Origin of the sequence: Streptomyces humidus, assembly GCF_014649655.1 — a bacterium.
GTDB lineage: Bacteria > Actinomycetota > Actinomycetes > Streptomycetales > Streptomycetaceae > Streptomyces > Streptomyces humidus.
Genome location: NZ_BMTL01000033.1, coordinates 1 through 57,671 on the forward strand (window position 1 = coordinate 1; position 57,671 = coordinate 57,671).

Below are 57,671 nucleotides of genomic sequence, written 5' to 3' on the forward strand. Positions count from 1 at the left end.
CCCGCCCTCCCAGCCACGTCAGCTACACACTCAAGATCACACGGAACCCCGAACACCGATCCTCACCTGCGAAAACGCCCTAAATCACCGGCATTGCTGGTCAGAGGCACTTTCTGCTTGCCTGTTCACTTGCCGGACAGCCTGCTTCATGAAAGCGCGAGGTTAGAGATCCCGCGAGTAGGGGCGCCGTCGCGATACCGCCGCCCGGACCAGAGGAATCTCTTAGTGATCGAGTGATGATCGGTCGTGGCGACGGACCCGCGAGGGCGGTTTGCCGTCGGGAGGGCTGAGTAGTGCCCCGCGCGATCGGCCGAGAATTGACAGTTTGTTACTCGCTACTACTGGGTTCTCTGGTACGTCTGGCCGAAACGGTCGAAACCTGACAGAGCGCGCATGCCCCATGCCTCCGAATTTGCGTTAGCGCGCACTCCAACTCCTAGGTTCCGAAGCATGCGATACATCAAACTCGGAACGACCGGACTGGAAGTCTCCGCCATCACCCTCGGCTGCATGAGCTTCGGCGAGCCGGACCGGGGCGGCGAGCCCTGGTCGCTGGGCGCGGACGCCAGCCGGGACATCATCAAGCAGGCCCTCGAGGGCGGCGTCAACTTCCTCGACACGGCCAATGGGTACAGCGCCGGAAGCAGCGAGGAGATCGTCGGCCAGGCGGTCAAGGACTTCACCAGGCGCGAGGAGGTCGTTCTCTCCACCAAGGTCTGGATGCGGATGCGCCCCGGCCCGAACGGCGCCGGGCTGTCCCGCAAGGCGATCTTCGCCGAGCTCGACGCCTCCCTGAAGCGACTGGGGACCGACTACATCGACCTGTACCAGATCCACCGCTGGGACTACGACACCCCGATCGAGGAAACCCTTGAGGCGCTGCACGACGCGGTCAAGTCCGGGAAGGTCCGCTACATCGGAGCCTCTTCCATGTACGCCTGGCAGTTCGCCAAGGCCCTGTACCTGGCTGACCTGAACGGCTGGACCCGGTTCGTGTCGATGCAGGACCACTACAATCTCATCCACCGAGAAGTAGAGCGGGAGATGCTCCCGCTCTGCGCCGACCAGGGCATCGGCGTGATCCCGTGGAGCCCGCTGGCGCGGGGCAGGCTGACGCGGGTCCGGGACACCGCCACGGCGCGTGCCGAGACCGACGAGGGCGGCAAGATCCTCTACCGCGACGGGGACCAGGCAGTGGCCGAGCGCGTCCACGAGATCGCGGGCAAGCGGGGTCTGTCCCCGGCCCAGGTCGCCCTGGCCTGGGTCATGCGCAACCCGGCGGTGACCTCGCCTATCGTCGGGGTCACCAAGCCGGCCCAGCTGACCGACGCGGTCGCCGCGGTGGACGTCGAACTCGACGAAGACGAGGCCGCCTACTTGGAGGAGCCCTACCAGCCGCACGAGGCCGCCTACCTGGAGGAGTCCTTCTACAAGTCGCGCCCTGTGGCGGGCTCCCGGTAGTCCGGGCTACCGTCGGGCCTTCGACGAGTCCTTGGCCCCGGCCTTCACAGCCCTGTGGTCGGTCCGGCGATGCTTGCGGGCGGTCGCGCGCAACTGCATGCTCCGCGCGCTGCCCGCCAGCGCGGTGAGCAGGATGCCCCCCACCGCGGTCAGCAGCAGGGACACGCGCAGCGGAACGTGCCCGTGGGCACCGAAGTAGCTGACGCCCACCGACTGCTCCTGAGTTTGGTCAATGGGTAAGACATCTCACGGGTAGGGGCGTCAGGCTGATGTGACGCGGGCATCGGGATCCGTTTTGACGTGGGCCTCCTACATCTCTACATCTGAAAACGGAGCCCCGGTGCCCGCCGTCGAAGCATGGGCGATCGAGCCCTTGTGGGTCCAGTTCGAGGCCCTCCTGCCACCGCACCCCGAGACACATCCGTGGGGCTGTCACAACCCACGGATCCCGGACCGGATCGTGTTCGACAAGCTCGTCGCGAAACTCGTCTTCGGCGGCTCGTACGAGAAGCACGCCGATCAATCGTGCTCGGCAACCACGATGAGAACCCGACGCAACGAGTGGATCGCGGCCGGTGTCTTCGCAGGGCTGGAGCAGATCGTGTTGGAGACCTACGACCGTGTCGTGGGCCTGGACCTGGCCGACATCACCGTCGACGGGCAGATCACCAAAGCGCCCTGCGGTGGCGAGGTCGCCGGGAAATCACCGATTGACCGGGGAAAACTCGGGATCAAGTGGTCGCGGATGACCGACGGGCGCGGGATTCCGCTGGGCTGTGTCGTGACCGGCGCGAACCGGCACGACTCCCCGGTCCTGCGCCCGACGCTAGAGAAGCTCGGGCGTTTCGAGCTCGCATTGCCTGAGCAGATCACGGTGCACCTTGACGCGGGCTACGACTCCACGGTCACCCGCAAACTGCTGACCGAGCTCGGCTGCGAGTGGCGGATCCAGCCCAAGGGGGTCGTGATCCCGATCAACCACACTCGCCGCTGGGTCGTCGAGCGCACCAACTCCTGGTACAGCCGCGGCTTTAACTTCACCCTGTCCTGCACGGAACGTCGAGCGGTCGTCATCAACTCACTGCTCGCGTTGATGACCGCGATCATCGTGATCCGACGCCTCATCCGCGAAGCCTGGACCAGCCAACGCTGGGACACACGGCCAGCCCGTCGACCATGACGCCTTGCCCTCTACCCGCGGAATCTCTTAGTGGGGTCGACGCGTATGCGTGCTCAAAGTCCACCGTTTCGCGGTTGACGCGATCCCGTGGACGAAGCTCCGGGCTGGAAGCTCGCCGACGCGGAGTTCACGAAGAAGTCCACGCGGACGTAGGACGGTATCCCCGACATCTGGGCCCGCCTCGCCTCCGACGGCGCCACCCGCATCTACAACCCCTCCCGCACCAGCACCAATCCGCCCGTCAAGGTCGTCCTCTCGACCAACTGGAACAGGGTCAAGGCCTTCGGCTGAGCCGCCTCTCACCACCGGGCCCCGGCCACCCCGTCATGGGGTGGCCGGGGCCCGGCCGTTCGCGCGGGCTCGCCGTCGCAGGGAGGCGGCCGGGCCGCTCGATGCCCTGGTTCGCGGCCTCGGTGACGAGGGACGCGGTGCGGCGCGCACGGTGCGGCACATGGCCGAGCTGCCGCCGGGGGCGAACGCAGTTCACGACGGTGCCGGCGACGACGATGCCGTATGCGGGGAGGGGCTGAGGGGCGCCGGGAGCGCCGCGCGTCGGCCCACAGGTCGTCAACTCCTCAACCTGCACAAGCGGAATTTCCTGGTCCGCGCCATTGCGGCCGGTGGCGGACCTATGCTCAACTCTTCTGCACAAGAATTTCACACTTGAGGCACGAAAGTTCCGCACGGCGGGACCGCAAACCATTCCGAGGGGGGAGGGGCAGCCGTCCCAGGGCACCGGGTGGGGGTGGACCTCGCACGGGACCGCGAGGTACGCACCGGCGCTGTGGGACGGCTGCCGCACCATCACGTCGGCTGTCACACCCTCGCCTCGGCCGACGCTCCGCCAGTTTCCTTCTGGACAGCGTCACTTCACGGCCGCTTCACCGTCACTCGCGGGCGGCGCGTCCCGGCTGCGCCGCCTGCGCAGCGCGTACGCCCCGCCCGCCGCCGACGAGGCCTTCGCCCCGGCGGGTGCGCGAGTTCGGCACCCTGAAGGCGCTCGGCTCGAGCCGCCGGGTGACCCGGCAGGTCGTCGGCGAGTCCACCGGCAACCTCGACGAGGGCACCCGCGACGCCATCATGGGCCTGCTGGAAGGCCCATGGCACGAGTACGGGCTGCCCTTCGTCATGGTCACCCACGACTCGTCGATCGCGCGCCGCGCGCCGCGCCTGGCCATCATCGAGGCGGGGCGGATCACGCTGACCGAGCAGGCGTTCGCCCGCTCCCGGTGAGCGCGCCCGGGGCCGTTCATCGCCTGCCGGGCGACGAACGGCCCCCTCTGCCGTCCTTGGCCGGGCGGCCTGCGCGGGCCTGCTACGCCTGGCCGGTCTCGAACCGGGAGATCCGGCCGTCGTCCTCGACGGTGAAGCTCCAGCGGGTGCGCATCTCGCCCCAGGCGTCGTTGCGGTAGTCCGCGAGGAGGGCACGCCCGCCGTCCGACTCCTTGGTGACGTCCATGTGGCCGTGCGACGAGAAGATCTCCCGGTCGGCCCAGTCAGAGATGTCCCGCTCGGAGCCGTCGTCCGCCATGGTCGCGTCGGGGGTCAGGAGACCGCGGAAGGCCTCCTCGTCGTGGGCGTTGACGGCGGCGACGAAAGCCCGGACGGCCGGGTCGCTGAGTCTGTCGGTATGGATCGCCATACGAGCCACACTCACACCGCCGACCGGACCCCGCCACCCGAACGGCTTCCAGGAGGGGCCGGGTGGGTGCGAGGGATGCAACGGTAGAAACGCGTGAGGGATGTTTCTGCGCGGTTCCCGCCCGTTTCTCACCCGCCGCCGCCCGCTCCTGCCCATACTCCTGCCCGTTTCTGCGTGTTACCGCTTGTTTCTGCTCGACCCCACCCGCTCCCCTCGTTGCTGCTCTGTTCCTGCCGCTGTTCCTGTCGCTGTTCCTGCTGTCTGTTCAGGGAGTCACCGTGACCTGTTACGACCGACGTGATCTGGGCCTGCTGCTGCTTCGGCTGGGCACCGGCGGAGTGCTGGCTGCGCACGGCGCGCAGAAGCTGTTCGGCTGGTTCGGCGGCCACGGCCTGGAAGGCACGGGCCAGTTCATGGAGTCCGTGGGCTACGCGCCCGGCAAGGCCAGCGCGACGGCGGCGGGCCTGGCGGAGGCAGGCGGCGGCACGCTGCTCGCGCTGGGCCTGGCCACCCCGGCGGCGGGCGCGGCGGCGGTGGGTGCGATGGCCGGCGCATCCGCCGTGCACGTCCCCAACGGCTTCTTCGCGCAGAGCGGCGGCTACGAGCACGCGGCCTCCCTGGGCCTGGCCGCCGCGGGCCTCGCCGTCGCCGGCCCCGGCCGGCTTTCCCTGGACCACGCCCTCGGCCACACGGTCGACCGCGGCTGGATGGTCCCGGCCGCGCTCGGCGCGACGGCGGCCGTCACCGCGGTGGTCGTGGGCCTGCGCAGCCAGCGGCTGCGCAGGCGGACGGAGGGCGAGCAGGAGTCGCTGTTCGACGAGTGAACCCGGCCCGGCGGGGCCCCGGGCGCGAGGCGGGACCTGGCAGGCTGCGGCCATGGACACCCCCACCCCTCCCCCACAGCCCGCCCGGCGTTCCGCTCCGCAGCCACCCCCGCAACCGTGGTCCGCCCCCGCCGAGGTCCCCGGCCCCGCCGGACCACCGGACCCGACCGGTCTTCCGGAACCGGCGGTGCTTGCGGGCCCTGACGGTCCATGGGGCGGCGCCGACGTCTGGGCCACCGTCGACGCCCTGCGGGTCTGGCTGGACGACAACCGGGCGCACGGCGGCAGCGAGGATCTGCTGCTGCGCGTGCTGAAGCTGTCCGAGGAGGTCGGCGAGGTCGCCCAGGCGGTCATCGGCGCCACCGGCCAGAACCCCCGGAAGGGCGCCGACCATACCTGGGCGGACGTTCAGGCAGAGCTGTGCGACGTGGTCATCACGGCGCTGGTGGTCCTGCGGACCCTGACGCCGGACGCCCCGACGGTGTTCGCAGGACACCTCGCCCGCGTGGCGCACCGGTCCCTGGGAGAACCGGGCGGCCGCCCCACGTGACGAGGCCTGGCGAGCGACCCGTGTGCGCGGCGCGAGTGACGACGTCCGCGAGGGGCACGCGCGATCGGCCTGCGAAGGGCCCGCTCGGCCGCCCACGGGCACCTGAGTGAAATCACCGTCGCCGACGTCACGGCCGCGCTGTCACCCTGCGTGGACGGCAGCGTCGCAACGCCGTCGCGGCACTGCGCTCGCTGTTCCGCTTCGCCGAGAAACGCGGCCTGCTCTTCGTCAACGTCTGAAGATCATCAGCGGGCGTGGCTTCGGGGCGGCCGGTTGCACTCGATCGGTCTCACAGCCGCGGTGGGACCGGCCGGCCGAGAAACGCGGCAAGGCGGTCAATGGCCGGAGCGGTCTCCTCGACGGGTCGCGGCTCGGCGAATCGTCCCGTTCGGGACTGGGGGGAGAGCTGGGCCTGAGCGAACGCCAGGGCCTGCTCGGCAACGTCTTCGGGCAGCCGGGCAGGGATCCGGGTGGCCTGAGCGAGGTCCCATCCATGAGCGAGCAGATCGTACAGGCGGATCTGCAAGCGCTCAGCGCCCGTGGCACTCCCCAAAGGTCCCCGATGACTCCGCTCCAGCACCCCGGGGCCGGAGAAAGCTGCCAGCAGGGAAGCACTGGAGGACCGGTAGGCGCCGACCGGGTCGTCGCCGAGGCGGTCCACTCCGCGTTCGGGCATCGGGCCGCCCTCGATCACGGCCGCGAACACCAGGTCCATGCCGACCAGGTGGGCCACCACCTCGCGTACGTTCCATTCCGTGCACGGCGTAGGCTCCTTCCACTGCTCGGGGCGGACCTCAGCGAGCAGGTCGCCGACAGAGGTGCACGCACGTGCGAGATCTTCGACGGAAACGGTAGTCATCCGGGGAGAGTAAGGCGTCAACTGTCGGTCTGCCCGAGGTATGTGCATCGGTGCGAGGAGCCCTGCCGAATCGGGCGAACGCGCGATCGCTCAGCGTCGATGAGTGGCAGCTGTCGCAGGTACCCGCCCGCTCACTGGCCTCGGGCTTTCATCCTGGGAGGACGTCCGGGCCTCGACGGTCGTACAGGTCGTGCGGAACGTGCGGAGCGTTCCTCGATTCGCGGAACCGACCGTGCGCCGTCCGCGTGCCTCTGTACGATCACCGCACGCGAAGCGGGGGCGCTGAGGCCGAGGGGGCGGGCATGGTGGGCAAGGTGGGCAACACACGCAGACGCAGGACTACTTGGCCGGTGAGGGCGGCGGCGTCGGCGGCCGGGGCGGCGCTGCTGGTGGGCGGCTGCGGCGCCGGCGGCGGCGAGGAGGCCGGGCCGAGCCCCTCGGCGTCCGGCCGGGCCGCGACGGCGTCCGCGTCCGGTTCGCCCTCCGCGGCGCCGTCCGCCGCCGCGTCGGGTGGGGGCACGGCGCAGCCGACGCCCTTCACGGTGGCCCCCGCCAGGCTGCCCCGGACGAAGCCGCAGGCCGAGTCCCTGGTGCAGGCGGTCGCGCTGGAGCCGCAGGCCTGGGGCTCGGGCTTCCGGGCCCAGCGGCCGGCCGCGAGCGCCCCCGGCACCGTCGCCGTGCTCGACGCGCAGTGCCGCTGGCAGCGCCTGCCCCTCCCGGGCAGCGTCCTGGCCTCGTCGTCCCGTTACAGCGAACTGCCGGGCACGGGCGGCAAGGGGACGTTGAAGGTGACGGCGGCGGTCACCGTGCACACCTCGGTCGGGACCGCCGACGAACAGCTGGCCACCACCTTGGAGGAGGCTCTGCGCTGCCGGGACCAGCAGGTCCGCACCGACGAGCGGATCTCCGGACTCGCGTCGGTCGCCGTTCCCTACGGCCAGGGCGGCAACACCTACGCCGACGACTCGGTGCTGGAGATCGGCTCCTACCTCACCGGGAACAGCGCGCAGACGTACCGCTGGCACGTCGCCCGCCTCGGCTCGGTGACCGTCGCGGTGTCCGTGATGGGCGCCAAGGGTTACAAGGACGACGAGTTGACGCGGTACTCGTCGCACGCCCTGACCACCATGCTCAGCCGGATCGAGTCCGAGCTCGGGGGGAAGAACTGATGGAGCCGCTGCGTTCTTCCGATCCCGCGAGGATCGCGGACCATCGTCTGCTGGGCCGGCTCGGCGCCGGAGGCATGGGCGTGGTGTACCTGGCGCGCACGCCGGGCGGCGCGCTGGTGGCGCTGAAGGTCCTGCTCGCCGAGTACGCCGAGGAGCCGGGTTTCAGGGAGCGGTTCCGCCGCGAGGTCGGTATCGCCCGGCGCGTCGACAGTCCGTGGGCGGTGCCACTGGTCGACGCCGACCCGGACGCCGGGTCGCCGTGGCTGGCGACCGCGTTCGTGCCCGGCCCGTCCCTGGGCGAGGCGGTGGCCGCGCACGGCCCGCTGGCGGAGCCCGGGGTGCGCCTGCTCGGCACCCGGCTCGCCGAGGCGCTGGGCGAGGTGCACCGGGCCGGTCTGGTCCACCGGGATCTGAAGCCGGGCAATGTGCTGATCGCGCACGACGGGCCCCGTCTCATCGACTTCGGCATCGCCCGGGCGCCGGAGGACACCGCGCTCACCGCCACCGGGCTGATCGTCGGCACACCCGGCTATCTGTCGCCGGAGCAGGTCATGGAACCGGGCGGCGACGGCATCGGACCGGCGAGCGACGTGTTCTCCCTCGGCTGCGTCCTGGCGTTCGCCGCGACCGGAAGGGCGCCATTCGGCGCTGGGGTGGTCGACGCCCTGCTGTACCGGGCCGTGCACGATCCGGCGGACCTCGACGGGGTGCCGCCGCGACTGCGCGAGGTGGTGGAGGCCTGCCTGGAGAAGGAGCCGGCCCGACGGCCCGAAGCAGCCGAGCTGGTGCGGCTGTTGACGGACGAGGGCGGCCCGCAGGACGCGGATGCGTCCGGATGGCTGCCCGAGCCGGTCGCCAGGCTGATCGCCGAGCGGTCGGCCGCCGCGCTCGCGCTGCCGGACGTCGAGCAGACCCAGGCTCCGTCCGACGCCGTTCCCGACTCCGCGCCGGCGCAACCCGATGCGGACGGGACGTCAGGCTCCGGACGCTCGGCAGCCGATGTGGGCGGGACGTCAGGCTCGGACGGCGCGCAACCCGATGCGGGCGGGACGTCCGGCTCGGGGCGAGCGCCGGCGGGCACGCACGATGCGCCGCCCGAACCGCACGAGACGCCGGCCGGCCCGCACGAGACGCCGGCCGGCCCGCACGAGACGCCGGCGGACACGCATGAGACGTCCGGCCCGGCGGCGGAGACGCAGGACGCCCGTCCGGCGGGCCGGCGCCGTTTCCTGCTGCTCGCCGGCGGGGCCGCCGCGCTCGCGGCGGCCGGGGGCGGGGCCTGGTGGGCCGCCGCCCGGGACGACGGCACGGGCGGCGACAGCCCGGCCGCCGCCGGGTCTTCGCGGCGCCCGGTGCACACCGTCGCGCTGCACGGTGACCTCAGCGGCCCGCAGCGGGACACGGGCAGGGCGCAGGAGCGCGGACTGCGGCTGGCCGTCGCGGAGTTCAACGCGCGCGGCGACGCCCCGTTCACCGTCAAGGTCAGGACCGTCGACGACGGCGGCGAACCCGCTGCCTCGGCCCGGCTCGCGGCGGAACTGGCGGACGACCCGGCGGTCCTCGCGGTGGTCGGCCCGACGACGGACGCCACGGCGCAGACGGCGCTCGCGAAGTACGACGCCAGGCTGCTGCCGGTCGTCGCCGTGTCCCCCGGCTCGATCAGCCTCGTCCTCCAGGGGTTCCGCTCGTTCCTGCTCGGACGGCTGCCCGAATCGGTGCTCGCCGTGTACCTCAGCAACTACCTTCGCGGGCAGGCCGGTTCACGCAGGGTCGGCCTCGTCGTCGACCGGCTCGCCGGCAACTACGGGACGGATCTCGGCACCGCCCTCAGCACCCAGCTCAGCAACGCGCGGCAGCCGCCGGTGCCGGAGGTGGTGAGCGCGATGCGCCCCGACTTCGGCGCCGCGGTGGACTCGGTGCTCTCCGCCGGCGTCGACTCCGTTTTCTTCGCCGGTCTGCCCGACCGGGGGGCGCTGATCGCCTCGGCGTTGCGGGAGCGCGCCTTCCGGGGTGCGCGGGTGTCCGGCCCGGCGCTCCTCGACGGCCGTTTTCTGACGCAGGCTCAGGAGGCCTCCGAGGGCTGGGTGATGGTGGCCCCGGTCGTCGACGCGACGGCCAAGCCCGAGGCGAAGAAGTTCGCCGCGGCCTATCGCGAGCGCTGGAAGGAGGCGCCGCCCCGGTACGCGGCGGAGGCCTACGACGTGACGGGGATGCTGCTGAAGGCCCTGTCCGGGCTCCCGGCGAAGAGCAGGACCCGGAAGAACCTGCTGACGGCCCTGCAGAGGGGGAAGTACGAGGGCATCACGAAGTCGTTCGCCTTCGACCAGACCACCCGGATGGCCAGGACCGGTCTGATGGTCATCGACGGCACCGGCGGCTTCCTCTGGCGGGTCGAGCAGGGCGACTTCGTGTACGGCGGCCCCGCGCCGCTCACGCTCTGATGGAGCCGCTGCGCTCCGGCGACCCGTCCCGGCTGGGCCGCTACCGTCTGCTGCGGCGGCTGGGCGCCGGCGGCATGGGCGTCGTCTTCCTGGCCCGTGCGCCGGGCGGGGGGATCGCCGCGGTCAAGACGGTCCGTGCCTCGTACGCCGAGGAGCCGGGCTTCCGGGCCCGGTTCCGCCGCGAGGTGGAGGTCGCGCGCCGGGTGGACAGCCCGTGGGTGGTCCCGCTGCTGGACGCGGACGCCGACGCGGAGACGCCGTGGCTGGCGACCGCGTACGTCCCGGGCCCGTCGCTCGCCGAGACGGTGGACCTCTTCGGACCGCTTGCCCCCGCCTCCGTGCGGGTGCTGGGCCTGCGGCTGGCCGAGGCGCTCGACGCGGTGCACGCGGCCGGTCTCGTACACCGCGACGTGAAGCCGGGAAACATCCTGCTGGCCCCGGACGGTCCCCGGCTCATCGACTTCGGCATCGCCCGGGCGCCCGAGGCCACCGCACTCACCTCGAGCGGCGTGATCGTCGGCTCGCCCGGCTTCCTCTCGCCGGAGCAGGCGCAGGCGCGGAGCGGGGAGATCGGCCCGCCCAGCGACGTGTTCTCGCTGGGGTGTGTCCTGGCGTTCGCCGCGACCGGAGTGCGGCCGTTCGGCGGCGGCGGGGCGGCCGGCATGCTGCTGCGCACGGTCTACGACGAGCCGGACCCCGCCGCGATCCCGGACGAGCACGCCCCGCTGTTGAGAGCCTGTCTGCACAAGGACCCGGCCCACCGCCCCACCCTCGCCCATCTCCGCGAGGCCCTCGGGAAGCGGACGCAGAGCGCGGAGGGAGGGACGCAAGACACGGGAGGGGCAGGAGAGACGGGAGAGGCGGAACACGACGGGACCGGAAGGGCGGCAGGCGCGAGAGGCTCGGGAGGCTCAGGAGGCTCGGGTCCGGAGGGTGATCCGGCCGAACCGGCGGGCTGGCTGCCCGTGCCGGTCACGCGCCTGATCAGCGAGCGGTCCGCCGCCGTGCTCGCCATCGGCGCCATCGAGCCCACCCAGGTCTCCGCACCGGCGAACCCGACGCCTCCCGCATCCCTCGTCTCCCCCTTGTCCCCCGCATCACCCGCATCACCCGCCCCGGCGGTGTCACCGGAAGCCGCGACGATGACGGCCGTCACCGCTGCCCCGCCCGCCACGCCCGGCCTGCGCCGTCGCGGCTTCCTGCGCCTCGGCTCCGCGGCCGGGGTCATGGCGGCCGGCGGCGGTGGGGCATGGTGGTGGAGCACCCGTTCCGGAACGGCGACGTCTCCTCCGTCCTCGACGGGTCCGCGTCCCGAACTCGGCGTGGCGTTCCACGGCGACCTGACCGGCGCCCGCGGGGAGAGCGGCAACGCCCAGCTCAACGGCGCCCGGCTGGCCGTCGAGCAGGTCAACGGCCGAAGCGACCGCCCCTTCCGCGTGAAACTGCTCCCGTACGACGACGGCGGCGCCCCGGCCCGCGCCGGCGCCCTGGCCCGGCGGCTCACGCGGGACCCCGCCGTCCTGGCGGTGCTGGGGCCCACCACCGACGCGTGCTTCTACGCCTCCGAGGCCGCGTACAGCCAGGCGGCGATGCCGGTGGTGTCGGTCTCGGTGGGCGTCGACACCCTGACCGATTCTCTCGGCCTCAACTTGTTCCACTCCCACGCGGCACTGCACGTCAAGGACGACCTCTTCGCCGCCGCCTTCGTCCGCTATCTCAGCAAGCACGCCGACGCGCGCAAGGTGTTCCTGGTGGACGACCGGGCGCAGGGCGACCTCGCCTGGACGCTGTGCGACCAGACCCGGCGGGGACTGCGCGCAGCAGGCCGGGACTCCACGGTGGCCGACGTCCCCGCCGGGAAGACCGACTGGACGGCACTGGCCGCGGCGGTGCTGGCGGCGGGCTCGGACGCCGTCATGTGCACCGGTGACGCGGCACGGACCGCCGGACTGGCGTCCGCGCTGCGCGCCGCAGGGTTCACCGGAACGCGCATGGCGACGGAACGCGCCTTCGGCCCCGCGTTCCTCACCGCCGCGGGCGCGGCCGCGACCGGCTGGGTCTTCGCGACGTCCTTCGTCGACCCCGCGGTCCGTCCCTCCGCCCGCGACTTCGCCGCCGCCTACCGCCGCCGGTTCGGCGCGGCCCCCGGCTGGTACGCGGCGGAGGCCTACGACGCCGTGCTGTTCCTGGCGGAGGCCTGCACCCAGGGCGGGACGGCGCTGAGGGAGCGGGGTGCGATCGCCCGCAGGCTCCGTGAGGTGTCCCACACCGGGATCACCCGCACCGTCCGCTACGAGCAGGGTTTCGGCTACAACCACGACGCGATGTTCGACTACCGGGTCGCCGACGGCGGGTTCCGCTGTCTCGGGCAGTACCTGGAGGCCGCCGTCTCGTGAGGGGAGGGCCGCAGCGCGAGGTCACTCCGCGTCGGCGACGACCGATCCGACGCGCTCGGCGAGGCCCGGGTCGCGCCGGACCAGGAGGGCCGCGTAGCAGACGGCTGCCAGCAGGGCGGCCAGCGCCGCGTACGGGAACCAGCTGTACGGCGCGGGCTGTCCCGGCTTGGCGAGGTAGTACAGCGGGATCAGGACGGCGAGGGCGCCGACCGCGGGCAGCACCACGTGCCGCACGATCCTGAACTCCTGCGGCCGGTACCTGCGGTAGTACAGGGGCAGCGCGATGTTGGACGCGAGGTAGACCAGCAGGATCAGGATGGCGCCCAGGCTCGACGACTCGGCGAAGAACACCACCGGGTTCATCGGACCGCCGTCCTCCCCGAGCACATGCCCGGCGCCCCAGCCGACGATGATCAGCAGCGCGGTCGCGGCGAAGGTGACGATCGCGTTGTTCGGCGTGCGGCGCGTGGGGTGCACATAGCCGAAGAAGGACGGCAGCAGCCCCTCGCGGCCGGCGTTGAACACCAGCCTGGCCTGTGAGTTGATGCCCGCGATCAGCACGCCGAGCGTGGAGGTCAGCCCGCCGACGTAGGCGAGGACGGCGAGCGCCCCGAGGGTGTGCTGGGCGACGTCGACGAAGGGGATCCGGGAGTCGCCGAGCCGCTGCACGTCGTAGCCGAAGCCGGTGACCGTGGCGTAGGAGAAGAGGATGTAGCTCACCGTCATGATCGCGATGGAGGAGAACACGGCGCGGCCGACGTTGCGCCGCGGGTTCTCCGTCTCCTCGGCCAGGGCCGCCGAGTTCTCCCAGCCGATGAACAGGTACACCGCCAGCGGGAAGCCCGCGGCCAGGCCCTTCACGCCGTGGGTGAGGTGGGAGGGCAGGAAGGGGGCCGCGGAGAGGCCGCCGCGGTGCTCGACGAGCGCCGCGACCGAGACGACGACCAGCACCAGCATCTCGACGCCGAAGAAGTAGCCGGCCCACTTGGTGGACACGACGATCCCGCGCAGCATCAGCACCACCGAGACGCCGGTCAGCAGCACCGTCCAGATGATCCACGGCAGGTCGACGCCGGTGTAGTGGTTCAGGGTGATCTGCATGAACCCGCCGGAGATCGCGATGACGGAGGCCATCGCGATGATGTAGCCGAGTCCGGCGAGCAGGGCCGTGGTGACGGCGCTGACCGGCCCGAAGGTCTTGCCGACGAAGGTGGTGAAGCTGCCCGCCGAGGGGTGTGCCCGGGAGAACTCGGCCAGCGTGTTGCCGAACAGCGCGACGGCCGCGCCCGCCGCGACGATGGTCAGCGGGGAGGCGACGCCCGCGGTGGTGGCGAGGAACGCGAAGCCGAAGAAGAAGCTCATGGCGGGGCCGACGTTGGCCATCGTGGCGGCGGCGATGTCCGCCATGCCGAGGACGCCGCCCCGCAGCCGCTGGGGCGTGCCGCCGGCGCGGCCCGACGTCGGCGACGGTCCGACGGGTCCGTGGTGGGACATGGCGACAGCTCCTTCGAAGAGGTCAGCGCGGTTCAGCGCGGTCCTGCACGGTTCAGCGCGGTTCAGCGTGCCGGTGCGCCTTCACCGCTCGTACCGCCGGGTCCATCGCGCCGCGGGCGAGTTCGTCGAGCAGCTCGGCGTGGCAGCGGTTGCGGGCCCGGACGAGCGCGGGGCCGGGCGCGGGCCCCAGCAGGCACTGCCGGCCGAGCAGGTCGGCGGCGTACTCCCGGATCCCGGCGCCGCCCAGCGCTTCGGCGAGGTCGAGGTGGAAGCGGGTCTCCAGTTCGAGCAGCTGCGCCGGGTCGTCGGCGAGGTCCATCTCCTCGACCAGCGCCCGGAGCCCGTCCAGCGGACCGTCGAGCGGACCGTCGAGCGGGCCGTCACGCAGCCCGTGGAGCGCGCCGTGGAGCGGGCCGTCCTCAGGTTCGCCGGAAGATCCGCCGGGCAGTTCACCGACGGCGTGCGCGACGAGCCCGCACTCGAGCAGCAGGTGGAAGGCGTCCAGTGCGGCGGCCTCGTCAGCGTCGTGCATCACGGCGACGACGGCGTCCCAGCCCGTCGCGACGAAGGTCCCGCCCGCCCGGCCGCGACGGCGGTCGAGCAGGCCGTCCTGGCACATGGCCTCCAGCGCGCGGCGGACGGTGATCTCACTGATCCCGAGTTCTTCGGCGAGGACGCCCGCGTCCGGCAGCCGGTCCCCCGGCGACACCGAGCGCAGACGCACCCGCAGGGCGATCCGGGACCGGACGAGCTCCGCGCCCGTGGGGCCCCGGCCGGCGGGCGCACGGGTGTCCCAGCCGGTGTAGGGGCCGAACTTGCCCGCTGCATTCACCACGGCGCCACCTTAACGGCCTGCCGAACGGGGTCACGGTGTGGTCCACAGAGGGCTCCCTGAAGAGAGGGTTCCGCGCTGCACGAAAAATAGAGCAAGGTGAACACTTAAACAAGTCTTGTTCTTTTGGATCGTACTGAACTATTTTCCAGACGCCCCCCAGGTCCGTACTCCCCGACCGTCCACCCTCCCCTCCATGGATGTCGAGATGACCACAACCGTCCCCAAGACCCCTCCCACCGAGTCCGGCGGTTCCGGCGAGTCCGGCGGCCTGCAGGCCGGACTCAAGAACCGCCACCTGTCGATGATCGCGATCGGCGGGGTCATCGGCGCCGGCCTGTTCGTCGGCTCCGGCTCCGGCATCGCCGCCGCCGGCCCCGGCATCCTCGTCTCGTACGCGCTCGTCGGCGTCCTCGTCGTCCTCGTGATGCGCATGCTCGGCGAGATGGCCGCGGCCAACCCGACCTCCGGTTCGTTCTCCGCCTACGCGGACCGCGCGCTCGGCCGCTGGGCCGGCTTCACCATCGGCTGGCTGTACTGGTTCTTCTGGGTCGTGGTGCTCGCCGTGGAGGCGACCGCCGGGGCCAAGATCCTGGCCGGCTGGATCCCCGCGGTGCCCCAGTGGGGCTGGGCCCTGATCGTCATGATCGTCCTGACGGCCACCAACCTCGCCTCGGTCAGCTCCTACGGCGAGTTCGAGTTCTGGTTCGCCGGCATCAAGGTCGTCGCCATCGCCGCGTTCATCGTGCTCGGCGGCCTCGCGATCTTCGGGCTGCTCCCCGGCTCCGACCACCCCGCGAGCGGCTTCTCCAACCTCACCGCGCACGGCGGCTTCCTGCCGCACGGCCCAGGCGCCATCCTCACCGGCGTCCTGATGGTCGTCTTCTCCTTCATGGGCAGCGAGATCGTCACCCTCGCGGCGGGCGAGACCGCCGACCCGCGCGCCGCCGTCACCAAGGCCACCAACAGCGTGATCTGGCGGATCGCGGTGTTCTACCTCGGCTCGATCCTGATCGTGGTGTCGCTGCTGCGCTGGGACGACCCGGCGATCCTCAGGGACGGCTCCTACGTGGCCGCCCTGAGCTCCATCGGCATCCCGCACGCGGCGCAGATCATGAACACCATCGTGCTGACCTCGGTGCTGTCCTGCCTCAACTCCGGCCTGTACACCGCCTCGCGCATGGCCTTCTCGCTCGGCCGCCGCAACGACGCCCCGGCCGCCTTCGGGAAGACCAGCGGCCACGGTGTGCCGCGCGCGGCCATCCTCGCCTCGGTGGTCTTCGGCTTCGTCGCGGTCGCCTTCAACTACCTCTGGCCCGACACGGTCTTCCAGTTCCTGCTCAACTCCTCCGGCGCGATCGCCCTGTTCGTGTGGCTGGTGATCTGCTTCTCCCAGCTGCGCATGCGCAAGATCATCGAACGGGAGTCGCCGGAGAAGCTGGTCGTCCGGATGTGGCTCTACCCCTACCTGACCTGGGCGACCATCGCCCTGATCACCTTCGTCCTGGGCTACATGCTCACCGACACGGCAGACGGCGGCGGCCGCGACCAGGTGGTCCTGTCGACGGCGGTGGCCATCGCCGTGGTGGTCTTCGCGGTCCTGCGCGAACGCCTCACCGCCAGGTCCGGGACCGGCATCGCCGCCCAGGAGACCGAGACCGCTGACGCGGCCCCCCTGGTCTGACGGTCGCGGGCGGAAGCCCGGGAGGACCGGCGCCGCTGTCGACGCCGGTCCTCCCGCGCTTCTCGTGGGGGCGGTCCCGCCCGCCGCTCATCCTTCGCAGGAGCCTCTGTCGACGCGGAGGAGGCGCCGGCCGCCGGCCCAGCGGCACAGCCTGACCCCGACCACGATGCCGGCGATGGTGACCACGGCGGGCAGGTAACCACTGGCGACCTGGATGATCGGGATCGCCGGGCATCCGCCGGAGATCGCCCAGCCGATGCCGAACAGGACCGCGCCTGGGACGACACCGGCGTGGAGGCGTCCTGCTCCCCGGCGCACCCGCAGCAGGGCGAAGACGCTCGCGATGATCACGACAGCGCCGAAGAAGGAGAGGAACATCCGCAGGTCCTGGAAGGTGAACATGCGGTTCAGCTCGGCGTAGTCACCGAACCCGATACTGGTCACGGTGAAGCCGAGAGCCAGTCCGGTGAGGAGATTGGCCAGCAGGACCACGCCCCGGCTGCGCATCAGATCACCTTCCACAAGAGGAACGACACCGCGACGGCGGTGCCGAAGAACGTCGCCGTCGCGACGAGACTGACGGGGCTGAGCCGACCGCAGCCGTTGAGCCCGTGCCCCGAACTGCAGCCGCCCGCCAGCCGGGTGCCGAAGCCGACCAGTACACCTCCCGCGAACAACAGGGCGACCATGGCTACCGGGTTGCCGGTCACCAGGTGCCGGTAGCCCGCGCCCATGTCGAAGCGGATGTGGAACCGCCCGGAGGTGACCGCGGCGACCAGTCCGCCCACGAAGATCGAGACCAGCAGGACGGCCTGGGTGACCAGCGGAGCGGGGCGCGGGGGCGCCAAAGGACGGCGTCCGTCCGTGGCGGGCGCCGCAGCCGGCCCGGCCGACACCGGCGCGGCGAGCGCCGACGCGACGGGTGCCGACGCGACGGGTGCGGTGCCGAAATGCTCGACCGTGGCCGCGTCGAGGGCGGCCACAAGAGCCTGCTCGTCCGCGAACTCGGCTTCCCTGCGCTCGAGTTCGGCTTCGCGCCGCCAGTGCAGCACTCGCTCCCAGGCCCCCGACACCCCGAAGGACCGATCGGTGGCGAGGGTGTAGCCGATGGTGAGTACGGCGAGTCCGACAGCACCCGCCCACCAGGGCCAGTAAGGGGTCATGCGTTGCCCTTCATCCACCCGGCCAACCGGGCCCACCAGCCCCGTTCGGGCTCCGCGGGGATCGCCGAGGTCTGTTCGGCGGAGCCGGGACCGCGTGCGAGGGAGGCGGTGCGCGCGGGCCTCGGCGCCAGATGACGGGCATGCCGCCCGTTCGGTAGCAGGGTGATCGGCACCCGGTCACCGGTGAGAGACATCTGATAGCGCGCGCAACCGCGCCAGTTGGCCTCGTTGTCACAGTAATAGGTGCGCCAACCCGCCAGGCTCTCATTGAGATGGGGGAAGAGCGGGCACGTCGAAGCATGTAAGCAACCCACAGGAATGATCAAACCATCATCCGAACAGGCGGACAATCGCCGGTGCGTGAAGGTTGAAGCACACCTGCCTTCACATCACGAACCCAACTTCGGTCAGCTCGTCCATCTCGCACGTGCAGCCGGGGCGCTTCGTACGGGATCGTGCCTTCCCGCTTCGATTTTCCCCGGCACACCCGCGCCCCCCGGCACCGGGATCGAAAGGCGCGACTCGACCCACAGGGTGCGGTCCGTCACCTCTGCCCGGCGGGGGCGGCCACCGGTCCGGATCCGCAGGGGAGAATCCGGAAACACAGGCAGGCGGCGGTACCCACGACGTGCCGACCTATGGAGGTCCGCCTGTCAGCCACCAGACGATCGCGACGGGCGCAGTCGACGCGACCGGTACTCGTCCAGCAACCGCCGGCCCGCGACCGTGAAGGGATGCTCGGGACCCAGTCCGCGTTCTCGCCGTGCGACGACCTCGACCATCAGCTCGATCGCTTCGTCGGTATGGCCGAGCGCGGCCCGGGTCCGGGACAACAGCTGCCGGGCCGCGAGCACGATCGGGTACCCCGGCCCGAAGCGCCGCACATACGCTTCGGCGACCTGCCGGATCTCACGGTCGGCCTCGGCGAACCGGCCCAGAAGGTACAGCGCCCACGCGTGGTTGTGCCGGGCTCCCAGGGTCACGGTGTGATCGGGGCCGAGGAATCGGTCGCATTCCGACGGCAGCGTGAGAAGGGCGCCGCCCTCCTCGGAGACCACGTCGGCGGCCGGCAGCATCTCCAGCAGGCTGGCGCGGGCCCGCAGGGTCAGCGGATGCCCGGGACCCAGCGCCGAGCGCCGTCCGGCGACGGTGGCCCGGAGCAGCGCGACGGATTCCTCGCGTCTGCCGAGGTTCGCCAGCACGAGCTGGAGGCCGTAGGAGGTGTCCAGGGTGTCGGGGTCGTCGGCCCCGAACAGGCCCTCCTGAGCTGTGCGGACATCGCGGAGCAAGGACTCGGCTTCCACGAACCCGCCCAGCCGGAACAGCGCCCGCCCGGCCCTGGAACGGGCGGCCAGGACCGTGCGGTGGTCCGCGCCGAGCAGTCGCTGCGCGAGGTCAGCCGCGGTTCGGGAGGTCTCCCAGGCAGACGGGTAGTCACCGGTCCGGTGCAGCGCGACCGACAGCCGCGTCGCCACGGCCAGGGCGTCGGCGGCGGCCGACGGCTCGCCGACGCGCCGCAGCAGGGCCAGCGCATGAGGGACCAGCAGGCGCAGTCGCGGCTCGTGCGGCCCGGCGTCGGGCGTGCCGGGTACGGCCGCGTCGAGCAGCCGGACGGCCGCCGCGTCGAGGGCGGGCGTCAGTTCGGCGGGGGTGGCCGCGCAGACGCTGTCGAGCAGGACGCCATGGCTCTGCGCGCAGCGCGTGCCGACGACGTCGACCAGCTCGGACAGCGACTGGTCGAGCAGGGCCCGCAGCGCCGTCTCGGTACGGGCGCGGGGAAGGACTCCGCCGATGCCCTCGTGGTTGAGCAGAGCCAGCGGCAGGGGTTCGGCGGCGAACCGCGCCAGCAGTCTGAGCAGAGCCGCGGCTTCGGGCAGCCCGCGCGCCTCGAACGCGTCCAGGGTCAACTGCCAGGTCAGGCCGACCAGATGCCGCGGGTCCGCTTCGGACAGGACGTCGGCTCCGCGGTCGATCAGCTGGACCCGTTCGTCTCCGTCGAGCTGGTCCCCGTAGGCGTCCATCGTCCAGGGGTCGATGACCTGGTGGGAGAGGAAGCCGCCCGCCAGGGTGAGGGCGAGGGGCAGCCGCCCCAGCCGGTCCGCGACCCGCGCCGCCTGCTCCGTCGTCCCGCTGTGCGGGGCGAGATCGCGCAGCACGAGCGCGGCGTCCTCCCGGGGCAGGACGCCGATGTACTGCAGCTCGGCCCCCGGCCACCACCGGGCCGCCGCGCGCCGTGTGGTCACGAGAACGGTGCCGCGAGGACTGGTGCGCAGCCAGTCGCCGTCCCGCAGGATCTCCGGCTCGTCGGTGTTGTCCAGGACCAGTAACCACGGTTCGGCGGAACGGTCGAGACAGGTCCAGACGAGATCCGCGGCGGGCCTGAGACCGTTGCGTGCGGCGAGCAGTTCGCCGTCGCCCGCCCCTCGGTCGGCGGCGACGGCGAGCATGCCGGCGCGCAGGCTCGCACGGTCGGAGGCGTTGACCCACAGCCCCACCCGGTCCTGCTCTCCGGTGACCTCCTCGAAGAGGGCGCAGGCGACCGCCGTCTTGCCCGAGCCGCCCATCCCGTACAGCACGTAGACCTGGCCGCCGCGCTCGGTCTCGACGCTCGCCCGCAGGCGTTCCATCACCTCGCTGCGGTCGCGCAGCGCGACGGGCGGGCGGCCGACCGCCGGGCGTCGCACCGAGTCCGGTCCGCCGTGCTCCGGCCTGTCACCGCCGTAGTGGTGGTGCTCGCTGATGTGCTGGTCGCCCCGCGCCTGGTAGACGCGTCCCTGGTCCTCGGCGTGGCCGTCCGTCCCGCCCGTCATCGCTCGGCGATGTGCTGGTCGCGTCCCGCTTGGTACACCCGGGCCTGCCCGGAAGCGGTGGCGTGCTGGCTGATCTGCCGGGCCGCCGAGCCACCGGGATCGAGTCGGTCGAGCAGCGCGCGCAGTTCCTCGACGGCGGCGGGCCGGGCGACGAGCAGCCGCCGTACCGATCCCTGCCACTGAAGCCGTAGCTCGTCCAGGGTTTCCCGGTCTCCCGCCGCCGCGGCGGCCAGGACGTCCTCGTGAGTGGCCTCCAACTCGGCGGTGACGGTCTCAGCGCGCTCGGGTTGCGTCCGGCGCCACAGCTGTGTGATCCCGTCACGCACACGGTGCCAGGCGTCGGTCGCCATCAACGTGACCAAGGTGGCCCCAGCGCTCTGCGCGAGCAAGGTCACTTCTGATTCCACAACAGCCCCTCCGTTCACCCGATTTTCCTACAGCACAGAGGAAGAATGCCGCCCGCCAGGCATTGAGATGATTTCCTTCCCGGTCAATATCATTCCAGCCTTGAGCGACATGAGACAAGGAGGAATCAATCCTCGCCATTACCCCGGCGGCTTGGTTCCGACACATCGTCAGGCGGGCAAGTTGCACGTTACAGTGAGACATCCTGACCGATCGAGGGGGCGACGGAAATGGCCAGGCCATGGGAAGCTGATCCGGCAACAGGTTTCAAACAGCGCTTGGGCAAAACACCCCAGGAACTCGGCATCACCACCGGAACCCCAGACTGCCCGGACATCTGGGAACTCGCCAACGGCGACATCGCCGTCATCGGCCGGGACCTCACCAGGTCGCTCGGCAGGAACCTGCCCGACGGGGTCTCGATCGGGTCGGACGAGCGCCTGGTGGTCATCCCCAGGAGCGTGCTCATCGCGGCGAAGCCGGACATCCCCAGTGTTTGATTCCTTCCCCCGTGGCACCTCAGAACGCCTGGACCGCCCCACGTACCACGCGGACCTGGGCCGGCTCTACACCAGCGGGGTCGGCTTCCTCAACAAGCTCGAGCGCGGCCAGCACTTCCAGGAGCGCGGCTTCCCGAGCTGGGAGGCGTTCGCCGACGGCGACTGGGAGAGGGCGCTGTCCCTGGCCGAGGAGCGGCGCGAGGACTACGCCCAGGAGCTGCGCCGGGCGGCGCGCCTGGGCGTCAGGCACCGCCGCCTTCGGGTCGTGGAATTCCCGATCACGCCGTATGTGCAATGGGAGCTGTTCGTCCTGCGCGCGCGTGTGGACGTGGGCGACGAGATCAAGATTCTCGACGCTCACGATATTTCGAACATCGAGCGGAGTCGCCCGGTTCCGGAAGTAGTGATTCTCGGCGATGTGGTCATGTACGAGGTCATGTACGACGAGGACGGAAATGCGGCCGGGGCCAAGCGGTACACCGACCGCTCACTGATCCGGGAAACGAACGCCGGGTTCGATGCGCTCTATGAGCGTGGCGAGGGGTTCCACGATTTCTTCGACCGGGAGATCGTCCACCTGGACCCGCCTCGGATGTCCGGTGCTCCGACGGGCCTTCGCGGCTCGCGGTGACCGGAGTCAGGGCTGAGGTTCCTCGAGCTTGGCGGCGGTGGAGTCCGCGCCGTGCCGCTCAGCGTGTGCTGGGGCGAAAGGCCCGTCGTCCTCCACGACCTCGCCGTCCACGACGTCCCCGTCTTCCACTCGGTACGACGTGTCCGCCAGGGGCAGGCCGGCGAGGTGCCTCTTGAGCCTCTTGGCCATCGGAAGGTAGGTCGCGAAGGTGAGCCCGCCGGAGACGGCGGCCCCGATGAGGGGGATGGCCTTCGAGACGGTCGTCGAGAATGACTGCGTCGTCATCCTGACGCCGAGGTAGCCCGCGACCTTTTTCACCACGGGGTAGATGGCACCGTGCGTGAGTGCCTTCTGAGGCAGCTTCTTGGCGACCTGCTCCGCCATCAACCCCGCGACCTTCCCCACTGCGGCGTTCGCCGACTGGGTGCCGACCATGACGCCGAAGAACAGCGTGAGCACCCCCATGGTCGCGTCGTCGACGTCGTCGCCCTCGTCGGAGAACAGATCGGGCCAGCTGTAGAGGTACGCCAATTTCTGCGCGATACGGACCATGTGCCCGAAGTACTGGGCCAAGTCGGCCGGCACGGTGGCGGGGAGGGCGAAGATGCCGGGTATCCCGGCGGCGGCGGAGAGCGCGCTGACCTTGCCGGTCTCGAAGCGGATGGAGTCGCTGGCCAACTTGTCGAGAACGTCGGCGCTGATGCCCGCCGCGGCAGGGGTCTCTTCGATCGCCCTTCGGATGACGTCCTCGGAGCAGTGGCGAGCCAGCGCACTTCGGAGGTACGCCTCCCTGTCGATACGCACACCCGGAAGCTTCGCTGCCGCCAGCAGCACCGCGGAGAAGCGCGACTCGGGGTTCTCGATCCCTTTACCCTTTTTCATGGCAAAAACCTACAGTAGCGCCGCGCCCCAAGGACCTGACCGAGTCAGCTTCGTTGGGGCCTTGTTGTGCACGGGACGGTGGTGTGCGGGCTGGGTCGGTCACGATGTCGATCGCCGCCCGGGAAGGGACCTCCGCCGGGAACCGGCCGCCTCTGGCGCGACGTTGACCGTCATGACAACCAGCGCCGGCGCAGCACCCTGCGGGCAGACCATCGAGGCTGCTGAAGGTGCTGCGGAGGTGGGCTGCGCAGGGCCCTCGGCGAGCACGCGCCTGCCGAGGGCCCTGCGCGGTCAGAGTGCCGTTGCCCGAGAGGCCGTCACGGAGCGACCGCGCGGACGAGGAGCGTCCCGATGTGCCCGGGGTGAGGCGCGTCGAGGACCCGTGCCTCAGCCGTGGCGAACCCGGCCCGGGTGAGCAGGCGTTCCCAGACGGCGGGGCGGTAGCTGTAGCGGTAGGTGAACATCGCCTTTCCGGCGAAGCCTCCCTTGTACATGCCCTGCGGCCCGTACGCGCCGGGGATGGCCGGCGGCTGTGAGAACACGAAGACACCGCCGGGCCTGAGGCGTCGGCGGACAAGAGGGAAGAGACGGCCCGGGTCGGTGAACCATGCGGCACCGAAGATCGAGTAGACCGCGTCGTACTCCTCCTCGTGCTCGCTCAGGTACTCCAGGACCTCGGAGCACACGAACTCCGCGCCAGTTCCCGCCCACTTCGTGGTCGTCTTCTTGACCATGACCGAAGACAGGTCGACACCCCGGGCGGCGATGCCCTGCTCAGCGAGGTGGGCGAGGGCGCGGCCGGTGCCGCAGCCGATCTCCAGCACCGAGCGCGGGTCGCCCAGCAGCTCCGGGCCGGGCCCGTGACCGGCGTACTGGGTCCAGCAGAAGCCCGGCTCCGCGTCTTCCTTGAACGCGGAAGCGGCGAAGGTGTCCCACAGCTCCGTCTCGGCGGCGATGTCGTGTTGTACGGGCAAGGCGATTCCTCTTCGCTACGTCACTACGTCCGCTTGGCATGCTGGACGAAGATCGTCCAGGTGTCCCGCTGTATGCCCATGGTTCCCCGATTGCGTTCTTTCGTGTCCCGGACCATCACTTTGTTCGGATCGTTGTCGGCCACTTCAACGCTGTTCACCTGCTTCCGGGGCCCGCTGCCGCGATCAACCATTCCAAGCCGGGGTGAGCCGGGCACACGCCGGAGCCCTGGGGCCGTTCGGATCAGCAATCAGGGCTGAACAGCCTCTTGACGGCTGCTGTATAGCAGTGGGTAAACCTCGCCCTGAGGGCTTGGCATTCGGCAGAAATAAGGAATCCCGCAGCCCGTGATTGACCGTGATGCCAGTGCGTGCCGAACGCACCCGGACGCTTTGCCTCCCAACAGATGGCCGAAATTTGGCGGCTTCCGTCAATACAATTGAATAACAGCATCGCCCGATCGGATGAATCCATTTGCCAGGTGGCGCATTTCGCGTATTCCATTGGGACGCTCTTTGCTCTCCGCATCCAGATAGCCCTGACGGACCCCAAGGGGAGACCTGATCATGGAATTCCTCACTCACGCCCTGGCGGCCTGGCTCGCACAGGGAACCGTCGACCGGGACAAGGCCCTGGCCACCTGGCACAGCAAGCCCCACGGCATGCTGTTACTGCCCGCCGGTATCCGGTGGGATGCGGTCAAGATCCCCGGTGAGCAGGGCTGGCTGGCCTACACCCGTCTCCAGAACCGCGCGGCCTCACTCGGTCCGATCCTGTGGGACCGCTGGCTTGACCACATGTACTTCCTTGTCCCCACCGGCTCTGCAGCCCTGTGGCCAGGCCCGAACCCGCGGCTGGTCACCACCGGGGGCTGGTTGGCCGCACCCGACCCCCGCCGCCCCGTGCGGCGCGCGGTCTGGCTGCCATGCGCCCCTGACGGCCGCCTGACCCGTCCCGATCAGCTGTTCCGTGCGGCGGACTGTGTTCTGCCGATCGGCGACCCGGCCGGGGCCGCCCGGTGACTCTCGCAGCGGAACTGTCTCTGCCAGGGCGACTCCAGTCGGCGGCCGCGGCCCGTCGGCACACCCTGGCCTGGCTACGGGAACACAGTTGTCCCGTGGACCGCGACGCCGCCGAGCAGCTGGTCGACGAACTCGTCTCGAACGCCCTCCAGCACGCCGGCGGCCAGGCGGTCGGCATGAGCCTGGTCCTCCAGCCCGGTCGGCTCCGGGTCGAGGTACGCGACCCGTCCCGGGCGCTGCCCTGCATGATGCCGCTCAGCCCGACCGCCGAGTCCGGGCGCGGGATGTACCTGGTGGACCAGCTGTCGTACCGCTGGGGCGCCGACGTGCTGCCCACCGGCAAGTACGTCTGGTTCGAGCTGGCGCTGAGACCGGCCCGGACACCGACACGGCCCCCTCAGCGCAGGCAGTCCCGCAAGACCGCCCACCCCGCGTTCCGCGGTCCTCGGTCAGCTCCTACTGGTCCCCACCCAGCGCAGACCCTGCGCCGAGAGGGCACCCCGCCCGAGCTGAACACCACCAGTAGGTACGTACACCGCGAAATATGAGCCGCCTTCCAGCACCCGCATTCGATTCTCCACGATATGAGCACTCCTTCGTCACGCGCCCTGCAAGAAATCCACTAAGGGAACACAATGAAGAGACATCGAAAGAAAAACCGGAACCAGCCGGTGCGCACACCCTCCATGAGGGGGAAAGCCATCGTTCCCTCGCCGCAGAGAACAGACGTTCAGCCGGCTGCGCTGACCCTGGTCGTCGACAGCAGCGGCCATGCGTTTCTGGCCGCCCCGGGCTACAGCGCCGCAGACGTGGCACGAGTTCTCCGTATCGTCGCCGACGACCAGCGGTATGCATCACCGTCACCGCCGCACCCTGCTCCGGCCCCCCTCGCAGCCTTCCCCTCGGATGCCTCGTACGAAGAGATACTCACCGCACTGCGCGAGATACAGCTCATGCCCACCCCGCCGGCCTCCGGTCTTCCCGCCCCGCAGCGTGCGCGCCTTCAGCACCTGTGCGCCTGGCTGGACGCAGCCCTGCATCGTTGGAGACATGATTGTTGAGCGCCTTCCTGCTGCACGGTCAGGGCTTCGTGGCCTTGGTCCTCTTCGGCTGGTGGGGGACGGTCCTGATCCCGGCGAGTGCTTCGAGCGGATCCGCCCGTGCCCGGGGTCAGTATTCCGGTCGCCTGACGGCGACACCCTGTGTGCGTGAAAATCGGCGTGTGGTCGTCCGGCGGACGTCGTGTCGCCTTGGCGCGTTCCGAGCCCGTGGGTCAGTAGGACGCTCGGGGTCCACCGACAGGCACCCGGATATGTTGCTCCGAGCACGTGAATCAGACTCTTCCGCCTGCCGGACCCCCGCCGGACGGTCGCGTGCTCGCGGCCGACGACAGGAGGGGGTGCCGGAGCTATGGAAGTGATCCGCGAACGCTGCGCGGGGATCGACTGGGCGGTGTGACCTACGACTTCGACACCTGGCCGGACCTGCCCACCTTTCTGGAGATCGAAGGCTCTTCCGAGGCGGCCGTGAAGGAGGCGGTGGCGGGGCTCGGCCTGGACTACGACCAGGCCCGCTTCGGCAGCATCGATCTGATCTACAAGAGCGAAGTCGGGCGTGACATCCTCGCGGAGCCCACGCTTCTCTTCGCCTGACCCGGCCGGCACCTCGGCAGTGCGCGGCGACAGCAGCCTGATTTCCGGCATCGCTGCCTCAGAACCGGTTGGGGCGATCAGCGGTTGTCGGCCACTCCCGACCGAGCTGGTTTCTGAACGGCTGGGCTTGCGGTGCTCACGGGCTGGCGGAGCGCCCCGAAGGCACAGCCGTACACGTTGCGGGCGCTCCGCACGCGCCGCCCGTTCGAGCCACCAGCCGAGGCCATCGCGCTCGCAGCGCCCACCGGCGCCCCGCTCCGAGGCTGGAGCGGGGCGCCGGTGCGTGACGTGACTCCCGCCGCCTCGATCGAATTGAGTGAGTCGTCGGGGCTGGGGGCGAGGACCCCGCATACCGAGGGCCCCGCCCCTGTCTTTGTTCAGAGTGCCGCGAACTCGACGAACGCGGCCCACGCCGTGGGTTCTACGGTTAGTGCGGCACGGGCTGTGTCCTTCGAGTCGCGGACGTGGACCCTGGTGGGGCGGGTGGCGACCTCGACGCATTCGCCGCCTTCCTCGCTGCTGTAGCTGCTCCTGCGCCATACCAACTGGTCTATGTGCGGCTGATGTACGTGCGCGTTCATGGATCTCCCAGCAACTTCTCTACGTACGCCAATGATTCACGAGGAGTCAGGGCCTGCGCCCGGATGATCCCGTACTTGGCCTCCAGCGCACGGACGCGGTCCCGCTCCGTCTGCAGGCGGCTCACGTTCTGTACCTCGGCGTACGCGATCCTCCGCCCTTCCTTCGTTTCGATCAAGGTGAAGGGACCGGCCATACCAGCATTCTCTTCACGGTCGAGCGGCATCACCTGGATCTCGACGTTCCTCCGCTGCCCCATCAAGAGGATGTGCTCAAGCTGGCCACGCAGGACGCCTCGGCCTCCGATGGGACGCCTCAACACTGCCTCATCCATGACGAAGCTGGCGAGCGGTGCATCGCGGCTGGACAAGATCTCCTGCCTGGCCAGGCGTGCGCCCACTCGCTGTTCGATCAGTTCGTCATCCATGGGCGGCCGCATCATCATGAATATGGCCCGCGCGTACTCCTCCGTCTGCAAGAGTCCGGGCACCGCCTGGTTCGCGTACACATGCAGTTCGACGGCCTCCGCCTCCAACCGTGCCGCATCCCTGAAGAACGCCGGATACTGAGCCCGAGCCACCTCCTCCTTGCTCGCGCTCAACACCCCACCTCCATGCAGCACTTCATCGGCCTGGTCGATGAACTTCGGCGGCGGGATGCGTCTCCCCTGCTCGAACGACGCGATCGTCGAGGCCGAGTAGCCGGTGAGCGACCCGAGCCTGGCGCGATCCATGCCCGCGCGGTCCCGAAACAGCTTCAACTGCCGGCCGAACACGCACAACATGCCCGTCCCGACCTCGTACTCCGGCTGCTGAACCTCGTCGTCCACGCCGCGACTCCTCTCGTACGACCGCCCGGTCAGCCAACTCGGGGCCCGGGAACCGGTCACGCCCAACAGCAGGTACAAGCGCACCGCCCGCGTGTACAGCCCGTACCCGTCAGTGCGTCGCTCCTGGTGAACGCTACGCAGAGTCCGCGACTGTTGACCCTATGAAGTCAGCAACTCCCCCGAACGGGCATATGCCACAACATCTCGCACCCGAACGCGAGTTCACCATGTGCTTCACCTCGACCCCACGCGGTGCCCGCCTCGCCCGTCGGCTCGTCTCGCACCGCGTGAACGACTGGGGCCACCCCTACACGACCCCGGTCAACGAGACGCTCACCCTCATCACGGCGGAACTCACCGCCAACGCCGTACGCCACGGCCACGTCCCGGGCCGGGACTTCCACCTCCACCTCACCCAGACCGAAGACGTCGTCCGCATCGAGGTGACCGACACCCGCGCCGAGAAACAGCCGCCGGCCGGCCCTCCGGCGACCGACCCGCTCTCCGAGTCCGGCCGGGGCCTGCTCCTCGTCGCCGCCCTCGCGGACGACTGGGGCGTCACCCCTCGCCGAGGCGCTCCGGGCAAGACCGTGTGGGCGGAGCTGCGGGTGCGGCAACAGGGCCACCCGCGCACGCACCGGGCGGCCCTTGAGCCGACGGAACTCGATCTGCTCCTGGCTACTGCTTCACTGCTGCGCGACGACGTCGGGTCGCGGCAGGAGAACGCCGGCCGCGGAGGTCGTCGTCGGTGAGACGTGCTCGCCCTCCCTCTGCACGTCGTGACCGGATCGGTCTCAGGGGCGGGTGCCGGCTCCGAAGCCCGTCCAGCGCAGGTCGACCGGGAGGTGGCCCATGTCGTTGTACAGCAGGACCGTCGGCGCCGTGCCGTCGCGGTACTCGATCACGGTGAGCGCGGCGTTCCCGCAGTTCAGGCCGAGCCATCGCACCGGCGGCGCGTCCAGGGCGTCCCGGACGAGCCAGGCCACCTGGTAGGCGTGGGTGACCAGGACCTCATGTGTCTCGGTCTCGGCGGGGCGCGCGAACCTGCCGGTCAGGGCGTCGGCACGGCGGCGGGAGTCCTCGGCTTCCTCGGCGCCGTAGCCGTCGAAGAACGCGGCCCACGACGGCGGCACGTCGACCGGCACGTGCGGGATGTGGTCGATCAGCTCCGGCGCCTCGCGCACGGCGGCCTCCGGCAGACAGGCGCCCATGATCTGCGCGGAGTGCACCGCCCTGGGCAGGGGCGAGTGCCAGACCGTGTCGACCGGGATACCTGCCAGACGCTTCCCGACCAGCTCCGCCTGCCTCTCCCCGACGTCGGTCAGGGTGCCGAAGGGGTCGGCGGCCCCGTGTCGTACCAGGTACACATGCCGGGTTGCCATGGTGGATCTCCTGTCGGGAAGGGGTCGGTTCAGCGGTTGCGCAGGGCCGTGTGGGCCGTTTCGAGGCGTTGGGTCTCGTCGCGGGCGGAGTGGTCGCCGGAGGCGTCGTCGGCCCAGGCGAGCAGTCGGCGGACGTGTTCGTCGGCGGCGTCGGTCACGATGCGGGGGCTGCCGAGGGCCACGTCGCCGCTGGTTCCGTCGACGGTGATGAGCGTGCCCTCCGGGACGGTGCGGCCGCCGGCCGTCACGGAAGCGTCGTCGGGGTCGATGGTGAGGCCGGCGACGCCCACGACGGCGGGCTTCCCCATGGCGCGCGCGACGACCGCGGCATGGCTGGCGGGGCCGCCGCGCGCGGTGACGATCGCGGTGGCGGCGGCGAGACCGTGCATGTCGTTCGGGGAGGTCTCCGGGCGTACCAGGACGACCGGACCGGTTCGGGCCATGCGTACCGCGCCGTCCGCCGTGGTCGCGATCCTGCCGGTGGCGACGCCGGGGCAGGCGCCGATTCCCCGCGCGAGGACGTCGGCCTCCTCGGCGGACGCGATGCGCGGTGTGCGGGCGTGCCGGAGATGGAGCGGTGACACCCTGAGCAGTGCTTCCTCCCGTCCGATGAGCCCCTGGTCGACGAGTTCGGTGGCCAGGCGGACCGCGGCGCCCCCCACGAACCGGCCGGGGCGGACCTGGAGGAGCCACAGCTCGCCGGACTCGAAGGTGAACTCGACGTAGCAGGCGTCGCGGTAGTGCTCTTCGATCCGGCGCAGGGCGTCGAGCAGCCCGGCCCACACCTCGGGCTCCCGCTCGGCGAGTTCGCGCAGGGGCCGGGTCGTCGACCTGCCGGAGACGACCTCTTCCCCCTGGTGTCCGAACAGGACTTCGCCGAACGGGGCGTCCGCGCCCGTGTTGGGGTCACGGCTGAAGGCGACTCCGGTGCCGCTGGCGCCGTCGCGGTTGCCGAAGACCATCCGCTGGACGATCACGGCCGTGCCCAGGTCGTGCGGGATGCCGTTCACCTCGCGGTAGGTGCGCGCGCGTGGTGCGTCCCAGGACGAGAAGACGGCTTCGACAGCGCGCCTGAGCTGCTGGGGGGCGTCGTCCGGGACGGGCCGGCCGCTTCGTCGTCGGACGAGGTCCTCGACCGCCTCGACCGACCGGGTCAGGAACGCCTCCTCGGTCCCGGCCCGCCGCCCGGGATGTTCCTCGGGGACGGCCGGGGCGGCGGCGTCCGTGGTCGCGGAGGCGAAGCTGGTCAGGAAGTTCAGCCGTGCGCTCAGCGCGAACGGCCGGTCGCCGGTCTCGGCGGCGAGGCCCTCGGTGGCTTCGGCCGTGAGGCCGAGGTTGAGGATCGTGTCCATCATGCCGGGCATGGACACGCTGGCCCCGGAGCGGACGGACACCGCCAGCGGCTTGTCCGGCCCCCCGAAGACACGCCCGGTGCGGCGTTCGAGGTCGGCCACGGCCGTCGCGAGCTCGTCGTCGAGTCCTTCGGGAAGGCGGCCGTCCCGCAGGAAGGCGCGGCAGCCTTCCGTGGTGATGACGAACCCGGGCGGCACCGGCAGGCCGAGACGGTGCAGTGCGACCAGGCCGAGCGCCTTGCCGCCGAGGGTCTCCGCCGTCTCCTCGGCCTCGGGAGAGAGGGCGCGGATCCACCTCATCGCCGCAACCCGAGTGTGGCCAGCAGGTCTTCGTGCAGCTCCGCCCACACGATGTGGTAGGACGCGGTGCTGTCGGCCACGTACTCCAACCGGCCGGAGGCGGCACGTTCGAGGGCTTCGGTGAGGCGGACCCGGTAACGGCCGAACCGGGGCAGGGCCGCGGACAGCTCGGCGCCGACCACGGCGGCACGCCGGTCCAGGTCGGCGAACCGGGCGAGCACCCGGGAGTCGTAGCCGGGATCGCTGTGGTCGTTGACGCTCATGACGCCGTCGACGGGGCGCAGTTGCCAGGCCGTGCAGAGGTCGAGCAGCTCGGGGTTGAGGACGAGGAACCGCTCGTACGCCGCCGTCACCCGCTCGCGGGCCCCGGCCGCCTCCAGTTCGTGGGTGATGCGCTCGGCGTCCGCCGCGCGGCCGGCGTCCGTGAGGCTCCACCCCGGCATGTCGCCGGACAGGCGGGTGACCAGGCCGTCGCCGCCGAGATCGATGAGCTCGGACTCCGCGTCGGATTCGTCGAGCCCCGTGATCGCGTGGAGCCGGGCGAGGCTGATGGTGCCGGCGCAGCGCAGGGCGTGCAGTACCAGCAGGCCGGCGTCCGTCGCGCGCGCTTCGGGCCAGGTCATGAACGGTCCTTCCGGGGGTGTGGTGCGTGGTGCGGGAAGTGCGCCGGTCGTCGCCGGGCTCGGCGAGCGTCGCCGGTGCGCGACCGGCCTCGGCCCTGTTGTGCGCGACCGGCCTCGACGCGGAACGGCGTCGTCATTCCTGGCGGCCGTAGGCGCGGACCGCAAGGGGGCAGAAGACGACGAACAGGACGGCCGACCACAGCAGGGTGCGGCCGACGCTCCCGTGGTCCGGGGTCCCGTTGAGCAGGGCGCGGCAGGCGTCCATGACATGGGTGACGGGGTTGACGTCCGCCCAGGCGCCCAGCCAGCCGGGGAGGGTGTCGGTCGGGGAGGCGAGGCTGCTGCCCAGCTGGAGCGGCAGGAAGGCGATGAAGCTGAACGCCAGCACGGCCTCGGCGCTCTTGACGATGACACCGATGAACACGGTGACCCAGCTGAGGCAGAACCCGAACAGGATCGCGAGCCCGGTCGCCCCGAGTGCGGCGGGGATGCCGCCGTGGACGCGGAATCCGAGGGAGAGGCCGATGACGAACAGGACGGTGACGGCGATCAGATAGCGGAGGATGTCAGCCGTCACGGAGCCGAGCAGCGGCGCCGTACGGCTGATGGGGAGGCTGCGGAACCGGTCGGTGACGCCGTTCTTCAGGTCGAGGTTGATGGCCGACCCGGTGGAGATCATTCCGGCCAGTCCGGCGCCCATGACGAGGATTCCGGGAAACAGGTACTGCAGGTATTCGCCGGTGGAGCCGGCGACGGGGCGGCCGAACAGATAGAGGAACAGGACCATGAACAGCGCGGGGGTGACCACGCCGTTCATGAGCGGACCCGGGTTGCGGGTGGTCTTGAGGAGGCTGCGCTGGGCGAGCACCGCGCTGTGCCGGAGGGTGGCGAGGCGTCGGGGCCGGGCGGCGCCGGTGAGGGCGGTGGTCATGCTGCCTCCTTGGCTTCGGCGGTGGGGGCTCCGGTCAGGGACAGGAAGACCTCGTCGAGGCTCGGCAGGCGGAAGGCGAGCTCGCCGACCTCGATGCCGTGGTCCCGGAGCTGGCAGGTCATCTCGAAGAACTCGGCGTCGCCCGCGACCGGCACGACGAGTTCGTGACGGCGTGAACGGTCGGGCTCCCGGCCCGCGACCCGGGCGATGACGGAGGCGGCGAGGTCGAGGTCGGCGGCGTCGGCCGGACGGAGGACGACCGTGTGTCCGCCGATCTGGCGCTTGAGGGCGGTAGGCGTGCCGGACGCGATCACCCGCCCGTGGTCGATGACGGTGATGCCGTCGGCGAGGGCGTCGGCCTCTTCGAGGTACTGGGTCGTGAGCAGGACCGTGACGCCCTCCTCGCTGAGCCCTCGGATCATCTGCCACAGCTCGTCGCGTTTGCCGGGGTCGAGTCCGACCGACGGCTCGTCGAGGAAGACGACCTCGGGCCGGCCGACCAGGCTCGCGGCGAGGTCGAGGCGGCGGCGCATCCCGCCCGAGTAGGTGGCGACGGGCCGGTCGGCAGCGTCGTCGAGACCGAAGCGGGACAGCAGTTCACCGGCCCGTTGGCGGGCGTCGGCGCGCCGGAGGTCGAGGAGCCGGCCGATCATGACCAGGTTGGACCGCCCGGACAGCTCGTCGTCGACGCTGGTGTGCTGCCCCGACAGCGCGATGCGCCGGCGGACCTCGGCCGGATCCCGCCGGGCGTCGATGCCGGCCACGCGCACCTCTCCCGCGTCGGGCCGCAGCAGGGTCGCCAGCACTCGGACGACGGTCGTCTTGCCGGCGCCGTTGGGCCCCAGCAGTCCCAGCACATGCCCGCGCGGAGCGGAGAGGCTCACTCCGTCGACGGCCGTCGTCCGGCCGAATGTCCTGATCAGTCCGTCGACCTCGAACCCGTTGTCACCCACGCCAACTCCGATGTTCGCGTATTCCAGATATCTGCATCATCTGGATGTCGGTTGTATCATGACACACCAGGAGCCGAAGGGGACACGATGGCGAGACTGACCCGCGCACAGCAGCAGGAGCGGACCCGTGCGGCGGTGCTGGTGGCGGCCCGGCAGGAGTTCGCCGAGTTCGGCTACGCCGAGGCCAAGATCGACCGGATCGCCGAGCGGGCCGAACTGACCAGGGGGGCGGTCTACTCCAACTTCACCGGCAAGCGCGCGCTGTACCTCGCGGTGCTGGTCGACGCCGCCGAACGGGCCCGGGACGCCGCCGAACCCCCGGCGGAATCCCCCGCCTCCGTCGGACAGGCGCTCGGCTCGTTCGCCCGGGTCTGGCTCGAACGGCTGCCCTTCCTCGGCGACACCCCGGGAAGCGGCCATCTGCAGTTGCGCTCGCTGTCCGGAGTGCTCGGCACCGAGTCGGCGCGGGCCGCGCTCGCCGAACTCGTCCGGTTCGAGGCGCTGTTGCTCGCGCTTGCGCTCGAGCCGCGGTCCGCCGTGCGCGCCGCGGCCGTGCGGCCCGCCGGGCTGGTCCTGACCCTGCTCCACGGCGCGGCCGGCCTCGCGGAGAACGCCCCCGGCGTCGGCGACCCCTTCGACCTGGCGCGCGCCGCCGAGCATCTCGCCGGGATCGCCCTCGGCGACGACCGGGAGCCGCCGCATCTGCCCTATGTCGCTCCGGCGCGCTCGACCGAGACCCCGTGGACGCCGCCGGGCGGTCTGCGCGACGAGATCACCGGCCGGCCGGCCGGTCTCGGCGACGACGGGGTGGTCGTCGTGCTGGGTGCGGGGCGCCTGTCCGCGGCCGAGGACGCGATGCGCTCGGCCCGGCCGGACGACGAGGTGACGGTCGTCGTCGTCACGAGCGACCCCGCCGAGATCGGCCGGCTGGCGCGGCTCCGGATCGTGGATCTCGTCGGCTGTCTGCGCCGGGTGTTCACGGCCGACCGGCTGCCCCGCGCGCGCGTCGTGTTCGACGACGCCGGAACGGTCCCGGCAGCCCTCGGTCACCTCGCGGCCGGCGACCTCCCGGCCGGCGACCTCGACCTCGCCGAGATCGCGGTCCGGGTCCGCGACGGGCTGATCACGACGTACGCGACCGGCCGCGGCGCGGGCCACGCCGCGGCCCGCCACCACTCCCCCGATCCCGGGCGGAGCGGGGCGGTGTGACACCGGGCACGCCTGCGCCGTCACCGCGACGCGGGACCGGCGGCCGGTACGGGACCTGCGGCCGGTGCGGGACCGGCGGCCCTAGGTGCTGAGGGAGACCGAACCCAGGGCGCCGAACGCGGCGTGCACCTCCTGGTCCGGCAGCAGGTCCACCGCGCCGGACCAGGAGCCGGCCAGGACGAGGTCACCTGCCGCGATGCCGGCGCCGAAGTCCGCCAGGATGCGGACCAGACAGGCCACCGACTCGGCCGGATGCCCCATGACCGCCGAGCCGTGGCCGGTGTGCTCGGCACCGCCGCCGCGCAGGACCATCCGTGCCGCCGCCAGGTCGGCGGTGTCCGGCGGGACGCCGGGGCCGACCACGGCGGCGGCGGAGGAGGCGTTGTCGGCGACGGTGTCCACCAGGCCGATCCGCCATTCCTCGATCCGGCTGTCGAGCACCTCCAGGACGGGGCAGACCTCCGTGGTGGCGTCGAGCACGTCCCGGGCCGTGACATCGCGGCCGCTCAGGTCCCGCGCCATCCGGAAGGCGAGCTCGCCCTCGACCTTCGGTGCGATGAACCGGCCCAGATCCAGATGGACGCCGTCGGGCAGGATCATCCGGTCGGTCAGGTAGCCGAAGTCGGGGTGGTCGATGCCGAACATCCGCTGGATCGCCTCGCTGGTGGCTCCGATCTTGAGGCCGGCCGGAACGGCGCCGTCCGCCACGTCGAGCGCGCGGACCTCGCTCTGGATCGCGTACGCGTCCGCCAGGCCGAGCCGCGGGTGCCGCGACGACACGGGCGGCACCGGGCGGCGGGTCCTGGCGGCGTTCCACAGCTCGGCGGCGAGCTCGCGGTGGAGGGTCCGTACGGCGGTCGTCATCGGGTCGCCACGAAGAGCCGGCCCCCGGGCAGACCGATCGGCACGGTCCTGGTCCGCGAGAAGCCCGCAGCGGCGAACTTGTCCAGCCACTCCTGCTCGGTGGGGAGAGCGACGCTCATGAAGGTGGAGTGCAGATAGGTGAAGAGCGCACTGAACCTGCGCTCCTCGGGCTGCGGCGCGTAGCGGACGGCGTCGGCCACGGCGAGGAACCCGCCGGGGGCGAGCGCGTCGCGCAGGGCGCCGAGAACGTTCTGGGCCGTGCGGTCGTCCGCGACGATGTCGTGCATGACATAGCAGGCCAGGACGGCTTCCGCGCCGGCGACCGGCCCCGGGTCGTCGGCCAGCGACTCGATGGGCCGCTCGATCACCGTCAGGCGCTCGTGCACACCGGCGGCGAGGGCGGCGTCACGCGCGGCGGCGCAGGCGGCGCCGTTGACGTCGACGGCCGTGCCGGTGCGTGCCGGATTCTCCCGCAGCAGGTCGATGAGCAGAGCGCCGGACCCGGCGCCGAGGTCCGTCACCCGGAGCGCGCCGGACGCCACGACCTCCTCGACGAGCTGCGGATAGAAGGCGCGTTCGCCGATCCATCGTGAACTGACCGCGACCCGGCGTCCGTTGCGCCGATGGGTGCGGGCGGCCTCGGCCGGGTCGGTCAGGAACTCGCGGGCATGGTCGATGAAGGGGCCGTTGGCGTTCATCGCCCAGGACACGTACCCGGCCTGGTGACGCAGCTCGGGGTAGTCGGCGGCCGCCCGGAAGCCGCGGGGCGCCTCGGTCTCGGTGATCAGACCCGCGGCGAGCAGCGACGTCAGGTACGCGGTGACGCCGTCGAGGGGGACGTCGGCCGCCTTGGCCATGTCCGAGGCGGTGAACGTCTCGCCGGAGTCCAGGACCTGGTCGGCCCCGATCTCGGCGCCGATCTGCAGCAGTGCGGCGACCGCGGCCGCGTCGGCCACGGAGGCCGGGGTGTGCCGTTGCATGGTTCCCTCTTCCTTGCCCGTCGGATGTGACGCGCCGGAACTGACGCGTCGGATGTGACCCGTCAGATGTGGTCGGCGGAGCCGTGCGGCAGATCCCCGGGCGCCCGTTCGGCGGCCAGTCGCATGGCGACCTCGATGATGGTGTCCTCCTGGCCGGCCACCACGCGCCGTTCGCCCAGTTCGAGGAGGATCTCGCGGGGATCGACGCCGAAGCGCCGGGCCGCCCGCCGCACCGGCGCCGCGAATCCGGAGAACACTCCGGCGATACCGCTGGCGATGGTGACGCTGTCGTTGGTCGGCACGTGCTTCACGAACCGTTCCTCGGCCGTGTCCGCCGCGTCGAGGGCGCCGAACAGCCTGATCCGCGTCCGCGCCTGCTCGACATGGAGGTTGGCGGCGACCAGCTCGACCGGCGCGTTGCCCGCGCCCGCCCCGAACCCGCGTGCCGTGACGTCCACGATGGTCGCCCCCGCCCGCATCGCGGTCATGCTGTTGATCACCGACAGGCCGAGGTTGTTGTGGGCGTGGAAGCCGATGGCGATGTCGAGCTTGTCGACCAGTTCGCCGACCTTCTCCCGCACCTTCTGCGGGGTGTAGGCGCCGGCCGAGTCCATCAGGACGACCGCCTCGGCGCCGTAGTCCTGCATGAGCTGTGCCTGTTCGACCAGCTTCTTCGCCGAGGCCATGTGGCTCATCAGCAGCAGGCCCTTCACGGTCACGCCCATGGCCCGCAGCATCGTGATCTGCTGGCGGGTGACGTCGGCCTCGGTGCAGTGGGCGCCCACCCGGACCTCGTCCACACCGCAGTCGAGGGCGGGCTTGAGGTCGCGTTCGACGCTGGCGAAGCCGGGGATGGAGAGCACGCCGAGCCGGGAGTGCCGCAGTTCGGCCTTGGCGGCGCGCAGCATCTCCGCGTCGCTGATGGCCGCGATGCCGACCTGGATGGAGGAGGCGCCGAGACCGTTGCCGTGCCCGACCTCGACGACGTCCACGCCCGCCGACTCGGCGGCCCGGGCGTACACGCTGATGTCCTCGGCCCCCAGCTGGTGGCCGACGGCGTGGTTGCCGTCCCTGAGCGTCGTGTCACAGATCTGGAGTGTGCCGCTCATGACCGCCCCCGCCCGGCGCGCGCCTCCGCCGCGGCGACGGCGGCGCAGGTGATGATGTCCAGGTTTCCGGCGTAGGGCGGGAAGTGGTCGCCCCGCCCCTCGACCTCCACCGTGAGCATGTAGCGGTCTCCGGTGGCGACCGGCGGCACCACGACCCGGTAGCCGGGAACGTAGGAACGGATCTGTTTCTCCATCGTGGTGACGGCGTCCCGCAGGGCGTCGAGGTCGATGCGTTCGGTGGTGGACACGGCGACGGAGTTGCGCATGACGATGCCGGGGTCGGCCGGGTTGATGATCAGCACGGTCTTGGTCCGGGCCGCGTCGCAGAACTCGCCGGTCGCCTGTTCCGTGGTGTGGACGTACTCGTCCAGGTTGGCCCGTGAGGCGGGGCCCACGCTGGCCGAGGCGCTCGCCGAGACGATCTCCAGGTAGTCGACATGGCCCGCGATCCGCGTGATGCAGTGGGCCATCGGGACGGCGGCCTGCCCGCCGCAGGTCACCATGGAGAGGTACTGCTCCTCCACGCAGGTCTCCAGGTTGAGGGCCGGGACGCAGAACTTGCCCCGGTTGGCCGGTGTGAGGTCGATGAACGGCAGCCCCAGCGGCTCGACGACGCCCCAGTGGCGGGTGGCGTCGGCGGCGGAGGTCGCGTCGAACACCAAGTCGATGTCGTCCTTGGCCTCGAGGACCGCGTCGATGCCGTCGGTGCTCGTGGCGACCCCCCGGCCGCGGGCCAGTTCGAGGCCGGGTGACTCGGCCCGCCTGCCGGCGAACAGCACACAGGTCAGCAGAGGCGACGTCTCGAGTTTCAGCAGCAGATCGGTTCCGATGTTCCCGGTCCCCACGACGGCGGTTCGCAGCGGAGCCGGATGCTCTGGCGTCCTCATTCGGTCCTTCCTCTCGCAGTGGGGCGGCCGCCGGGGTGGTCCTGTTGGCCGGCTCCGAGCGGCGGTGGGTTCACGTCGTGCATCTCCGGTGACAGATAGACCTTCACGCGGGGGCGGGAGCGGCCCGGCTGCCAGGAGAGGTAGTTGTGGACGCCGGTTCCCTCGTCGAGGTCGCGGTGGGCGATGCCGGCGAGCACGGCGTCGTAGCGGCTCAGCGCCCGCGGATGCGCGGCGAGGACCCGGCGGATGCGCCCACGGACCTGGCCGTCGTGCTCCGCATAGGTCCACAGCGGTATGTAGAGCGTGGCCGGGGGCCGTTCGAGGGTCTGGGCGTCGAACAGCGACAGGCAGGTGACGGGCGGCTGCACGGTGAAGTGGCGGCGCCCGTCCGTCATGGTCGCGCACAGGGCGCGCACCTCGCCCGGCTCGAACCCCGGATAGGACTTGAGGACGGCCGCCACCTCCTCGGCGTCGGCGCCGAAGTGCCGGAAGTAGACCTTCACCCGGGCCTCGGGGCCGTCGGCGAGATCCAGCGAGAGCAGGAAGGGCACGTCGTAGCCGGGCCGCTGGACATGGGCCTGGACCGCGGACCACAGATGTCTCGCCCCCATCCGGTCCAGTGCGGTGTACAGCAGGTCGAACACCCCGTCCGGGCCGGTCACGTCCAGGTAGAACCAGACCTTGAACCGGACCGGGGCGCCGGGCCGCACCTCGGCGCCGTACATGGACACGTGCGGCCCGTCGGCGTCATCGGGCAGGAGCAGGTCCGCGACGGCCGACCACCGGGCCGTGCCGGCGCCGTGGCGTCCGGCGAGCAGCGGCATGAGCGCCCGCGCCGCGCCGGGGTCACGGGCCGGCACGCCCGCGGTGAGCGGCTCCATGGCGAACTGGAGGGCGGGCGTGTCCCCGCCCAGGTCGACGGCGTACTCCACCGGCGACCCGTCGGGCGACACGTCCGACAGGGGGAGGTCGCTCGGACGGGCGGCGCCCCAGTGGCCGGTCATGGCGCGGAACGTCGCGACGAACTCCGTGCCGCCGCCCCCCAGTCCCAGAGTTCGTGCTGTCTTCTCCAATAGCGTGGCGCAGGCATCTCGGACCGTCGCCGACTCCTCGGTCACCCGGTTCTCCTCGTCAAGTTCCACGTCGGGGCGCGGTGGCTCAATGCCACCCGGCAGGTCGAGGGGTCATTCCTCGCCCATGGCGCGGGCCAGGCTCCGCGGCCGCATGTCGGTCCAGTGCTCCTCGACGAAGTCGAGGCACGCCTGGTGGGTGTCCTCGGGGTGGGCGACGGTCCACCCGGCCGGCACGTCGACGGCCGTGGGCCACATCGAGTACTGACCCTCGTCGTTGACCAGGACCACGAACTTCGCCTCGGTGTCGTCGAACGGGTTGCCCATCAGTTCTCCTCCTTGGTCGTCGCGTTGCGGGCGATGACGGCCCGCAGGTGTTCCTCCAGAACCGGGCCGATCACCCCCAGCGCTTCCGGTGTCATGATCGTGCTGTGGCCGGTGGGGACCGGGTGGTACGTGATCTCGCCGGCGACGAAGTCCCGCCACACCTCGGGGTCGAGGACCCGTTCCCGTTCCTCGGTCGCGCCGAAGATCAGCATGTCGGCGTCGACCCGCTCCGGCCGGTGCCGGGTGGCGATGGTGATGTTGCGGTGCAGGATCTCCATCAGCAGCTGGAACTCGTCCTCGGCGACGTTGCCGAGGACCGTGTTGGTGGTGCGGGCCAGCTCCGAGAACTGCGCGAAGGTGAGCTTGCCGCTCGGCAGGGACTCCGGGTCGATGCCCAGCACCTCGAGGATGCCGGTGTAGACCTTGGCGGTGGCCTCTACGACCTGCTGCTGCTCCTCCTCGGTCAGGGGCCTGGCCGGTTCGGAGTCGAGCGCGACGATGAGCCCGACCTGTTCTCCGGCGGCTTCGAGCCGGGCGGCCATGGCGTGTGCCACGACGCCGCCGAACGACTGGCCGAGCAGGTAGTAGGGCCCGGTCTTCTGCACCTGCCGCATCTCCTCGATGCAGTGGTCGGCGACCTCGATCAGGGTCTCCGGCAGTTCGTCCGGGTGGCTCAGCGCGCGGGACTGCAGCCCGTACACCGGGAAGTCGGGGCTCAGACGCAGCAGCAGATCCGAGTAGGACCAGCAGATCGCCGCCCCGGGGTGGACGCAGAACAGCGGCGGCAGGGTGCCCCCGGTGCGCAGCGGGAGGAGTACGTCGAAGGCCCTGTCGGCGCCGTCGGAGCCGAGGTGCGCGGCGAGCTGGGCGACGGTGGGCCCGGCGAAGAACGCCCGGATCGGCACCTCCGTGCCCATGACCTCGGCGATGCGGGCGATGAGCTGGTTGGCGAGCAGGGAGTGGCCGCCCAGGTCGAAGAAGTTGTCCTCGACGCCGATCTGTCCCAGGTTCAGCACCTCGGCGAACAGCCCGCAGAGGATCTCCTCCTGCGGGGTGCGCGGTCCGCGCCCCATGGGCGCCGCGACCGGCGGCGTCGGCAGCGCCTCCCGGTCCACCTTGCCGTTCGGTGTGAGCGGGAAGTCGACCACGGCCATCACGGCCGCGGGCACCAGGTGCTCGGGCAGCGACCGGCGCAGGTCCTCCCGGACGCCGGTGACGTCGGCGTCCGGGCGGGCGGGGACCACGTAGCCGAACAGCGCGGCGTCTCCCTGGCGGTCGGCCCGCACGGCCACGGCGGCCCGGGCGACGGCCGGGTGCTTCGCCAGCGCGGCCTCGACCTCGCCGGGCTCCACCCGCATCCCGCGGATCTTCACCTGGTCGTCGGTGCGGCCCACGTACTCCAGCTCGAACGTGTGGTTGAGCCGGCCGATGTCCCCGGTGCGGTACATCCGTGAGCCGGCCGGGCCGTAGGGGTCGGCGACGAAGCGGCCGGCGGTGAGTCCGGGCCGGTGCAGATAGCCGCGGCCCACGGCCGGGCCGGCGACGTACAGCTCGCCCTCGGTGCCGGGCGGCACCGTCCGCAGGGCCTCGTCGAGAACGTAGACGCGCATCCCCGGGTTGGGGCGGCCGACCGTGACGGGCGCGCCGTCCGCGACGTTCAGGGGGTCCGTCATCGTGCAGGCGACGGTGGTCTCGGTCTGCCCGTAGACGTTGACCATCCGCCGCCCCGGCGACCAGCGGGCGGCGAGACCGGGGGTGAGGACCTCGCCGCCGAGGAGCAGGCCGCGCAGCTCGGTGAGGCGGCCCGGCGCGTCGGCGGGCAGGCTGGCCAGCACCGACGGCAGCGTCACCAGGTGGGTGATCCGCTGCTCGGCGAGCACCCGGGCCAGCGCCTCGCCCGCGAGGAGGCCCGGCTCGGGAAGGACGAGCGTCCCGTGCGCGGCGAACGTCACGACGAGGTCCATCACCGAGGCGTCGAAGCCGGGCGAGGAGAGCTGCAGGACGCGGGAGCCGGGCCCGAAGCCCCAGCGGTCCCGCCAGGCCTCGGCCGCGTCCGCCAGGCCCGCGTGGGTGATCACCGCACCCTTGGGCCGGCCGGTCGATCCCGAGGTGTAGATGACATAGGCGGGGTGGTGCGGGCCGAGGGCGGCCGAGCGGTCCCGGTCGGTGGGGTTCGTGTCCGGCAGGCTCTCCCGTCGCTCGGCGGTGGCCGGGTCGTCGATGTCGAACACCGGTTGGCGAGCGCCCAGCCGGGCGGCCCCGGAGGCGTCCGTCACGACCAGTCCGGGCCGGGCGTCCGCGCACAGGTAGGCCACCCGGTCGGCCGGGTAGGCCGGGTCGACCGGCAGATACGCCGCCCCGCTCTTGGCGATGGCGAGGACGGTGACGACCTGGGGGACGCCGCGCGGCAGCAGCACGGCGACGAGGTCCTCCGGGCCCACGCCCCGGTCGATCAGGGCCCGCGCCATCCGGTTCGCCCGGCTGTTCAGCTCGGCGTAGGTGAGGTCCGTCGCACCGTCGGTCACGGCGATCGCGGACGGGTCGGCCGTCGCCCAGGTCTCGAACAGCCACGGCAGCGTTCCCGGCACGGGCTCAGCACCCTTCACTTCCGCCCCGCTCGTCACGTCAAGTCCTCCGATGGGTTGGTGGGGAGAGTCGGCGACCTCGCGCAGCAACGTGCCGAACGCGTCGAGGAAGCCGTCGATGGTCGCGCGGTCGTAGAGACCGGTGGCGTACTCGACGGCGAGGACCAGCCCGGCGGGCGCGCCCCGGTCGTCGAACGTCTCGACCGCGTTGACGGTGAGGTCCACCCGGGCCACACCGGTCTCGACGCCGTCCAGTTGCGGCCGCGCGGTCAGACCGGCCAGCTCGAACTCGGCCTCCGGCGTGTTCTGCAGGGCGAGTTGCACCTGGAAGAGCGGGTGGTGCGCGGGAGAACGGTCGGGGTTGAGCTTCTCCACCAGGTGGTCGAAGGGAATGTCCTGATGGGCGTAGGCGGCCAGGCCCGCGTCGCGCACCCGCTCCAGGAGCTGGACGAAACTCGGGGCGCCCGAGGTGTCGACGCGCAGCACCAGCGTGTTGACGAAGAAGCCGATCAGGTCGTCGAGGGCTTCGTCGACCCGCCCGGCGATCGGTGCGCCCACCGGGATGTCGGTGCCGGCCCCGCTGCGGGTCAGCTGTGCGCCGAGCGCCGCCTGGAGCGTCATGAACAGGGTGGCTCCGTTGCGGCGCGCGAGCGCTCGCAGGGCCTGGTGGAGGTCGGCGTCGAGGGTGCGGGTCAGCGTCGCGCCCTGGTGGCCGGCCTCCTCGGGGCGCGGTCGGTCGGTGGGCAGTGTCACCAGCCGGGGCAGGCCGGCCAGTCGTTCCCGCCAGTGGGCGAGCTGCCGGCTGATCCGGCTGTCCGGGTCGGTGTCGTCGCCGAGCATGCGGCGCTGCCACAGCGCGTAGTCCGCGTACTGCACCGGCAGGGGCGCCCAGGAGGGGGCGCGTCCCGCCGCGCGTTCCTCGTACGCCGTGGTCAGGTCGCGGGTCAGCGGCCGCAGCGACCAGCCGTCGGCGGCGATGTGGTGGACCACCAGCAGCAGCACCCGTTCGTCGGGGCCCGTGGTGAACAGCCGGGCCCGCAGGGGGATCTCCCGGGCCAGGTCGAACGCGTGCCGGGAGGCCTCCCCGAGCACCCGGGGCAGGTCGTCCTCGGAGACCTCGCACACCGGCAGGTCGATGTCCCCGGCGTCCAGGATCCGCTGGTGCGGCACTCCTCGGCGCTCGGCGAAGACGGTGCGCAGCGCCTCGTGCCGGGCCACCACGTCGCCCAGCGCGGACCGCAGCGCGGCCACGTCGAGGGGACCGGAAAGCCGTATCGCCAGAGGGGAGTTGTAGGTCGCCGACGGGCCCTCCAGCTTGTGCAGGAACCACAGCCGCCGCTGAGCGAACGACAGGGGCAGTGCCTCCGGCCGGGGCCCGGGGACCAGGGCGGGCACCGTGCCGTCCGGGTCGGCGCCCTGGGCCAGCACCGCGGCGAGCCGGGCGGGCGACGACGCGGCGAACACCTGCCGCAGGGGCGCCTCGATGCCGAGGACGGCCCGGATACGGCTGGTGAGCCGGGTGGCGAGCAGCGAGTGGCCGCCGAGGTCGAAGAAGCCGTCGTCGACGTCGACCCGGGGCAGGCCGAGAAGGTCGGCGAACAGCTCGCAGAGGATCTCCTCGTAGGGGTTGCGCGGACCCCGGTCCTCGGCGCCGGTGGTCATGACCTCGGGTTCCGGCAGGGCCCTGCGGTCAATCTTCCCGTTCGGGGTGAGCGGGATCCGTTCGATCGGCGTGATCGTGGCCGGGACCATGTGGTCGGGCAGCAGGGCCTTGACCGCGGCGCGCAGTCCGGACACGAACTCGCCGGCGTTGCGGGCCAGGGAGGGCACGTTGGCGACGGCTTCCGGGCTGCCCGGCCGGTACACGTCGGCGAGGGGCGCGTCGTCGCCGGTGTCGGGGAGCAGCACCGCGTCGTAGGTGTCCCGGCTCCTCTGCGACCAGGTCGGCACCGCCCGCCAGCCGTGGCCGGCCGCCCACCGGCGTATCCGTTCGGGATGCAGCCGTGGATCGGCCGGGTCGGCCAGCCGGGGGTTGGGGATCCCGGTCACCCGGGCCGGCGCCGTCAGCTCGTCCAGGTCGGTGACGTCGCGGCCCCAGAGCAGCTCCGGCAGGTCCCCCACCGGCCGCGCGGCGGCGGTGTGCAGCACCACCTCGTAGCGGTACGCGGTCAGTTCGTTGTCGGCGTCGCCGCGCTTGAGGAGCACCTCGACGCCGGTCAGCCGGGGGTGCCGGAAGGCGGTGAAGAACTCGGGGGCGAGGAGGAGTTCCTTCTCGACGGACACCGCGTGGTCCACGGCGGACGCGCGGGATCCGGGGTGCCGGAACCGCTGCACGGCCGTGTGGAGCGCCCGCAGGAGGCCGTGATGGCGTACGTCGCCGACGATGATCCGGCCGCCGTCGGCGAGCAGGTCGACGGCCTTGCCCAGCACGTCGCGCAGGTAGTCGGCGCTCGGGAAGTACTGGACGACCGAGTTGAGCACGATGGTGTCGAAGTGGGCCCGGGGCAGTTCCGACACGTCGTGCGCCGGCCGGCACCGAAGGTGCACGTGCTCCCAGTGCTGTTCGCGCGCGTACTCCCGCAGCCGGTCCACGGCGGCGGCCGAGAAGTCCGTGGCCCAGTACTCCTCGGTCCGCTCGACCAGCGGGATCATCACCAGGCCGGAGCCGGCGCCGATCTCGAGCACCCGGCGAGGGCCGAACCTGGCCACCTGGTCCACGGCGGACCGCTGCCACTCCCGCATCTGGTCGATCGGGATGGGCGCGCCGGTGAAGGAGCTGTTCCAGCCCTCGAAGTCGGCGCCGGGCTCGCGCGGCAGGCCGCGGTAGACCTCGTGGTAGACGCTGCGCCAGTCGTCGAGCTGTTCGTCGACGTCCGCCGTGGTCGCCCCGTCGGCCGGTACGACGTACGCGGCGAGCGAGAGGGCTCCCGAGTGGTCCTGGCGCGGTACGACGACGGCACGCGCGACGGAGCTCTGTGCGGCGAGGACCCGTTCCACCTCGCCGGGTTCGACGCGGAAGCCCCGGATCTTGACCTGTTCGTCGGTGCGTCCGAGGTATTCGAGCTGTCCGTCGGCGTTCCACCGGACCAGGTCGCCGGTGCGGTACATGCGTGTCCCGGCCGGGCCGTAGGGATCGGCGAGGAACCGCGACGCCGTGAGCGCCGGACGACGGCCGTAGCCTCGGGCCAGGCCCTCGCCCGCGATGTACAGCTCGCCCGGCACACCCGGCGCGACCAGCCCGAGCGACTCGTCCAGCACGTACAAGCGGGTGTTGAGGGCGGGTGTGCCGATGGGTACCGGGGGCTCGTTCAGGTCGCCGGTCTGGCTGGCGACGACGGTCGACTCGGTGGGGCCGTAGGCGTTCACCATGCGGCGGCCGGGCGACCAGGCCCGCAGCAGTTCGGGCGGGCATGCCTCGGCGCCGACGATGAGCGTCCGGAAGCCGGTCAGGGTCCGCGGCGCTTCGGGCGGCAGGGTGCTCAGCACGGACGGCGGGATCAGGGCGTGGGTGATGCGGTGCTCGGCGAGCGCCCGCGCCAGTTCCTCACCTGCCAGGCGGTCCGCCGAGGCGATCACCAGGGCGGCGCCGGAGTCCAGGGCCCAGACGAGTTCCAGGACGGCGGCGTCGAAGCCCGGCGACGAGAACTGCATGATCCGGCTGTCGCCGTCGGCGGCGCAGCGCTGCCGCAGCGTGGCGGCGAGGCTCGTGAGTCCGCGGTGGGTGACCACGACGCCCTTGGGCAGCCCGGTCGAACCGGACGTGTAGATCACATACGCCGGATGGTCCACCCCGACCGCGCGCACCCGGTCACCGTCACCCGGATCGTGCTCGGGCAACCCCTCGAACACCTCCGACCCACCGATCACCACCACCGGCGCGGCATCCCGCAACAGATACTCCACCCGCGCCCGCGGATACGAAGGATCCACCGGCAAAAACGCCGCCCCCGCCTTCCCCACACCCAGCACAGCCGCGATCTGCCCCACCCCACGCGGCAGCACCACACCCACCACATCCTCAGCCCCCACACCCCGCCCGATCAGATACCAGGCCACACGGTTCGCATACGCATTGAGCCGCGCATACGACCAACTCACCTCCCCCTCCACCACCGCCACCGCATCCGGCGCCACCGCGACCCGACGCCCGAACAACTCCGCCAACGTCACCGCGTCGACATCGGCCCCCGCCGACCCCCACTCCTCCAGCAACCGCACCCGCTCCTCGACACCGAGGAGATCCACCTCACTCAACCGCGACCCCGGCGCCACGACCATCGCCCGCAGAACACGAACCCAACGCGCCGTGAACGCCTCGATCGTCGAACGGTCGTACAGATCCGTGGAGAACTCCACCACCCCCGTGAGACCAGCCGCGCCACCGTCGGCCGAGGTGGTCTCGGTGATGCTCAGCGACAGGTCGAAGCGGGAGGTGCCGGTGCCCTGGCCCTCCTGCCGCACCCGCAGGTCGGAGAGAGTGAAGTCGGCCTCGGCGTTGTTCTGCAGGACCATGGCGATCTGGAACAGCGACTGGTGCGACGCCGACCGCAGCGGGTTGATCTTCTCGACGAGGTACTCGAACGGGATGTCCTGGTGCGCGTAGGCGGCGAGGCTGGTGTCGCGTACCCGCTGGAGCAGTTCGGTGAAGGCCGGGTCGTCGGACGTGTCGGTGCGCAGCACGACCATGTTGACGAAGAAGCCGACCAGGTCGTCGAGTTGTTCGTCGGTGCGGCCGGCCACGCCCGCGCCGACCACCACGTCCGTTCCGGCGCCGGACCGGGTCAGCAGCGCGGACAGTGCCGTCTGCAGCACCATGAACAGGGTCGAACCGGTCTGCCGGGCGAGCGCCGTCAGCTCGGCGTGCAGTGCCGCGTCGACCTGGAAGGTGCTGACGTCGCCCCGGTAGCCGGCCACCGCCGGACGGGGGCGGTCCGAGGGCAGCGTCACCTGCTCCGGCAGGCCGGCGAGCCGTTCGCGCCAGAACGCGAGCTGGCGGCCGAACTCGCTGCCGGGGTCGGTGTCGTCCCCGAGCAGCTCCCGGTGCCAGAGGCTGTAGTCGGCGTACTGCACCGGCAGCGGGGACCAGTCCGGGGCCCGGCCGGCCTCGCGCGCGGCGTACGCCGTCGCGAGGTCGCGGGCCAGCGGCCGCAGTGACCAGCCGTCGGCGACGATGTGGTGCAGGACCAGCATCAGCACCCACTCGTCGTGGCCGACCGCGAACAGCGAGGCCCGCAACGGGATCTCCGCTGCCAGGTCGAACCGGTGGCGTGCCGCGTCCCGCACCGCCTCGTCGAGGGCGGCGCCGTCGGCCTCGCGCACCGGGAGCGGGACCGTGACCTCGGCCATGTCCAGGATGCGCTGGCAGGGCTCCCCGTCGTGCTCGGCGAAGACGGTGCGCAGCGCCTCGTGCCGGGCGATCACGTCGGCCAGTGCCTCCCGCAGCGCGGGCGCCCGGAGGGGGCCCGTCAGGCGCAGTGTGAGCGGCATGTTGTAGGTCGGCGAGGGGCCTTCCAGCTTGTGCAGGAACCACAGGCGCTGCTGGGCGAACGACAACGGCAGGACCTGGGGGCGCGGCGCCGGTACGAGGGGGCCCCGGGCCGGGGAGTTCGCTTCGAGTATCGCCCGTGCCAGCGCGGCCGGTGTCGAGGCCTCGAACAGGGTGAGCAGCCGGACCTCGATGCCGAGTTCGGCACGGATGCGGCTGATCAGCCGGGTGCCGAGCAGCGAGTGGCCGCCCAGGTCGAAGAAGCTGTCCTCCACACCGACCCGGTCCGCGCCGAGGATCTCGGCGAAGAGCCCGCACAGGATCTCCTCCTCCGGCGTACGGGGGTCCCGTCCCCCGGAGGTCTCGAACTCGGGTTCCGGCAGGGCCTCGTGGTCGAGCTTGCCGTTCGGCGTCAGCGGGAACTCCGGCAGCGCCACCAGCGCCGCCGGCACCAGGTGGTCGGGCAGCAGGCGGCTGAGGTCCTCGCGTACGGTCCCGGGGTCGGCGCCCGGCCGTGCGGGGACCATGTAGCCGATCAGCGCCGGCTCGCCCCGTCGATCGCGGCGGACCACGACGACGGCGCGGGCCACGTCCGGATGCGCCGCCAGCGCGGCCTCGGTCTCGCCGGGTTCGACGCGGATGCCCCGGATCTTCACCTGGTCGTCGGAGCGCCCCAGATACTCGAGTTCACCGTCGGCGTTCCACCGGACCACATCACCCGTCCGGTACATCCGCGAACCCGGCGGACCGTACGGATCAGCGACGAACCGCGACGCCGTCAGCCCGAAACGACCCAGATAACCACGAGCCACCCCCGCACCCGCGATGTACAGCTCACCCCGCGAACCCCGCGGAGCCAACCCCAGACCACCGTCCAGCACATACACCCGCGTCCCCGCCAACGGAGCACCGATCGGATGCGCACCCCCCGACAACGGACGACTCACCGACGCCGCCACCGTCGTCTCCGTCGGACCGTACAGATTCGTCATCCGCCGACCCACCGACCACCGACGCACCAACTCCGCCGAACACGCCTCACCACCCACCACCAGACTCCGCAACCCCGACAACCCCCGCGCCGCACCCTCCGGCAACGTCGCCAGCACCGACGGCGGCACGAACGCATGCGACACCCCCGCACCCGCCAACAACCCGGCCAACTCCTCACCCGCCGGCCGCATCTCGCGGGCGACGACGAGGGCGGCTCCGGCGCCGACGGCCATCATCAGTTCGAGGACGGAGGCGTCGAAGCTCGGCGACGCCAGGAGCAGCACCCGGCTGTCGCTGTCGACGCCGGTGCGCTCCCCCGTGCCGGCGGCAAGCGCGGCCAGGCCCCGATGGGTCACGACGACGCCCTTGGGCAGGCCGGTGGAACCGGAGGTGTAGATGACGTACGCCGGGTTGTCGACGTCGACGGGCCGGACGCGGTCCCGGTCAGCCGGGTCGTCCTCGGGCCGGTCCTCGAACAGGTCCGACCCGTCGATCACCAGAGCCGGTCCGGCGTCCCGCAGCAGATGTTCCACCCGCGCCTGCGGGTAGGCCGGGTCGATCGGCAGATACGCGGCGCCGGCCTTGCCGATCCCGAGCAGGACGGCGATCTGCGTCGCGCTGCGCGGCATCAGCACGCCCACGACGTCCTCGGCGCCCACGCCCCGGCCGATCAGATGCCAGGCGACACGGTTGGCGTGTGCGTTGAGCTGCGCGTACGACCAGGAGGACTCCCCCTCGACCACGGCGGTCGCGTCCGGGGTCGCCGCGACGCGACGTTCGAAGAGCTGGGTCAGGGTCGCCGGTCGTACCGTCGGCTCCGTGTACGCCCAGCTGGTCAGCAGGTCGCGTTCGCCGTCGAGCAGCAGGTCCACGGACCCGATCCGCTGCTCCTGGTCGCGTGCGACGGCGGCCAGGAACCGCAGCCAGCGTCCGATGAACGCCTCGATCGTCGCGGCGTCGTAGAGGTCGGTGGCGTACTCGACGGCGCCTACGACGCCGGCGGCGCCGTCGGAGTGGTCGGAGTGGTCGGAGTCCTGCTGTTCTGCGAGGCTGATGAACAGGTCGACGCGGGACAGCCCGGTACTGACGCCCTCCATCCGGGTGCGCAGGCCGGGCAGGCCGAAGCCGGTCTCCGGGTTGTTCTGGAAGGCCAGCAGCACCTGGAACAGCGGGCTGTGCGCGGTGCTGCGCTGCGGATTGAGCTTCTCCACCAGGAACTCGAACGGCACGTCCTGATGCGCATAGGCAGCCAGGGACGTGTCACGCACCCGGCGCAGCAACTCGTCGAAGCCCGGATTCCCCGAAGTATCGGTGCGCAGCACCAGCGTGTTGACGAAGAAGCCCACCAGATCGTCGAGCGCCTCGTCGGTGCGACCGGCGACAGGACTGCCGATCGGCACATCGGTCCCGGCCCCCGACCGCGTCAACACCGCAGCGAGCGCAGCCTGCAGCACCATGAACAACGTCGCACCACTACGCCGCGCCAACGCCACCAGACCGGCATGCAACTCCGTGTCCACCCGGAACATGCAGACGTCACCCGCATAAGACGCCGACTGCGGCCGCACCCGATCCGCCGGCAACGTCACCTGCTCCGGCAACCCCGCCAACTGACCACGCCAATAATCCAGCTGACGCCCGATCACACTGTCCGGATCGGACTCGTCACCCAGAATCCGCCGCTGCCAGAGCGTGTAGTCCGCGTACTGCACCGGCAACGGCCGCCACGACGGGGCACGGCCAGCCCGGCGGCCCGCGTACGCCGTCGTCAGGTCACGCGCCAGCGGTCCCGACGACCAGCCGTCGGCCGCGATGTGGTGCACCACCAGCAGCAGTACCCAGGAGTCGTGGCCCGTGGTGAACAGCTCCGCCCTCAGCGGGATCTCCCGCGACAGGTCGAACGCGTGACGGGCGGCCTCCCGCAACGCCCCCGGCAGATCCCCCTCCGAGACCTCACGCACCGGCAGAGCGACCTCGACCGTCTCCACGATCCGCTGGCACGGCACACCGTCGGACTCCGCGAACACCGTCCGCAGAGCCTCATGACGACCCACCACATCACCCAGCGCGGCCCGCAACGCCACCACGTCCAACGCACCCGACAACCGGATCGCCAACGGCGAGTTGTACGTCGCCGACGGACCCTCCAGCCGATGCAGGAACCACAACCGCCGCTGAGCCGACGACAACGGCAGCACCTCAGGACGCGGCACCCGCTCCAACGCCACCTGAACCCGGCCCTCCCCCTCCCCCAGCACCACCGCCAACTCCGCCGGCGAAGGCGCCGCGAAGATCTGGCGCAGGAGGACCTCGACGCCCAGTACCGAGCGGATGCGGCTGGTCAGCCGGGTGGCGAGCAGGGAGTGGCCGCCCAGGTCGAAGAAGCTGTCGTCGACGCCGACCCGCTCCAGCCCCAGGATGTCCGCGAACAGTTCGCACAGGATCTGCTCCTGCGGGGTGCGTGGCCGTCGGCCGTCCGGGACGATCACCTCCGGGTCCGGCAGCGCCCGGCGGTCGATCTTTCCGTTCGGGGTGACCGGGATCCGCTCGATCGGGTTGATCGTCGCCGGAACCATGTAGTCCGGCAGCAGTCCCTTCAGGGTCGAACGCAGCTCGGAGACCAGTTCGCCGACCGTACGGGCCACCGCGGGCACGTTGGCCTGCTCGACGCCCTCGGCGGGGCGGTACACCCCGTCCAGCGGCTCCGCCTCGGCGGCGTCCGTGAGCACGACGTCGTAGGTGTTCCAGCGACGCGACGACCAGGTCGGCACCGCCCGCATACCGCGTGCCGCCGCCCAGCGCCGCACCGTCTCGGGCTCCAGCTCGGGCCCTGGCGGGGTGGGCACCGCGTCCGCGCCGTCCAGCGCCCGTATCGCGGCGATGCCGCCGGCCAGCCGGGGGTTCGGGATCTGCGTCACCCGTGCCGGGCCGGTCAGCTGGTCCACGTCGGTGATGTCGCGGCCCCACACGAGTTCGGGCAGATCCGCGAGCCGTCGCGCGGGAGCGGTGTGCAGGACGACCTCGTAGCGGTAGCCGGACAGTTCGGTCGACGCCCCGCCCGCCTTCAGCGAGACCTCGACACCGGAGAGGGCCGGATGCTCGAAGGAGGTGAAGAACTCCGGAGCCAGCAGCAGTTCCTTCTCCACCGCGATCGCGCGCTCGACCGCCGCGCGCGCCCCCGGGGTGCCGCGGAAGTCGTGCACGGCCGTCTGGAACACACGGAGCAGTCCGTAGTGCCGGACATCGCCGACGATCACCCGGCCGCCGTCGGCGAGCAGGTCCATGACCCGCGTCAGCACATCGCGCAGATAGTCGGCGCTCGGGAAGTACTGCACCACCGAGTTGACGACGACGGTGTCGAAACGGCGGCGGGGCAGTCCGGAGAGGTCGTGCGCCGCCTGGCAGGACAACCGCACGTGGTCCCAGCCGCGTCCGCGGGCGAACTCGCGCAGCCGGTCGGTGGAGACCTGCGAGAGGTCGGTGCCCCAGTACTCCTCGACCTCGTCCGCCAGCGGGCTCATCAGCAGACCCGAACCCGCGCCGATCTCCAGGACCCGGCCGGGGCCGAACCGCAGCACCGCGTCCACGGCGGCCCGCTGCCACGCCCGCATCTCCTCGACGGGGATCGGGCCGCCGGTGAACGAGCTGTTCCAGCCCACGAAGTCATTGCCCGCGTCACCGGAGAAGCCCGTGTAGACCTGGTCGTAGAGGTCGTTCCACTCGGAGAGCTGATCGTCGAAGCCCTCGCTCGTCGCCTCGGCCGCCAGCACGGTGTACGCGGCCAGGGAGACGGCTCCCGAGCGGTCCCGGCGCGGCACCACCACCGCCCGCTCGACGGACGGCTGGCTCACGAGGACGCGCTCGATCTCGCCGGGCTCGACGCGGAAGCCCCGGATCTTCACCTGCTCGTCGGAGCGGCCCAGGTACTCCAGTTCGCCGTCGGCGTTCCAGCGGACGACGTCGCCGGTGCGGTACATCCTCGCCCCGGGGGCGCCGAACGGATTCGCGACGAACCGTGACGCGGTCAGTCCGCTCCGGCCGAGGTAGCCCCTGGCCAGGCCCGCACCGCCGATGTACAGCTCGCCCGGCACTCCGGGGGCTGCGGGCCGGAGGGTCTCGTCCAGGACGTGCAGCTCGGCGTCGAGCACCGGCTTGCCGATCGGTGCGCGTGCCTCGGCCAGCGGGAAGGTGTGCGAGGCGGCGACGGTGCACTCGGTCGGGCCGTACGCGTTCACGAACCGGCGTCCCGGCAGCCACAGTTCCACGAGTTCGGGCGGGCATGCCTCGGCGCCGACGCTGAGCATGCGGAACTCGGGGAGTCGGCCGGCCGTCTCCGGCGCCAGGGTGCTCAGCGCGGACGGCGGGATGTGCGCGTGGGTGATGCGGTGCTCGGTGAGGGCCTGGGCGAGTTCGTCGCCGGCCAGACGGTGCCGGCCGGCGATGACCAGCCGGGCGCCGGAGCTGAACGCCCACACCATCTCCAGTACCGAGGCGTCCACGCTGGGCGACGACAGCTGCAGCACGCGGCTGTCCCGGTCCGCCGCGCAGCGCTGGCGCAGGGTCTCGGCGAAGGCGGCGAGGCCGCGGTGGGTCACCACGACGCCTTTGGGGCGGCCGGTCGAACCGGAGGTGTAGATGACGTACGCCGGGTTGTCGACGTCCACCGGCCGGACGCGGTCGTGGTCGGTGGGGTTGTCGTCCCGGCCGGGCCGCCCGTGCAGGAAACCGTCCTCGTCGACCATGACCAGGTCACAGGTCAGGTCGCCGGGCAGGTCCTCGGCCCCGGCCCGGGAGGTCAGCACCAGCCGGGGGGCCGAGTCGGTGATCACGTGCCGGTTGCGGCCGGCCGGGAAGACGAGGTCCACCGGTACGTACGCCGCCCCGGCCTTGAGCACTCCGAGCAGTGCGGCGACCAGGCGGGCGGAGCGGGGCATCGCGACGCCCACCAGGTCCTCCGGGCCGATGCCCCGGTCGATGAGCCGGCCGGCGATCCGGTTGGCGTGCCGGTTCAGCTCGGCGTAGGTCCAGGTGTCGGCGCCGTCGCTGACGGCGACGGCGCCGGGGGTGGCCTCCGCCTGCCGTTCGAACAGATCGCTGAAGGTCAGCGGCTCGACGTCCCCGTCGTACCGGCGCCATCCGGCCAGCCGGGACGCGTCGTCGGGGGTGGTGACGTCCAGGGTGTCGATCCGGCGGCCCGGGTCCGCCACGACCTGGCGGATCAGCTGGATCCAGCGCTCGACGACGGCCTGTACCGTCGGCCGGTCGTAGAGGTCGGCGGCGTACTCCACCGTGCCGCCGATGCCGGCCGGGGCGCCGTCGGGCGTCGTGCTCTCCGTCACGCTCAGCGAGAGGTCGAAGCGGGCGGTGCCGGTCGGTACCGTCTCGGCGCGTACCCGCAGTCCGGGCAGGTCGAACGGGACGGAGGTGTTGTTCTGCAGGACCAGCGCGACCTGGAACAGCGATTGCCGCCCCGCGCGCCGGTGCGGGTTGAGGCTCTCGACCAGCTGCTCGAACGGGATGTCCTGACGGCTGTACGCCGCGAGGCTGGTGTCGCGCACTCGGTCGAGCAGTTCCGCGAACCCGGGGGAGCCTGACGTGTCGGTGCGCAGCACCAGCATGTTGACGAAGAGTCCGACCAGGTCGTCGAGAGCGGGCTCGGACCGGCCGGCGACACCGGCGCCGATGGCGATGTCGGTGCCCGCGCCGAGCCGGGTCAGCAGGGCCGCGAGGGTCGCCTGCAGAACCATGTAGACGGTGGCGCCGTTGCCCCGGGCGAGTTCCGTGACGGCGGCGTGCAGTTCGGCGTCCAGGGTGACCGGGACGACGCCGCCCCGGTAGGTCGCCACGGCGGGCCGGGGCCGGTCGCCGGGCACGGTGATCTCGTCGGGCAGCCCGGCGAGTTGCTCGCGCCAGTACCGCAACTGCTCGTTCAGGAGGCCGGCCGGGTCGTTCTCGTCGCCGAGCAGCGCACGCTGCCAGAGCGTGTGGTCGGCGTACTGGACCGGGAGCGGCGGCCACTGCGGCGCCGTGCCGTCGCGCCGCGCCGCGTATGCGGTGACCAGGTCGCGGGCCAGCGGCGCCCCGGACCAGCCGTCACCGGCGATGTGGTGGATGACGAGCGTCAGCACGGACTCGTCGGGGCCGAGGACGAGCAGTTCGGCCCGGACGGGGAGCTCCCGTGCCAGGTCGAACGCGTACCGGGCGGACCGGCGCAGTTCCTCGTCCAGGTCCGCCGGGTCGATCCGGCGGACGGGCAGGTCCGGGCGTACCTCGTCGGGGTCGGTGATCTGCTGGTACGGCTGTCCGCCGGTCTCGGGGAAGAGGGTGCGCAGCGGTTCGTGGCGCCGGACGACGTCGGCCAGGGCCGCCGCGAGCGCGGCGGTGTCGACGGCGCCGGTCAGGTGGAGGGCGAGCGGCATGTTGTAGGTCGCCGACGGGCCTTCGAGCCGGTGCAGGAACCACAGGCGTGCCTGTGCGAAGGACAGCGGGATCCGCTCCGGCCGTGGCAGCGGGGTCAGCTCCGCGCGGGCCGGCCCGGCCTCCTGCCGCTGGAGGTGTGCGGCGAGGCCCGCCGGGGTCGGCCTCTCGAAGAAGTCACGCATGTCGACGTCGAGGCCGAGGGCGCCCCGGATCCGGCCGATGAGCCGGCCGGCCAGCAAGGAGTGTCCGCCCAGGTCGAAGAAGTCGTCGTCGAATCCGGTCTGCGGCAGTTGGAGGATCTCGGCGAACAGCGTGCGGAGCATGTCCTCCAGCGGGCTGCGCGCGGTCCTTCGGAGCCCGGCCGGGATGTGGCGGGGGTCGGGGAGGGAGTCGCGGTCGACCTTGCCGTTCGGGGTCAGCGGCAGGCTGTCGAGGGGCACGACGCTCGCCGGGACGAGGGACGGCGGCAGTGTGGCGCGCAGTTCGTCGCGCAGTCCAGCCACGCTCGTCGTGCCGGCCGGGGACGGCACCACGTAGGCGACGAGGCGCGGTTCGCCGTGGGGGTCGGCGCGTACCGCGACGGCCGCGTCCACGATGTCGGCACGCCGCCGCAGCACCGCCTCGAGCTCGCCGGGCTCGACCCGGGCGCCCCGGATCTTGACCTGGTCGTCGGCGCGGCGCAGGAACTCCAGCTGTCCGTCCGGGTGGCGCACGCCGACGTCTCCGGTGCGGTACATCCGCGCACCGGGCGGCCCGTAGGGGTCGGGGAGGAAGCGGGTGGCGGTCAGGCCGGGGCGACGCAGGTATCCGCGTGCCACGTTGGCGCCCGCGACGTACAGCTCGCCCGGCTGCCCCGGCGCGAGGTGCGTGAGCGCGTCGTCCAGGACGTGCACGCGGGTGTGCTCGATGGGGGTGCCGATCAGGGCGGGGGCGCCGGTCAGCGGTGCGGTGAGGGTGGCGGCGACGGTGGTCTCGGTGGCGCCGTAGCCGTTGATCAGCCGGCGTCCCGTCGACCAGCGGCGTACCAGCTCGGGCGGGCAGGTCTCGCCGCCGATGTGCACGGTGTTCAGGTCGGGCAGCCGGTTCTCGGCGTCCTGCGGCAGTGAGGCCAGCAGCGGTACCGGGAGCGTGACGCAGGTGATCCGCTCCTCGCGCAGCACCCGGAGCAGGTCGTCGCCCACGAGTTGCCCGGCGCGGGGGACGACCAGGGTGCCGCCGGTGGCCACGGCGGTGAGCAGCTCCCAGATCGCCACGTCGAAGCCGAGCGAGGCCAGTTGCAGCACACGCGGGGTGTCGCCGGGGGCGTACTGGCCGGCCACGGTGCGGGCGAGGTTGACGGCGCTGCCGTGGCTGACGCCGACGCCCTTGGGTGTGCCGGTGGAGCCGGAGGTGTAGATGACGTACGCGAGGTGGTCCGCGGTGAGCGCGTGGGCCCGGTCGTCGTCGCCGGGGTCGTCCTCGGGGCAGGCGGCCCACTCGGCGACGAGGGACCGGTCGCCGATGTCGACCGCCCCGGGGAAGCCGGTGCCCGTGCCGTCGGTCAGGACCAGGCTGGGCGTGGCGTCGCCCAGCAGGTATCCGATCCGCTCCGCCGGCAGGACCGGGTCGAGCGGCAGATAGACGGCGCCCGCCTTGAGCGTGCCGAGCAGCGCGGCGATCTGGTCGAGGCCGCGCGGGAGGGCGACGCCCACCGTCCGCTCGGGCCCGACGCCCCGCCCGATCAGCCACCACGCGACGCGGTTGGCTGCCGCGTTCAGCTCCCGGTACGACCACGAACGGCTGCCGTCGGTGATCGCCGGCGCGTCGGGGTGCGCCTCGACCGTGGACTCGTACAGCCGGACGATCGTGTGCCGCGCGCCGGGCAGTCGAGTGGCGGCCGCTACATCAGCAGAGCTCATGCTCACTTCCATCGGGTCGTCGGGGCGGCGGATCGTGCTCAGGAACCGTCGTGCTCAGGAGAGGGCGCGCTCAGGAACAGCGGCGCTCAGGAGCGGTCGCGTTCAGGGACGGTCGCGTTCAGAGACGGTCGAACCGGCCGCGGTCGATCTGGAGCGGCGTGTGGTCGCGGCCGACGAGGTGCTCGGGGCGCGGGGCGCCGACCGGGGTCGGCGCGGCCGACACCGGGTTGTAGGTGAGGATCAGCAGGCGGCGGGCGAAGGGGGAGACATTGGTTCCGGAGCCGTGGACGATCTGCGGGCTGAACAGCAGTACGCCGCCCCGCGCT

At 71.7% G+C, this 57,671-nt stretch carries 41 protein-coding genes and 2 pseudogenes (1 of these 43 running past the window's edge); 16 read left to right on the plus strand and 27 right to left on the minus strand.

Features of this window, described 5'->3' with window-relative positions:
- Positions 1–450: 450 nt before the first annotated feature.
- Positions 451–1,461, plus strand: a complete 1,011-nt coding sequence (locus IE239_RS31610; protein ID WP_190152874.1) for an aldo/keto reductase — start codon at positions 451–453, stop codon at positions 1,459–1,461.
- Between the two features lie 6 nt (positions 1,462–1,467).
- Here the strand turns inward: IE239_RS31610 and IE239_RS31615 are convergent, their stop codons facing one another.
- The gene (locus IE239_RS31615; protein WP_190152875.1) at positions 1,468–1,671 is read right to left on the minus strand and encodes a LapA family protein; all 204 of its coding nucleotides are present in this window, start codon (positions 1,669–1,671) and stop codon (positions 1,468–1,470) included.
- 130 nt (positions 1,672–1,801) lie between these two features.
- On the opposite strand from IE239_RS31615, the gene IE239_RS31620 reads away from it, so the two are divergent.
- The gene (locus IE239_RS31620) at positions 1,802–2,641 is read left to right on the plus strand and encodes an IS5 family transposase (RefSeq protein ID WP_190152876.1); all 840 of its coding nucleotides are present in this window, start codon (positions 1,802–1,804) and stop codon (positions 2,639–2,641) included.
- Between the two features lie 1,038 nt (positions 2,642–3,679).
- Positions 3,680–3,874, plus strand: a pseudogene (locus tag IE239_RS31625) (ABC transporter ATP-binding protein); the annotation flags it as partial.
- An 82-nt stretch (positions 3,875–3,956) separates the two neighbouring features.
- On the opposite strand, the gene IE239_RS31630 reads toward IE239_RS31625, so the two are convergent.
- The gene (locus tag IE239_RS31630) at positions 3,957–4,283 is read right to left on the minus strand and encodes a nuclear transport factor 2 family protein (protein ID WP_190152877.1); all 327 of its coding nucleotides are present in this window, start codon (positions 4,281–4,283) and stop codon (positions 3,957–3,959) included.
- Positions 4,284–4,561: 278 nt separating this feature from the next.
- On the opposite strand from IE239_RS31630, the gene IE239_RS31635 reads away from it, so the two are divergent.
- Positions 4,562–5,107, plus strand: coding sequence for a DoxX family membrane protein (locus IE239_RS31635; RefSeq protein WP_190152878.1), 546 nt, complete (start codon positions 4,562–4,564; stop codon positions 5,105–5,107).
- Between the two features lie 187 nt (positions 5,108–5,294).
- Positions 5,295–5,657, plus strand: a complete 363-nt coding sequence (locus IE239_RS31640) for a MazG-like family protein (protein WP_190152879.1) — start codon at positions 5,295–5,297, stop codon at positions 5,655–5,657.
- A 289-nt stretch (positions 5,658–5,946) separates the two neighbouring features.
- On the opposite strand, the gene IE239_RS31645 is transcribed toward IE239_RS31640, so the two are convergent.
- The gene (locus IE239_RS31645; RefSeq protein ID WP_190152880.1) at positions 5,947–6,516 is read right to left on the minus strand and encodes a TIGR03086 family metal-binding protein; all 570 of its coding nucleotides are present in this window, start codon (positions 6,514–6,516) and stop codon (positions 5,947–5,949) included.
- 302 nt (positions 6,517–6,818) lie between these two features.
- On the opposite strand from IE239_RS31645, the gene IE239_RS31650 reads away from it, so the two are divergent.
- The 3 genes from IE239_RS31650 to IE239_RS31660 are packed head-to-tail and all read left to right on the plus strand — an operon-like array spanning position 6,819 to position 12,522.
- Positions 6,819–7,685, plus strand: a complete 867-nt coding sequence (locus IE239_RS31650; RefSeq protein WP_190152881.1) for a hypothetical protein — start codon at positions 6,819–6,821, stop codon at positions 7,683–7,685.
- Positions 7,685–10,126, plus strand: coding sequence for a bifunctional serine/threonine-protein kinase/ABC transporter substrate-binding protein (locus IE239_RS31655; RefSeq protein WP_190152882.1), 2,442 nt, complete (start codon positions 7,685–7,687; stop codon positions 10,124–10,126). The genes IE239_RS31650 and IE239_RS31655 overlap by 1 nt, the downstream gene beginning before the upstream one ends.
- The gene (locus IE239_RS31660) at positions 10,126–12,522 is read left to right on the plus strand and encodes a bifunctional serine/threonine-protein kinase/ABC transporter substrate-binding protein (protein ID WP_190152883.1); all 2,397 of its coding nucleotides are present in this window, start codon (positions 10,126–10,128) and stop codon (positions 12,520–12,522) included. Before IE239_RS31655 ends, IE239_RS31660 begins: the two co-directional genes overlap by 1 nt.
- Positions 12,523–12,543: 21 nt before the next feature.
- Here the strand turns inward: IE239_RS31660 and IE239_RS31665 are convergent, their stop codons facing one another.
- Together IE239_RS31665 and IE239_RS31670 are read right to left on the minus strand one after the other, a co-directional pair.
- A complete protein-coding gene (locus IE239_RS31665) occupies positions 12,544–14,016 on the minus strand; it encodes an APC family permease (protein ID WP_190152884.1) in 1,473 nt (490 codons plus the stop codon).
- A 52-nt stretch (positions 14,017–14,068) separates the two neighbouring features.
- Complete coding sequence (locus tag IE239_RS31670) at positions 14,069–14,851, minus strand: FadR/GntR family transcriptional regulator (protein WP_190152885.1); 783 nt, start codon at positions 14,849–14,851, stop codon at positions 14,069–14,071.
- Between the two features lie 205 nt (positions 14,852–15,056).
- On the opposite strand from IE239_RS31670, the gene IE239_RS31675 reads away from it, so the two are divergent.
- A complete protein-coding gene (locus IE239_RS31675) occupies positions 15,057–16,532 on the plus strand; it encodes an amino acid permease (protein WP_190152886.1) in 1,476 nt (491 codons plus the stop codon).
- Positions 16,533–16,619: 87 nt separating this feature from the next.
- Here IE239_RS31675 and IE239_RS31680 read toward each other — a convergent pair whose 3' ends face one another.
- The 4 genes from IE239_RS31680 to IE239_RS31695 all read right to left on the minus strand — a co-directional run bounded on the left by IE239_RS31680 (position 16,620) and on the right by IE239_RS31695 (position 20,912).
- Complete coding sequence (locus IE239_RS31680) at positions 16,620–17,039, minus strand: YeeE/YedE thiosulfate transporter family protein (protein WP_190152887.1); 420 nt, start codon at positions 17,037–17,039, stop codon at positions 16,620–16,622.
- Positions 17,039–17,695 (minus strand): YeeE/YedE family protein, encoded by a 657-nt coding sequence (locus tag IE239_RS31685; RefSeq protein WP_190152888.1) that lies wholly within the window; start codon positions 17,693–17,695, stop codon positions 17,039–17,041. Before IE239_RS31685 ends, IE239_RS31680 begins: the two co-directional genes overlap by 1 nt.
- 653 nt (positions 17,696–18,348) lie before the next feature.
- A complete protein-coding gene (locus IE239_RS31690) occupies positions 18,349–20,505 on the minus strand; it encodes a tetratricopeptide repeat protein (protein WP_190152889.1) in 2,157 nt (718 codons plus the stop codon).
- The gene (locus IE239_RS31695; RefSeq protein WP_190152890.1) at positions 20,502–20,912 is read right to left on the minus strand and encodes a hypothetical protein; all 411 of its coding nucleotides are present in this window, start codon (positions 20,910–20,912) and stop codon (positions 20,502–20,504) included. The genes IE239_RS31690 and IE239_RS31695 overlap by 4 nt, the downstream gene beginning before the upstream one ends.
- 228 nt (positions 20,913–21,140) lie before the next feature.
- On the opposite strand from IE239_RS31695, the gene IE239_RS31700 reads away from it, so the two are divergent.
- Both IE239_RS31700 and IE239_RS31705 read left to right on the plus strand, forming a co-directional pair.
- Positions 21,141–21,410: a hypothetical protein gene (locus IE239_RS31700; RefSeq protein WP_190152891.1), complete on the plus strand. Its 270-nt coding sequence runs from the start codon at positions 21,141–21,143 to the stop codon at positions 21,408–21,410.
- Positions 21,403–22,041, plus strand: a complete 639-nt coding sequence (locus tag IE239_RS31705) for a DUF6879 family protein (protein WP_190152892.1) — start codon at positions 21,403–21,405, stop codon at positions 22,039–22,041. The genes IE239_RS31700 and IE239_RS31705 overlap by 8 nt, the downstream gene beginning before the upstream one ends.
- A gap of 6 nt (positions 22,042–22,047) precedes the next feature.
- On the opposite strand, the gene IE239_RS31710 is transcribed toward IE239_RS31705, so the two are convergent.
- The 3 genes from IE239_RS31710 to IE239_RS43040 form a co-directional block, all read right to left on the minus strand.
- A complete protein-coding gene (locus IE239_RS31710) occupies positions 22,048–22,923 on the minus strand; it encodes a hypothetical protein (RefSeq protein WP_190152893.1) in 876 nt (291 codons plus the stop codon).
- A gap of 317 nt (positions 22,924–23,240) precedes the next feature.
- On the minus strand, positions 23,241–23,897 hold the full coding sequence (locus tag IE239_RS31715; protein WP_190152894.1) for a class I SAM-dependent methyltransferase: 657 nt from the start codon (positions 23,895–23,897) through the stop codon (positions 23,241–23,243).
- 23 nt (positions 23,898–23,920) lie between these two features.
- Entirely contained in the window at positions 23,921–24,088 is a 168-nt protein-coding gene (locus IE239_RS43040; RefSeq protein ID WP_190152895.1) for a DUF397 domain-containing protein, read from the minus strand.
- A gap of 373 nt (positions 24,089–24,461) precedes the next feature.
- On the opposite strand from IE239_RS43040, the gene IE239_RS31725 reads away from it, so the two are divergent.
- The 3 genes and pseudogenes from IE239_RS31725 to IE239_RS31735 form a co-directional block, all read left to right on the plus strand.
- A complete protein-coding gene (locus tag IE239_RS31725; protein ID WP_190152896.1) occupies positions 24,462–24,917 on the plus strand; it encodes a hypothetical protein in 456 nt (151 codons plus the stop codon).
- The gene (locus IE239_RS31730) at positions 24,914–25,465 is read left to right on the plus strand and encodes an ATP-binding protein (protein WP_352306340.1); all 552 of its coding nucleotides are present in this window, start codon (positions 24,914–24,916) and stop codon (positions 25,463–25,465) included. The genes IE239_RS31725 and IE239_RS31730 overlap by 4 nt, the downstream gene beginning before the upstream one ends.
- A gap of 894 nt (positions 25,466–26,359) precedes the next feature.
- A pseudogene (locus tag IE239_RS31735) lies at positions 26,360–26,569 on the plus strand (adenylyl cyclase); the annotation flags it as partial.
- 377 nt (positions 26,570–26,946) lie between these two features.
- Here IE239_RS31735 and IE239_RS31740 read toward each other — a convergent pair.
- Both IE239_RS31740 and IE239_RS31745 read right to left on the minus strand, forming a co-directional pair.
- Positions 26,947–27,150, minus strand: a complete 204-nt coding sequence (locus IE239_RS31740) for a DUF397 domain-containing protein (protein ID WP_190152897.1) — start codon at positions 27,148–27,150, stop codon at positions 26,947–26,949.
- On the minus strand, positions 27,147–27,977 hold the full coding sequence (locus IE239_RS31745) for a helix-turn-helix domain-containing protein (protein ID WP_190152898.1): 831 nt from the start codon (positions 27,975–27,977) through the stop codon (positions 27,147–27,149). The genes IE239_RS31740 and IE239_RS31745 overlap by 4 nt, the downstream gene beginning before the upstream one ends.
- A gap of 191 nt (positions 27,978–28,168) precedes the next feature.
- Between IE239_RS31745 and IE239_RS31750 the strand changes: the two genes are divergently transcribed.
- Positions 28,169–28,729 (plus strand): ATP-binding protein, encoded by a 561-nt coding sequence (locus IE239_RS31750; protein WP_190152899.1) that lies wholly within the window; start codon positions 28,169–28,171, stop codon positions 28,727–28,729.
- Between the two features lie 42 nt (positions 28,730–28,771).
- Here the strand turns inward: IE239_RS31750 and IE239_RS31755 are convergent, their stop codons facing one another.
- The 5 genes from IE239_RS31755 to IE239_RS31775 form a co-directional block, all read right to left on the minus strand.
- Positions 28,772–29,359 carry a histidine phosphatase family protein gene (locus IE239_RS31755; RefSeq protein WP_190152900.1) on the minus strand — a complete coding sequence of 196 codons (588 nt, stop codon included), beginning with the start codon at positions 29,357–29,359 and terminating at the stop codon, positions 28,772–28,774.
- 29 nt (positions 29,360–29,388) lie between these two features.
- On the minus strand, positions 29,389–31,011 hold the full coding sequence (locus tag IE239_RS31760) for a pyruvate, phosphate dikinase (RefSeq protein WP_190152901.1): 1,623 nt from the start codon (positions 31,009–31,011) through the stop codon (positions 29,389–29,391).
- A complete protein-coding gene (locus IE239_RS31765) occupies positions 31,008–31,634 on the minus strand; it encodes a transcriptional regulator (protein ID WP_190152902.1) in 627 nt (208 codons plus the stop codon). Before IE239_RS31765 ends, IE239_RS31760 begins: the two co-directional genes overlap by 4 nt.
- 133 nt (positions 31,635–31,767) lie before the next feature.
- Positions 31,768–32,565, minus strand: a complete 798-nt coding sequence (locus tag IE239_RS31770; RefSeq protein WP_190152903.1) for an ABC transporter permease — start codon at positions 32,563–32,565, stop codon at positions 31,768–31,770.
- Entirely contained in the window at positions 32,562–33,518 is a 957-nt protein-coding gene (locus tag IE239_RS31775) for an ATP-binding cassette domain-containing protein (RefSeq protein ID WP_190152904.1), read from the minus strand. Before IE239_RS31775 ends, IE239_RS31770 begins: the two co-directional genes overlap by 4 nt.
- An 87-nt stretch (positions 33,519–33,605) precedes the next feature.
- On the opposite strand from IE239_RS31775, the gene IE239_RS31780 reads away from it, so the two are divergent.
- Positions 33,606–34,727 carry a TetR family transcriptional regulator gene (locus tag IE239_RS31780; protein ID WP_190152905.1) on the plus strand — a complete coding sequence of 374 codons (1,122 nt, stop codon included), beginning with the start codon at positions 33,606–33,608 and terminating at the stop codon, positions 34,725–34,727.
- 81 nt (positions 34,728–34,808) lie between these two features.
- On the opposite strand, the gene IE239_RS31785 is transcribed toward IE239_RS31780, so the two are convergent.
- The 8 genes from IE239_RS31785 to IE239_RS31820 all read right to left on the minus strand — a co-directional run.
- Complete coding sequence (locus IE239_RS31785; protein WP_190152906.1) at positions 34,809–35,591, minus strand: 2-keto-4-pentenoate hydratase; 783 nt, start codon at positions 35,589–35,591, stop codon at positions 34,809–34,811.
- Positions 35,588–36,571, minus strand: coding sequence for a class I SAM-dependent methyltransferase (locus IE239_RS31790; RefSeq protein ID WP_190152907.1), 984 nt, complete (start codon positions 36,569–36,571; stop codon positions 35,588–35,590). The genes IE239_RS31785 and IE239_RS31790 overlap by 4 nt, the downstream gene beginning before the upstream one ends.
- Positions 36,572–36,633: 62 nt before the next feature.
- Positions 36,634–37,680 carry a 4-hydroxy-2-oxovalerate aldolase gene (gene dmpG, locus IE239_RS31795; RefSeq protein WP_190152908.1) on the minus strand — a complete coding sequence of 349 codons (1,047 nt, stop codon included), beginning with the start codon at positions 37,678–37,680 and terminating at the stop codon, positions 36,634–36,636.
- Positions 37,677–38,567 carry an acetaldehyde dehydrogenase (acetylating) gene (locus IE239_RS31800; protein WP_190152909.1) on the minus strand — a complete coding sequence of 297 codons (891 nt, stop codon included), beginning with the start codon at positions 38,565–38,567 and terminating at the stop codon, positions 37,677–37,679. The genes dmpG and IE239_RS31800 overlap by 4 nt, the downstream gene beginning before the upstream one ends.
- Positions 38,564–39,709 carry a dimethylallyltryptophan synthase CymD gene (gene cymD / locus IE239_RS31805; protein ID WP_190152910.1) on the minus strand — a complete coding sequence of 382 codons (1,146 nt, stop codon included), beginning with the start codon at positions 39,707–39,709 and terminating at the stop codon, positions 38,564–38,566. The genes IE239_RS31800 and cymD overlap by 4 nt, the downstream gene beginning before the upstream one ends.
- 42 nt (positions 39,710–39,751) lie before the next feature.
- Entirely contained in the window at positions 39,752–39,964 is a 213-nt protein-coding gene (locus IE239_RS31810; RefSeq protein ID WP_308435439.1) for an MbtH family protein, read from the minus strand.
- A complete protein-coding gene (locus IE239_RS31815) occupies positions 39,964–57,345 on the minus strand; it encodes a non-ribosomal peptide synthetase (RefSeq protein ID WP_190152911.1) in 17,382 nt (5,793 codons plus the stop codon). The genes IE239_RS31810 and IE239_RS31815 overlap by 1 nt, the downstream gene beginning before the upstream one ends.
- Before the next feature lie 118 nt (positions 57,346–57,463).
- On the minus strand, positions 57,464–57,671 hold the 3' portion of the coding sequence (locus tag IE239_RS31820; protein WP_190152912.1) for a phytanoyl-CoA dioxygenase family protein. It continues 587 nt past the right edge of the window; the window shows 208 of its 795 coding nt (coding positions 588–795); the start codon falls outside the window, past its right edge — the gene reads right to left on this strand; its stop codon occupies positions 57,464–57,466.

Coding starts and splice junctions, on each gene's coding strand:
- IE239_RS31610 (WP_190152874.1), top strand. CDS start 451: ATGCGATACATCAAACTCGGAACGACCGGACTGGAAGTCTCCGCCATC.
- IE239_RS31630 (WP_190152877.1), bottom strand. CDS start 4,283: ATGGCGATCCATACCGACAGACTCAGCGACCCGGCCGTCCGGGCTTTC.
- IE239_RS31645 (WP_190152880.1), bottom strand. CDS start 6,516: ATGACTACCGTTTCCGTCGAAGATCTCGCACGTGCGTGCACCTCTGTC.
- IE239_RS31650 (WP_190152881.1), top strand. CDS start 6,819: ATGGTGGGCAAGGTGGGCAACACACGCAGACGCAGGACTACTTGGCCG.
- IE239_RS31655 (WP_190152882.1), top strand. CDS start 7,685: ATGGAGCCGCTGCGTTCTTCCGATCCCGCGAGGATCGCGGACCATCGT.
- IE239_RS31660 (WP_190152883.1), top strand. CDS start 10,126: ATGGAGCCGCTGCGCTCCGGCGACCCGTCCCGGCTGGGCCGCTACCGT.
- IE239_RS31665 (WP_190152884.1), bottom strand. CDS start 14,016: ATGTCCCACCACGGACCCGTCGGACCGTCGCCGACGTCGGGCCGCGCC.
- IE239_RS31675 (WP_190152886.1), top strand. CDS start 15,057: ATGACCACAACCGTCCCCAAGACCCCTCCCACCGAGTCCGGCGGTTCC.
- IE239_RS31680 (WP_190152887.1), bottom strand. CDS start 17,039: ATGCGCAGCCGGGGCGTGGTCCTGCTGGCCAATCTCCTCACCGGACTG.
- IE239_RS31685 (WP_190152888.1), bottom strand. CDS start 17,695: ATGACCCCTTACTGGCCCTGGTGGGCGGGTGCTGTCGGACTCGCCGTA.
- IE239_RS31690 (WP_190152889.1), bottom strand. CDS start 20,505: ATGACGGGCGGGACGGACGGCCACGCCGAGGACCAGGGACGCGTCTAC.
- IE239_RS31700 (WP_190152891.1), top strand. CDS start 21,141: ATGGCCAGGCCATGGGAAGCTGATCCGGCAACAGGTTTCAAACAGCGC.
- IE239_RS31710 (WP_190152893.1), bottom strand. CDS start 22,923: ATGAAAAAGGGTAAAGGGATCGAGAACCCCGAGTCGCGCTTCTCCGCG.
- IE239_RS43040 (WP_190152895.1), bottom strand. CDS start 24,088: ATGGTTGATCGCGGCAGCGGGCCCCGGAAGCAGGTGAACAGCGTTGAA.
- IE239_RS31725 (WP_190152896.1), top strand. CDS start 24,462: ATGGAATTCCTCACTCACGCCCTGGCGGCCTGGCTCGCACAGGGAACC.
- IE239_RS31740 (WP_190152897.1), bottom strand. CDS start 27,150: ATGAACGCGCACGTACATCAGCCGCACATAGACCAGTTGGTATGGCGC.
- IE239_RS31750 (WP_190152899.1), top strand. CDS start 28,169: ATGCCACAACATCTCGCACCCGAACGCGAGTTCACCATGTGCTTCACC.
- IE239_RS31755 (WP_190152900.1), bottom strand. CDS start 29,359: ATGGCAACCCGGCATGTGTACCTGGTACGACACGGGGCCGCCGACCCC.
- IE239_RS31760 (WP_190152901.1), bottom strand. CDS start 31,011: ATGAGGTGGATCCGCGCCCTCTCTCCCGAGGCCGAGGAGACGGCGGAG.
- IE239_RS31765 (WP_190152902.1), bottom strand. CDS start 31,634: ATGACCTGGCCCGAAGCGCGCGCGACGGACGCCGGCCTGCTGGTACTG.
- IE239_RS31770 (WP_190152903.1), bottom strand. CDS start 32,565: ATGACCACCGCCCTCACCGGCGCCGCCCGGCCCCGACGCCTCGCCACC.
- IE239_RS31780 (WP_190152905.1), top strand. CDS start 33,606: ATGGCGAGACTGACCCGCGCACAGCAGCAGGAGCGGACCCGTGCGGCG.
- IE239_RS31785 (WP_190152906.1), bottom strand. CDS start 35,591: ATGACGACCGCCGTACGGACCCTCCACCGCGAGCTCGCCGCCGAGCTG.
- IE239_RS31790 (WP_190152907.1), bottom strand. CDS start 36,571: ATGCAACGGCACACCCCGGCCTCCGTGGCCGACGCGGCCGCGGTCGCC.
- dmpG (WP_190152908.1), bottom strand. CDS start 37,680: ATGAGCGGCACACTCCAGATCTGTGACACGACGCTCAGGGACGGCAAC.
- IE239_RS31800 (WP_190152909.1), bottom strand. CDS start 38,567: ATGAGGACGCCAGAGCATCCGGCTCCGCTGCGAACCGCCGTCGTGGGG.
- IE239_RS31810 (WP_308435439.1), bottom strand. CDS start 39,964: ATGGGCAACCCGTTCGACGACACCGAGGCGAAGTTCGTGGTCCTGGTC.
- IE239_RS31815 (WP_190152911.1), bottom strand. CDS start 57,345: ATGAGCTCTGCTGATGTAGCGGCCGCCACTCGACTGCCCGGCGCGCGG.